We start from the raw sequence: 55,047 nt of genomic DNA, 5'->3' as shown, positions 1-55,047 counted from the left end.
CAATGCCTTCACGCCCATCTGATCTAAAACACGGGTGTAGACCTCAATATCAACTGGTCGAAATTTCTTGAGGGACAAGTAGACCGACAATATTTGCGGCATTGACGTAGCGACCGGACCCCACTTTCGAGCTCAGTTCTAGACCCGAGGGGTACGGCCGCTAGCTTCCCGCTCGATCCGCGCAAGCGCTATATTGGTATACAACGACGAACGCTTCAAACCCGTGTTCTTGCACAGCGTTTCGATTTTGAATTGGCCCGTCTCATAAATTTGCAGCAGGTACGCACGCTCCTCGGGCGAGAGCTTGTGCGGCCTACCTTTCATCTTCCCAGCAGCCGTCGCGGCGGCAACAGCATCACGCGTGCGCGAACGAATCAGATCCGACTCGAACTCCGCCATCAACGCAAGAATGCCAATAAACATCTTCCCCATCGGATCAGCCGGGTCGTACACCTGACCATCAATCGACAGTGACACACCCTTCTCCGCGATCGGCTCCACCGTCTCATGCAAATCCTTCGCCGAACGAGACAGCCGATCGAGCTTCGTCACACAAGACACATCGCCGGCCCGAGCCGCGTTGATCGCATTATCCAAACCCGGCCGACGAGCCTGCCGGCCACTGACACCATGATCGACATAGACCATGTCACGATCCACCCCGGCCCTCACCAGAAGATCCACCTGAACCGCCGTGTCCTGCCGGACCGTATGGTAGGACCCCGTTTGGTGAGCCACTTGATCCGTGCCCCCAATAGTGCACCAGCTTTATGAGAGCTGAGGGTACGGTTGGATGTCTGCCCAGAGCTTCTCATACTCGATCGGGCTGATGTTGCCGAGATAACTGTGACGCCGTTCGCCATTGTGAAAATTGTCGATGTGATCGGCCATGGCTGCAGTCAACTCCAGCGTGGTCGACCACTTCTTCGTGTTCAGTAATTCCGTCTGCAACCGCCCCCAGAATGCCTCCATGACAGCATTATCGAAGCAATCACCGACCGTCCCGAATGACTCGAGAAGTCCCCACCTTCGCAGATTCTCGCCGAACCCCCATGACGTGAACTGGGGACCATGATCGGCATGCAAGATCGTTGCCTCCCAACGGATCCGTTCCTGCGCGGCCATGTTCACCGCATTGTTGACAAGTGCCGTATCGGCCGTCGTGGAAAAGGAACGACCCACAATCATTTTACTGAAACAGTCCAAAATTGCACAGCAGTAAACCTTTCCGTCACGAGCGGGATGCTCCGTAATATCCGTGAACCACAACTCGTTCGGCCGGCTTGCCGTGAAGCCGCGATTGACTCGGTCAGAGAGCTTGGTCTCAATAGGTCAACGCATCACCGACGATAACGGATCAGCCCCAGAAGATCGGATCGCCACCGTTTTCGATGTGATCGAGCAAATCCTGAACGTGAGGGCTCGGCGCTAAGAACTGGTAACGGTGAAATTGGAGGTTCCGGTCCCGCCAATACAGAGTCCACAGCCCGGTTTTCTTCGTGTAAGACAGGCGGGCGATCGGGAATCGCGTCCACTCCGGTCCGAAGTCCTCACGCCACGGCGGCCGGCATTCGCAGATCGTGACATGGCGCGGCGCGATGTCGCATTCGACCCGAATCTCATGACGCAGACGATCGGGAACTCTACTGGCGCAGTACTTCACGATACGGGCGACATCGAGTTCGGGGAGTCCGGTGGCAGCCATGACCATCATCATGCCAACCGCCGTTATGGCCAGCTTTGCTATCCAACTGCGGAGGAACCGAGCACCTGGTCTTCTCGTTGGCGTGGACTGTCCCAGTCGAGCACCCGACGAGGCCGATCGTTGAGTCTTACCGCGATCGAATTCAGGCCCTCCTGGCTGAAAGTGCGCAGGTCAGCGTTCTTGCGCAGGTACTGGCGCAGGAGCCCGTTCGTATTTTCGTTCGTCCCTCGTTGCCACGGATGATGCGGGGCGCAAAAGTAGACGGGCAGGTCGAGTGCTGCGGTGATGCGCTCGTGCGCGGCCATTTCCTGTCCCCGATCCCACGTCAACGACCGACGCAGATGCGCAGGCAACCGGCCCAGATAGGCAATCAAGGCGTCCGCAACCGTCTCGGCCCGGTACCCGTCCGGCAGTGCGACCACATGCACGGCGCGTGATTGCCGATCCACCAGCGTCGCGACCGCCGACGGGCGGGTGCCGAACACGAGATCACCTTCCAGATGTCCGGGCTCGCTACGAGCATCCGCTGCTGGGCTGCGGTGATCGATGGGGACCCTGTTCCGTATCTGCCCGCGCCCGTGGGAGCGTTTCTTCCCACGAGGCCGGCGGATCCGCCGATCGGTACGCAGTTCGTGAAATTTTGTGTCGTCGAATACTTGCCGCGACGGTATGTACAGGCAACGGTAAATCGTCTCGTGCGAAACCCACATCTGCGGATCGGACGGATACTCGCGCCGGAGCCAGGCGGAGATCTGCTGCGGTGACCACTGCTCACTCAGCTTCCCTGTGACAACCTCCCGCAGAAAATGCCTGGTAGAGAGAGTCGAGATTTGAGGGCGGCGCGCGCGGACATACGCTGCGGCATCCGCCGGGGTCGCCCGATAGTGTTCGCGGCCGCCGTTGCGGGCGATCTCCCGAGCGATCGTGGACGGGGATCTTCCGAGTTTGTCGGCGATCGTCCGAGCACTGTCACCGGCGGCGATCCCACGGGAAATCTCTTCACGCTCCCCGGCCGTGAGATGAGATGCTCGCCGACGACGTGGGAGCGGCCGGATACCGCCGGATTTACGCAGGAACCGGCCGATCTGAGGGACACTCTCCCCGAGGACCCGCCCGGTCGCACTCAGCGAATCACCGCGACGCCACATCTCCCAGATCGTGTTCTCTTGATCCACAGTGAACCCGAGCGCCCTGTTGCCCATCCATGCCTCCACGATCACGCATCATGTCACCAGCAGTGATGCGTTGACGTATTGAGAGCAAGATCGCAACCGGTCAACCCGCCGACCGGCAAGTACTGATGATCTACCGCGAACTCGCCCGCCGCACCCAAAACGAGGCGATCATCCGCGCCGGCCTCATCCTGTCCATCGACAAGTCGCTCAGCGGCGCCCGCACCACCTACGAAGCGTGGACCGCTGCGATCGAACCGATCGTCGTCGACGCGAGTCGTTCCCGCGCCCTCGACTCCGCCCTGTCGCGCTTTGCCGATACTCTCTGCGCCGGTTTCGTTGGCGCTGTGCAGGTTGCCGCTAGCCTCGACGAGAACCACACCATCAGCAGGCGGGTCGATGATCTACTGCTGATGTGGCGTGGAACGGACCCGGCCGCCGTCCGCATGGTCGAAGGAGCATCCCTGTGAACAGCCCCGTCGAATCGGCGAACGTCCCGAAAAATGCTGCCACCACGACAAGCCGCCGGATCGGTCGCGTCCCCGGCAGTAAGAACTCGGCAATGCAGGACCGTGCAGTGCGAACACGGGAAGCGATCATCGCCGTCGCAGCCCGGCATTTCGACACCGACGGCTACGGCCACACCAGCATCAACACCATCAGCGCTACCGGAAAATTCGCCAAAGGCGCGATGTACTAACACTTCCCATCCAAAGAAGCGATCGCAGAACACCTCATCTCGGACTGGAACCGCACCCTCGACGAAACCATCAGCGAAGCACTGACATCCGGTTCGAGCAGCACGGCAGGGGAGAAGCTGGCAGCGATCTTCACGTCCCTCGCTCGTCGGATTGCCGAGGACACCAACGTGCGGGCCGGAATGAAACTCACCCTCGAACCCACCATCGACAACGCGGCCGGGTTCGCGCACTGGGTCGACGCCGTCAATGACATCATCGACACCGCCATCACCGACGGCGAACTCACCAACACGCTCACGACACACCGACTCGCATGGAACCTGTGCGCCGGCACCCTCGGAGCCGTCAACGCATCAGCGATCCTGCACGAAAACGTCGACCTCACAACCCGCATCGATGACGTGCTCACCATCCACCTGTCCGCCACACACTGACGCCAATATCTGCCTTCCCCTGAACACCGAAAACAGAGAAACACTAGGGAGACTTCATGCCTGACCGCATTGCACCCAGCGACCTCTATCTGCAACTGCACGGCCAACTCGGAGTAATCAACGATCTGCTTCACCGAGTCGCCGCCAGCGCCGCCGATTACAAGCTGTACGACCCTGAAACCCTCGAAGCGGACACCCTCGGCGACGCCACCACAGGGCCCGAGACTTACGAAGCCGTACTCCGCGAGCTCGACCTCGTTGACACCGCGCTCAAGGCAACCGACGCCGCCTACAGGCGCGTCCTTGACGAAGCCAGCCGTCTCTACTTGAAAGACTGACTGCCAGGACATCATTGGAGGATCTGCGCTTGACCGACACGCGAGTACACCTCACAGAACCCCTACCTGGGCTACCCATCTACTTGACCTTCTCCGAGATCAAGCATCTACCAGCCCTCACCGAGATATTCCGACAGGCCACCGAAGAAGTTACGGCGGGTACAGATCCCGAGACCATCGTCACGCGCATCAAAAGGAAAGCCAGATTCGCCAACTCCCTCTTCGAACAGGCGATGAACTATCGATACATCACCCAGTCGGGAGACTCGTCCCGCTTGATTTCCGCAAGTCAGCCCGGATGGATCAACATCACCGTTCATCCCCACACGGTAATTGCGGTGAACCCGTAACCAACTGGCATGACCCCCGTGAAGTGACCCGCAAGTTATGAGAATCCTTCCGCCCTGATCAAGGGCATGAAAGGCTTCATCTCATGGCTGGACGCAAACGGCACACACCCGAACAGATCATCCGCAAACTGCGCCACGGCGACGAACTCGCCGCCACAGGCGCCGACGTCGAGGAAATCGCCCGACAACTCGACGTCTCGGTGCCGACGCTCTACAACTGGCGCAAGCAGTACGGCGGTATGAAAGCCGACGACGCCAAAGAGTTCAAGGAACTCAAGAACGAGAACGCCCTGCTCAAGAAGCTCCTCGCCGAAGCCGAGCTCGAAAAGGCTGCCCTCAAGGAGATTGCTCGGGGAAAATTCTGAGCCCGACCGCCAAACGAAACGCCGTGATGATGCTCCAGGAAACAATGGGGCTCTCGCAGCGTTTCGCCTGCAGAATCGTCGGGCAACCGCGATCGACCCAACGGAAAGAGCCTGCGAGAAACACCCCGGACGATCCGGATGCCGATCTGCGGAAGTGGTTGCGGGACTGGGCCAAAGTCAACCAGCGAAAAGGGTTCCGGCGGGCATGGGCGGACTTGCGTGCCGCGGGCTGGGTGATTAACAAGAAGAAGGTTCAGCGACTCTGGCGCGAGGAAGGACTGCGGGTGAACGTCCGAAGATACGTAAACGGGCCGGCGCCTCGACTACTCCGATCACCGAGGCAGATGCACCGAAGGTTGTGTGGGCGATCGACTTTCAGTTCGACTCGACCACCGAGGGCCGGAAGTTCAAGATCGCGTCGATGGTCGACGAACACACCCGCCAGTCCGTACTGAACATTGTCGAGCGATCCATCCCGGCAGAGGACCTCGTCGCAGCGTTGAAGAAGGCGTTCGCGCTCTGGGGCGGCCCACCGCAGGTCCTGCGGTGCGACAACGGGCCCGAGTTCATCTCCGAGGCGCTGAGGACGTTCTGCGAGGATCAGGTCGGTATCGGCTACGTTCCACCTGGTCAGCCGTGGAAAAACGGCTACATCGAGTCCTTCAACAACCGTGTCCGTGACGAATGCCTGAACATGAACGAATTCCACAGCCTCCTCGAAGCTCGGGTGGTCATCGAGGACTGGAAGGAGGACTACAACAACCGGCACCGTCATTCATCGCTGGCGTATCGAACTCCAAATGAGTACGCTGCCAGCTGTATTCACACGCATTGATTCTCTGATAGCGAGTGGCTCACCAAATGGGGTCCTGCCACAACGACGGGGAAATAAGGTGCACGATGCAGTTTGCTGACAGCTTCTGACGATGGGTTTTCCGGTGTTGAGACAGAGCACGATGATGTAGACGTTGAACGCCCAACCGATTCCTTCGCCGTACGGCCACTGGCTCAGATGCGGGGCCGTTCCGTCGAAGATCGACCGCAGAGCGCACGAACTCGCCAACCGGTATCCGATGGGGCAGCCATCTGGTCGCACACCACGGCACTCGTCGACTCCCTCGGATGATTCTCAGAAGTGTTCAGCCATAACGATACCCACAGGGCTCTCGGACAGTGCCTCGCGTGCAGCGAAGCCGACGCCCTCACCACACTCCTCACGCTCACAGGCCGCCGACGGAGCACAATCGCTCATCGAACACCACGGACGAGGCGACGAACCGGACGGAACCACTATCGGAAGTCGGTCCGAGAAGGGGAGAGAACGCCTAAAGCCCAGTGATCCGGATCATGTTAATAGGTTCGTATTAACCAGCTGAAACATTGGAAACAGGTTAATTGGATTGCAATTAACCTATGAAAAACGCCGAAGACATCACCCGCGGATTAACTCTCAAGTCTACCGCAGTGCCCACCATAGAGATTGCACCCACGCCGGAATCACCTCACGCGCAACCTGACTGAGTCCTCGTCGGAGTCCTCGACTGCACCGAGTGTATCACCGGAAAAGAATGGCCACCCACGTCAGTATCGATCGTGTAAGCAGTATTCGCTGGGAGTTACTACAAGGATACCGGGCCGTTGCTTTTCGTTTGCCTGCTCACTGGATTCCGGCAGATCGCTTAAGTGGATTTTGTTGCAGCATTTGATTTCCCGGTCTTGTGACCATTGGCGACGAAACACCGGTTGGATCAGTGATTCCCAAGAACAGCACATTTAACCTTACAGTTCTGTTGGAAATGCGGAGCTGGACTCGTGTCGCTAGCTGAGCATCATGCGGCCGTGTGTCAGTACAGGTACATCGCCGCGCTCCGGGCAGGTGGCGAAGAACCAAAGCGTAGAGCCCTCGTTCCAGACCGAGATTCGTAGGCTGTGACCGGGCAACACATAGCTGGAGAAACGAGCATTGAAACTGCCTACCCGTGCGGTATTCCCACCTAGCATCTCATCCACCAGTGCTTTGCAGACAATCCCGTATGTCGCCAATCCGTGCAGGGTGGGCCGCTCGAATCCTGCCTGCCGAGCGAAGACTGGATCCACATGTAGTGGATTCCTCCCACCATTCAGTCGGTACAGCAGGGCTTGATCCGGACGGGTTGTTCGATGGATGACCATATCTGGTGCGCGGTCGGGCAATACTGTTGGCGTTTCGGTCGACGGGGTCTTCTTGACCTGCCCGCCTTCGTCTTTGGCCCATATGCTTGTTTTACTGGTCCAGTAGGGCTCTCCGCTCGCTGTCATTGCGAGGGATTCCATTTCGATGACGGCGGCGTTTCCTCGATCCGACACGTTTATCATGCGCGTTGTAATCATGGCGGAGTCTCCGGGAGCGACTGGACGGTGAATAACCAATTTCTGGCCTGCATGCAGGAGTTTCGCGGGCGCCACGTCGATTCCTGGTAGCGCCGTCGTATTCGGAGTGCTCGGCGCCGAGACCCCTTTTCCTGCAACCATTGCGAACGTGGGAAGTACCTGCAGGTTTCGCTCGTAGACCCAGCGTTGTTCGGTGAGGTCGGTTGGATCAGATCCTGCGCCTATGCTCAGGTGGTACAGCAAAACATCCCGTTCGGTCCATTGCAGGCGCTGCACGGTAGGTTTCGCCGAAAGTGCGGCTGCGACGTCGATCGGCATCAGATCACCTTCGCGGACCGTAGCTCGGCGAGGTCCTCGTCATCGAATCCGAGCAGGGTTCGGTAGATTTCGTCCGTGTGGGCGCCCAATGCGCATCCGAGCGTTTCGATGCGACCCGGCGTCTCGCTGAAGTGCGGTAGCGGTGCAACCATCGAAATTTCGCCGAAATCTGGATCCTCGACATCGACGATGGTGCCCCGCTCGCGGTAGTGGGGGTTGCTGGCGATGTCGGCGACGTTCATGAGGGGAGATGCAGGAATGCCTACCGCACTGAGGATCTCGGTTGCTTCATCGGCATTCTTCTCTGCTGCCCACTCGCCGATGATCTTGTAGAGGTATTCGGGGTTCTCCGCGCGCGCGGCGCGCGTAGCGAAGCGCGGGTCGTCGGCAAGATCGGGTCGGCCCAAGACCTGTGCGAGGCGGCGGAACAGCGGATCGGTTCCCGCGTGCACAGCAATCCGGCGGCCGTCTGCAGTATCGAAGTCACTCGCCGGAACCAATGCCGGATTACGGTTACCGCTTCGCTCCCGGATCATGCCATTCGAGGAGTAGGACAGCAGCGCATCCTCACTGGCCCGGAACCCTGCCTCGTAGAGTGAGGAGTCGATGATTTGCCCCCGTCCACCGTTGGCGTCTCGGTGGTACAGGGCAGTCACTGTGGCAAAGGCTGTCAGGTAGGCGGCCATATAGTCGATCATCGCGAATCCTGTTCGCACCGGCGGGCGGTCGGGTTCACCGCTCACATAGGTGAGCCCGGAGAATGCGCTGGCGATCCTGTCGAATGCACCCCGATCTCGATAAGGTCCGCTCAGACCGTAGCCGGTGACGAAGACGAAGACGCCGTGCGGATTGACTGCTTGCATCGACTCGGGGGACAGTCCCCATTTTTCGAGCGTGGGCAGGCGGTGGTTGCTGACGACCACGTCGAAATGGGGGATGAGTTCACGCAAAATTTGCTGCCCTCGGGCCTGTCTCAGATCGAGGGTGACGGACTTTTTGTTTCGCCCCTCCTGCGCCCACTGCAGTGAGCGCTTTCCCGGGGTGCCGGAATTTCCACGGAGGAAGTCGCCCGCGGTCGGTTCCTCGACCTTGACGACCTCGGCGCCGAAGTCGGCAAGGAATGTAGTGGCGACGGGTGCCGCGATAACCGAGGAGATGTCCAGGACCCGGATGCCTTGAAGGGGTAGTTCAGCCATGTTCTTCAGCGTCCTTCGATGTCGTGCCGTGAGTGGGATTTTGTCGTCAGGTGTCTCGGATGGGCTCTCGGCTCGGCGGGTGGGGCCGAGTTAATGCGCCCACGAAGCTGCGTTCGCAACCGGTTCTCGAGTCGTCTGAAAGCCATTGGCGGGATGTTCTTCGTCGGCGTAGCCGAACGAGATTGCCCAGACGATCTTGCGGTTGTTGTCCAGTCCCAAGAATTCGCGGATGAACTCGGCGTAGCCGGCCAGCGCTGCCTGAGGAATGCAGGCGACACCGAGGCTCTCCGCTGCGAGCAGGAATGTCCCGACATAGAGTCCGCAGTCCACCGCGCCGTACACACCGAGGGCGTCCTCAGTGGTTATCACTGCGACGTGAGGGGCTCCGAAAAATTCGAAGTTCTTCATCGCTTGTCCTACTGACGCGACACGGTCACCTGGCTCGATGCCCAGAGCGCCGTAGAGCTGGGCCGCACAGTGTCGTCGCCGGGCGCGATACTCACCTTCGTATGCATGTGGGAACGGAAAGTCCGGTTGATGTGGTCCACTACGCACGTGTTGGACTAAGCCGCGCCGAAAACGCTCGGTAGCGTCTTTGCTTGTGATGGTGGCGTGCCAAGGTTGGGTGTTGCACCAGGATGGCGACTTCTGTGCCATCTCGAGAATTCGCTCGACGATATCGGTGGGAACTGTCTCCGGGCGAAAGGCGCGGCAGCTTCGTCGGTCCTGCAGAATCGCGTCCAGGACTTCGGGACGTCCCGTGGTGTGGAGCTCTGAATCAGGCACTGAGCCAAGCCTTTCCAAAAAGCATGATGGAGTCCATGCTTGGTTCGATACCGTGAACGCCGGCCGCCCACAGAGTGAAAGTCGGCGCCGCGCCGAGTGTGACGAACGGCACGGTCTCGTTCACCAGGCCCTGAAGTTCTTCGAGCAATTCTCGACGTGCATCCGAGTCTGCATCTGTTGTCTGAAGTTGAGAGAGCAAGGCGTCCATGCGTGGGTTCGAATATCCCAGGTAGTTATTGTTGGACGTACTATTCAGTGCTGATGTCAGTTTGTTGACGGGTGCGGCAGCGGGCAAGCTGATGCCGGAATAGCTGATGTCGTAGTCGTGCGCGACGTTGAGTCTTTTGGTTACATCGCCGGCGCTGTTCTCCAGCTCCAGTGTGACTGTGAAGCCCACCGCTTGGAGCATGGACTGCACCGCGAGTGCAGTGGTCTGCGATTTCGCTGCGGCGATGCCCAGAAACGATAAGTGTCCGTCGTATCCGTCGCTCTTTGCCTCGTCGAGGAGTCGTTTCGCAGCCTCTGGGTTGTAATCCAGTCCGCTGACTTCACCGTGCAGCGGGGACCACTTGGGGAAGATCGAGGATCCGGGCAGGCCAGCGCCTTTGTCAACGCGTTCGTTGAAAGTGTCCAAATTGACGGCGTGAGCAATGGCTTGACGCACGCGAACATCGGCACCGGGGCGACCTGGACGGTTGTTGATCATGACGACGCTGGCGAGGGGCACCGTCTCGATATATCCGGGATAACCCTCCGTCCGGGCGCGCTGTACCGCCTCAGAGGAACGGATGAATCCAACTTGGACATCGTTCACATTGAGAGCCTCAATCTTTTCCGTATCTCCGGTCAACCCGACGAAGCGCAGAGCATCCAGATATGGCTTTCCGCCCCAATAGTCCGGTCTTGCCTTGAGTCGGAGTTCCTCATTTGGCCTGAATTGGTCAATTGTGAAGGGTCCAGCTCCGATGGGAGTGAATTGCTCACCCGCGACAGAGCTCGCGGAGACGACCATGCCGTAACCGCTGGCGAGCGTTGCGGGAAACTCTGTCCATGGCTGTTTCAGCGTGAACGTGATCGAGCGAGGTCCCGAGGTTTCCGCGGACGCGACATTCGACTTCCATAGTTGGCTTCCGGGGCCGTTTGCGTTGGTGTATCGGTCGATGCTCCACATCACCGCGGCTGCAGTCACATCATTTCCGTCGCTGAACGTAACCCCATCGCGTAGTTGCAGGACCCACTGCAACCCATCCGATGACACAGTCAAAGACTCGGCCAAGTGTGGGACGAACGTGCCGGAAGTGGGCTCATAGCGCATCAGAACGTCGTAGATAGCCGCCATTTCATTGCCACCGGTCGCGCCCAGCGCCGGGGTCTTAGCCGGGTCGAGGTTGGTGACATTGGAATAGGCGGCCATCGTCACGGTGCCGCCGCCGGTGGGTTCGGTGGATGTTTGCTGCCCGCCGACGATCCCATTATCGACAGCTCCCGTAGGCGTTTCCGTCAGATCCGCGCCGCTGGAGTCGCACGAGGCCAAGAGTGTCATCGTCAGCAGGGCGATGCCGATCATCAATCGAGTGGATCGAGCACCGCTTCGTCGAAGCGGCAAGAACACGCGCATGGATCCTCCAGCCTGTGAACTAGCATAATGTTACTAACGAAACGCTAGCAGCAATGGGGTTCCATCACAAGGATTTTCGACCACTCGGTTCAGGGGTCAAGACCAGGCTCGCGAACTGTTAGCGTTGTTTCGATCCAGAGGAGGGGCGATGACCGAATTACCGAAGTCTGAGGACAACCGTGGCTCGCGCAGGTCTCGCGACCGGAAGGCAACTGAACAACGGATGCTCGATGCGGTGACACGACTGCTCGAGCGCGACGGTGTGCTGGCGGGCATCAACCTCCGGGAGGTGGCGGACGAGGCCGGTGTCAATCGCGGCCAGGTCTACCAGTATTTCGGTTCGAGAAGAGGTCTACTTCGTGCTGCAATTGCCCAGCACAGCTGGGGAGAAGCCGCGATTTTCCAGGCCGACCGCGCGCTACCGTTCACACAGAGGCGCGCGCGTGTGCTGGAAGAGACGATCCGTGCACAAGAAGCTTTGCAGCTTACCGCGCTTCTCGTGCTCGACGGAGATCCTGATGTACGGCTGTTCCCTCAGCTGGATCGCAGCAAGGCCGATCTCGAGCGCGATCAGAAAGAGGGGGATCTGCACCCCGATCTTGATCCGGTCGCAGCCCATGTCATGACTGCCGCAATGAACTACGGCTACACCATCTTTCGTGAGCAGATGAGTCGCGAGACAGGTATTCCGGTAGAACAGCTCGACGAGCGCGTCGCCGAGGTGGCAGTCCGTATGCTCACGGGTCTGTCAAAATGAGCGACTGCGCATTCTCTCATTATCCGGGAGCCGCTAAAGATCGTGAGTCACTGCTCATGCCGACCCAATTCGCAAATATCCTGCTTGTCTGCCAGGCACTGGTGCCGGTGTGAGCCACTCCAGCTGATCGAACCTTTCCGCACCCCGGTCGGTGAGGAGAGACATGTCAATTCCAAGGATGAGCGGATTCCAAAATTGGGGCCGCTCGATGTGAGAGCGACCCCAAATGCTTTGTGATTCAGGAAATATGCTTGACGCTGATGACGCGGGTTTGTAAGAAATCCTCGATGCCCGCGAGACCGCCTTCTCTGCCGAAGCCGCTGGACTTGGTACCGCCAAACGGCAACTCGACCTCCAACGCGTTGTGCTGGTTGACCCACACCGATCCGGCGTCTATCCGCTCGGCGACTGCGGTCGCCGCAGCTTCGTCAGCACCCCATACCGATGCTCCGAGCCCGAATTCCTGGGCATTGACCGTCGCGATCACCTCGTCCAGGCTGCTGTAGGCGACTACGGGGAAGACCGGACCGAACTGCTCCAACGCCACGATTTCGGCGGAATCGTCGACGCCGCGGACCAATGTCGGTTCGAGGAAATAGCCCGGCAGGTCGGTGCCGGGTTTTCCGCCGGCCACGATCGTGGCACCACCGGCCACTGCCTTGTCGAGCAGTCCCTGCACGAAGGCGAGTTGCGCCTTGCTGTGAAGAGGCCCCATCCTCGTACCGGGTGCGAGTCCGTCACCCACGGTGAGCCTGGCCATGAGTTCGGAGAAGATCCGACAAAACTCGTCCACCTTGCCTTCCGGTACATAAGCACGCTTGGGTGCGACGCACATCTGTCCGGCATTGAAGAAGGCCGAGTTCACGAGAAATTGTGCAGTGGAAGCGATATCGGCGTCATCAAGCACGATCGCCGGATCGTTGCCACCCAGTTCGAGAGTGACCGGTGTGATGGCCTCGGCTGCTTGTTTCATGATCAACTTGCCGACTCCGGTGGATCCGGTGAAGGTGACCTTGCGAATCAACGGGTGTTCGACGAGTGCTTTACCGATGGCCGGCCCGCCGTGGACGACCTGAATCACGCCCTCCGGCAGAATCGCGGCAAGGACCTCGACGACCTTGTCCACCACAAGGGAGACGGACTCGGCCGGCTTCACGACGACGGTGTTACCGGCGGCGAGCGCTGGTGCGATCTTCGCGACCATCAGAAAGACCGGGAAATTCCACGGCACGATAGCGGCGACAACCCCGAGTGGCACCCGCTGTATCCGGGCGGTTCGTCCCGCGACGTCGGGTCCGAATTCCTCGTCAGCCCACTCGATCTGAGCCGCGTGCGTGAAGTTTTTCGCGCTGACCCACATCTCGCCGCCGGCTTCGATGGCCGTCTTGCCCTGTTCCTTCACCAGCAGGGGCACGATCTCGGCGCTCCTGCGTGTCAGCTCGAGAGCGCAGGAGTGCAGCAACTCTTGCCGGTATGTGCGGTCGGTTTTCCACTGTGCGAAGGCTGAGTCCGCGTTCCGGACGGCCTGATCCAGCTCCTCCTCGGTCGTGATCGGAATACGCCCGATCTCTTCGAGCGTGGCGGGATTGATCGATACGAGTTCGTTCATCGTCTGTTCTCTCATCGTCGTGACTCTCATCGTGTGCCAGTGGCTCAGTGTCCGAGCCACTGCGGCGGGCGCTTCTCGAAGAAAGCACTGATGCCTTCCTTCATGTCGTCCGATGCGAGGAAGACCTCGATCGCTCGTTCGGTGGCCTGCCATCCGAGTGCGTCCTCGTCGGCGGTCAGGGTGCGTAGCGCACGCAGGCTCTCGCCTACCGACATCGGGGACGAGAGACAGATGTCTTCGGCGAGCGCCATGGCCCGCTCGAGCGCGCATCCAGGCTGGGCCACCTCGTTGACCAGTCCGAGTTGGTAGGCCCGGTCCGAGTCCAGCGTGCGGCCCGAGATGAGGAGTTCTCGCGCGATGTTCGGTGGCAATGCCCGCGCGGCCCGGAAGAGTGCGCCCGATGTGGCGACGAGTCCGCGGCGGGTCTCGGGGAGGCCGAAACTCGCTGTACGGGAGGCTATGAGCGCATCGCAGGCGAGCGCGATTTCGAATCCTCCGCCGAGGGCCGGGCCCTCGACGGCGGCGATCAGGGGGGTGCTCCGCTCCCGTCGGATGATCCCGTACTCGCCACCGCGCTCGGTTTTCAGGTCGGCGCCCGCGCTCAGGTCGGTGCCTGCACTGAAGATCGTCGTTGTCCCCGTGATGATTCCGGCCCACAGTGCCGGATCGTCGTCGAGTCGGTTGAGGGCTTCGTCGATTCCCTCGGCCATGGTGCGGTCGATCGCGTTGCGTTTGTTCTCCCGATCGAGGCGGATGATCAGGATCCTGCCGTGCTGTTCTTGGATTACGCTCATGCGCCTACCACCTCAGCGACGGTAGCGCGAGCCCAGCGGTAGTCCGCCTTTCCGGCGGGAGAGCGCACGATGGCGGGAACGACGACGATCGAACGCGGGATTTTGTACCCGGCGATCGAGGCCCGGCAATGTTCGGCGATCTCATCGGTGTCGATATCTTCGAAGCCCTCGCGAAGTTGCACCACAGCCGAGACTTGTTCGCCGAATCGGGCGTTCGGTGTGCCGGCGACGACTGCATCCATCACGGCGTGATGACTCTTGACGGCAGCTTCGACCTCTTCGGGGAACACCTTCTCGCCGCCGGTGTTGATGCACACCGAGCCGCGGCCGAGCAGCACGATCGAGCCGTCCGGTTCGACCCGGCCCATGTCTCCGAGGATCGACATCCGCACCCCGTCGACCACGGGGAAGGTCTCTGCGGTCTTCTCCGGCTCGTTGAAGTACCCGAGTGGTACGTGTCCGACGCGGGCAATGTATCCGAGCATGCCGGAGCCGGGCCCGATCGGACGCAGTTTTTCATCCACGACCAGCATGTCGGGGTTGCCCACGACGCGCATGTTGCCGTCCGCGTCGATCTCGAGTGTGCCGTCCACCCCGGATTCCGATGCTCCGAATCCGTCGCGCAAGAACAGGTTCGGCATCAGTTCGAGAAGCTGGTTCTTCGAGCTGCGTGACCACAGTGCCCCGCCGGAGCTGACAAGTGTCAGCGAGGTGAGGTCGTAGTCGGAGCCGTGGCGGGCTATCGCATCGGTGAACGGACGTGCCATCGCGTCACCGACGACCGTGATGCAGGACAGTTGCTCGTCCTGAATGAGACGGAGCGCTTCGACTGGTTCGAAGCTGCGCATGAGAACCTGTTTTGCGCCGCTGAAGAAGCCGCTGAACACCGAGTAGACCGCGGCGCCGTGCATGAGCGGTGCCGGGAGCAGAAACGCCATGGGGTGGGAGTTGGCTGCGACAGCGTCGGCGAGGTCGGCGGTGTTGGTGAAGGCGGCACCTCCGTGGTTTCCACCGGCGAGTGCGGCCATGAAGAAGTCCTCGTGTCGCCACACCACTCCCTTCGGCATTCCGGTTGTGCCCCCGGTGTAGATGACGAATCTGTCGTCATCGCTGCGTGGGCCGAAGTCCCGGTCCGTCGAGTGGGTCCGCATCGCGTCGTCGAAGTCATTGAGAGGCAAGGGTATCGACGTCGGGTCATCCACGTACCCGAAGACCAGGACGTTCTTGATGCCAGGGCAGGCGGGGAGGGTGCCGGCGATGATCGGAACGAATTCGCTGTCGACGATCAACGAGACGATCTGAGAGTTGTTGTAAAGGTATGTCAGCTCGTCTTCGGTGTACCGGTAGTTGATGTTGACCGGCACCGCCCGAATCTTGAGGCAGGCCAGCAGTGCCTCGACGAACTGGGTGCTGTTGCGCATGTGGATGCCGACGTGCTCACCCACCTGGACACCTTGCTTGGCGAGGTAGTGTGCGAGTCGGTTGGCCCGTTGGTCGAGCTGGGAGAACGTGCGACGCTCATCGCCGCAGACCAGTGCGGTGCGGTCGGGAAGTTTGTCGACAACGGCTTCGAAGAGGTCTGCAAGGTTCAACGACATGTGAGGGATCCTTCTCGAGTGGAACGAAGACGTGGCAGCGGCGGGCCGTCAGCTCAGGACACCCAGTCCACGACTGTTCCGATGTCCGCCCGATCGGTGCGGAAGCCGTTGGCGGGGTGGGATTCGTCTGCATAGCCGAACGAGATCGAGCACACCACCTTGCGGTCGGAGGGAAGGTCGAAGAAAGTGCGAAGGTAAGGCGCGCTCCCGGCGAGAGCGGCCTGCGGAACAGCGGCGACACCGAGGCTGTGCGCGGCGAGCAGAAATGTGTTGATGTACAAGCCGCAGTCGATCGCGCCGTAAACTCCGAGTGCCTCGTCGGTGGTGATGATCGCGACGTGGGGTGCGTCGAACAGATCGAAGTTCTTCATGGTCTGCTCGGACGAGGCTTGGCGATCACCGGCCGCGATGCCCACGCTCGAATACAACTGCATTGCGCATTCCTTGCGGCGCGCGCCGTACGCACCCCGGTACTCTGCGGGGAAAGGGAAGTCGGGCTCCTGCGGGGACGTTCGAACGTACTCGGCGAGTCCCTTCCGGAAGCGCTCGGTGCTTTCCCCTTCGGTGATCGAAACCTGCCAGGGCTGGGTGTTGCACCAGGAGGGAGTGCGCTGCGCCATCTCGAGGACCTGTTTGATCGTCTCACGCGGAACGGGGTCCGGTCGGAACCCTCGGCAGCTGCTGCGCGTCTCGAGTACGGACCGCAGATCGGTGTGGACAGGCAAGGTGGGTACTTCGGTCACGATGACACTCCTGTAGATGACTGGACGATCAGGCGTCCGGAGATGGGGCGTTGGACCCCGTTGTGAAATGTTCGACGCGGAAGCTGTGGCTTCCGACGGGTTCTTGAAGTGTTGCTGATTTCATCAGTAAGTTACTGGCGCAACAGAATTAGTTCTTCTAGATCAATCCTGGGGTGGGGATTCCCACGTAGTCGAGCGGCCAAATCGCTTATGAAAGGTCTTGTCCATGAGCACATCACAGATGACCCTGCGAAGCCCGAGGGCAATTCGAGAGTGCGATGACGAAACCGAGGGCGGCGACGATTCGCCCTCGGTTCGCCGCGATATTGTGTGAAGTGGCCGTTCCTTGTTGTTGCAGATTATCGGGAGAGGCCGACAGGCTTGTCGCCGACGATCGAAATCCGCTCCATCACACGGCGTGCCGGGTAGTAGTCGCTCGACGCGTAGTGCTGGCATGTCCGGTTGTCCCAGAAAGCGATGGTGTTCGGCTTCCAACGCAAACGAACCTGCAGTTCGGGGCGCATCAGGTGGCGGTACAGCAGGCGCAGCAACTCGTTCGACTCTTCCTCCGATACGCCCAGAATCCGTTGCGTAAAAGCGACATTGACGAAAAGAACGCGCCGGCCGGTCTCCGGGATCACTCGCACGACGGGGTGGTGTACCGGTGGGAAGTTCGGTCGGAGCTTCTCGATCGCTTCCTGTGGCATCCCGGAGCCGAACGATTTGATCCAGTCGTGTTCGGCTTCGAGGTGATCGATCCGGGCTTTGATGTCGTCGGGAAGTAGGTCGTATGCCGCGCCGGTGTCGGCCCAGAGTGTGTCGCCACCGACGGCGGGGATCTCGACGGCACGCAAAACTGCTGCGAACGAGGGGAATTCGTGCCACGTGACGTCGTTGTGCCAGATGTTTTCGGCGCCGACGGCGGCTGCGTCCTTGGCGAGGGTGGCGACGTCGACATCGCTTTGCCCTGGTTGGGTGTAGCGGTAGAACGGGTGCTGTTCGAGGGCGCCCCAGGCTTCGGCAAAGGCACGGTGGTCCGCGCGTTCGATGTTCTGGTCCCGGAAGAAGAGGACCTTCCATTCGAGCAGTGCGCGGCGCAGTTCGGCCATTACCTCGTCTGACAGGTCTCCGCCCAATCGTATTCCGGAGATTTCGGCCCCGATGGTCGGCGTCTGTGGTTCCAGCGAGAATAGTTCGTAGGGAAGGACTTCCATATTCGCTGCGGTCCGTGGCGCGATGATCGGCCCGAAGTAAGCGAGAGGATCGGTCGCAGTGGGTGCGGCAGTCGCCGGAAGTGCATATGTCATGAGGTCGCTCCTAAGGATTCGGTGGTAGTCGTCGAGATCGGTGCCTCGAGCATGGCTACGCAGGTATCGACGAGATCGGAGACGATCGCCGTGCTCTCTGCGGGGGTGCGATCAGCCGCTTCCTGCGCGGCGAGCATCGTCATGTTGTGCATGACGATGCTGTCGGTGCGCCAGAGCGCGATCGGGTGCGGGGCAGGACAGAGTTCGATCAGCAGGTCCCGCACGTGGTTGTAGCTTTCCGCTCTCATGTGCTTCCGGATCAGGTCGGCGAGAGCCGGATTGAACAGGGCTTGGACGAGGAAGCGCCCATATCGGCTGCCGGGTCGGCCGAGGGTTTCCGCTGCGAGCGGCCGGACGAGGGCCTCGACGGCTTGTCGGATGGTCGGCGGGGCTCCCAAGCGTGTTATCTCGTTGAGCATTTCCTGTCGGCGGGTGTCGACGGGAGACATGCGGGCCTCGACCAGTGCCTCGATAAGACCGTCGTGAGAGCCGAAGTGGTACTTCGCTGCCGATTTGTTGGATTGGTTCGCCGCGAGCTGGACGCCAGTCAGCGTCAGTGCGTGCAATCCCTGTTCGGCGATGATCTGTTCGGCGGCCTCGATCATCGCCTGTCGAGACGTGGTCTGGGTCATACCTAGAGATTAAGGGGCACCCCTTAACATGTCAATGGCGCCTCACTGTCGAGAGCAGTTCTCCGCACATGGGGGCGTGGGTGTTCAGCTCATCCGAGCGGTTCTTCCCGGGGTGCCGGGGTCGCAGTCGGGACGTGGTCGCCTTCGCGCACTGGGTTGACGCCATCAGCGACATCGTCGAAACTGCCATCACCGATGGCGAACTTACCGACACGCCCACCGCACACCGACTCGCATGGAACCCGTGCGCTGGCACCGTCGGAGCAGCCAACGCATCAGCAACCCTGCGAGAAGACATCGATCTCGCAACCTGCCTCGAAGACGTGGTAACAGCGCAGTTGCGCAATGCCTTCACGCCCGCCTGATCTAAAATATGGGCACTGAACTCAACATCAACCGGTCTAAATTAATTGCGGGACAACTAGACCGGCAACATCTGCACCATTGACTTAGCGACAGGATCCCACTTTCGAGTTCAGTTCTCGATCCGAGGGGGCCGGTCGCTAGCTTCCCGCTCGATCCGCGCAAGCTGGATATTGGTATACAACGACGAACGCTTCAAACCCGTGTTCTTACACAGCTTTTCGATCTTGAACTGGCCCGTCTCATAAACTTGCAGTAGATACGCACGTTCCTCGGGTGAGAGCTTGTGCGGCCTCCCTTTCATCTTCCCAGCAGCTGTCGCGGCGGCAACAGCATCACGAGTACGGGAACGAATCAGATCTGACTCGAACTCCGCCATCAACGCAAGAATTCACGTGGGCGTCGCCGTTGCGGCAATGGTGGGTTTCACGTTTATAGATCCGGTGATTCCGGTGGTGCGGCAATAAACGATCCGCCAGATTTCGGGGATGCCGCGATACGACCTGCCTTCCGGCTGTTCATTCGCCTGGGGTGGGTCGCCCGAAACAGTGGCGGGTACAAAACACTTGTGCGTCGCGGTCGATGATTGAAGAAACGTCGGTTGGGGAAGGGGAGCGGAATGGCTACTTACAGAGTGATCAGTCCTGCAGGCGACGTCACCGCGACGCGCGAGATCGACAGCGCCGGCGATGCGCATGCCTGGTTCGTGGATTCTCGCGCCGACAACTCGGAACTGGGATGGCGAATGGAAGTCCACCATGACGGTGAATGGTCGTTCTTCGACGACACCGAGGGCGCATCCAGCTGAGCAGTCGCTCGACGGTTGTGACGACGATGAGGGAGGACGTTCAAGCATGAGTCGACTACTCGCAGGAAAGAAAGTGGCATTCCTCGTGGCGACGGAGGGAGTCGAACAAATCGAGTTGACGGACCCGTGGGATGCATTGGTTGCCGAACACGCTCAGCCGTCGATTGTTTCGACAGAATCCGGCACCATCCAGGCGTTCAACCATCTCGACAAAGCTGACGTCTTCGACGTGGACGCGGTGGTCGAGTCGGCGAAGTCGTCCGAATACGACGCTCTCGTCCTGCCCGGGGGCGTGGCCAACCCTGATTTCCTCCGTGTGAATCCAGAAGCGGTGGCGTTCGTCCGGAGTTTCTTCGATGCAGGGAAGCCCGTCGCGGTAATCTGCCACGGACCGTGGACGCTGGTCGAAGCCGGCGTGGTGGCCGGTCGTACGCTGACGTCGTGGCCTAGTTTGCGTACCGATATCACGAACGCCGGCGGCACGTGGGTAGACGAGAAAGTCGTAGTCTGTACGTCTGGCCCGAATACGTTGATATCGAGCCGCAAGCCCGAAGATTTGCCGGTGTTCTGTGCGAAACTGACCGACACGCTCAGCCAGTCCGAGGCGTCGTCGAGGACTCTCGAGGGAAGTTGACGAGGCAGGTAGACCGTGACTTCTGCACCGCCCGAACCAGATCCGGAGAATACTCTTGATCTGGAACCCGGAAGTGCCGAGTCCGTACTGGTGACCGGCAGCAGGCTCGACAACCAGGCATGGTGAATGCGATGGGAAGAGCCGGGCAGGACAGTAACTTGGCGCGCGTGCTGCTTGAGGTGGCATCGGGTAATCGAGACGCGTTCGCCGAGTTCTACGATCGCACCTGTGGCCGGGTTTACGGGCTGATCATCCACATGATCGATGATCATCGACGTAGCGAGGAAATCACACGCCAAACCTATGCCGAAGTTTGGGGGACTGCCAGCCGATACCGAGCCGAACGCGGTTCGCCGACGGCATGGGTCCTTCGGATCGCTCATCGACTGGCAGTGGCAGACATGCGGTCTCAGCAGCACGAACGCATCCAGCCGATTGCTGACGACTTCGCCGACGCGCAGGAGTCGCGTCGGCAGGGAGAGAATGTAACTCGTGAACATGAGATAACGCTGGAGTCGTTCTGGCCGACAGTGCAACATCGGGAGAGGAAGGATCTTTACCGGAGTTATTACCGTGCCATGACATCTCGGCAGATCGCTCAGGCCGACGACATCCCGGTGGAAGTGGTGAGATCGAGCATCAAAACAGCCCTACTGGCGGTCCACCTTCACTACGTCAGAACCTCGTCCCGCCCTATGTCGCATTGACGAAGCCAGAGTGGGAGCTTCCGTATGGCAAGCCATCTGGGTCATGTCAAGACAATTCACGTTTCTCGTGACAAATAGAGGTCAGAATGTGTTGGCAGAGTGCCGATGATGTGCATGAAGGCTCTCCCGTCACAATCGTGACGGGAAACCGTGCGGCGGTTTCGTTCAGTGTCCGTGGGCTAGGACTCGCGGACGGTACGTATGTTCCGGATAGTGCGACCATCGGCTGGCGGGCTCACTGTTCGTGTGGCTGGGAGGCTCCCGAACTCATCGAGCGTGTCAGCGACCCTCGATTACCTCGCCGCCGGGGTCAGGTCCTCGATCACTATGGTGGGCCGGCGTTACCGGAAACCGAGGACTGGTGCTATGCACAATGGCTCGATCACCTTCGCCAGGTTTCTGCCGAAATTTCGGTAGCGATGGAGAACGCGGGACAGTCCGCAGGGAAATAAGGCGATGGTTCGATCGCGGCATCGACGCTCGAAGGTGCCATGTTTCATCGATCGGCGAATTGGGCAGAAGGGGCGAGAATCGTTGCCCGCTCACATGCGCACACCGGTGAGTTCGGGCAACGGAGCCGGACAAGACTGCACTCTCTCCTATCGACGAGGGTACGCGCCTGATCGGTGGCTGACGACGAACCACCGATCAGGGCCTCAGATACTGCGTGTCAGCATGTTGGTCCTCGCTGGCACGCACGGCCCACTGATCGGATGCTCACAACACCAATCGGTGGGCCACCACGAACGCACAGCGTGCTACGGCTCGACTTTACGTGCGCTTTTCGGCCTCGTGGTCACACTCAACCGGACCCGCATGGTCCGCCTCCTGGACCACGGATCCAAGTGGCGGGCCAACTCTCGATCGGGCGTACTCGTGCTCGGTATGCATCGAGCCAGAACGCGCATCCGCGCGAACCTAGCATCGAATCGTGTTTTCTATTGAAGTATTATCGACATCTCGGTGAAACAAGCGCCGCGCGACGACGAGTACGCGCAGGACGCTCACCCGCAGTTCTGCTGCGGGATGGGACCGAAATGGACGATTCATCAGCAAAGGCTGCCGCTGACACATCCGGTATCTCATCGTCCGGTCAGCCGCTCGCGGACGACATCTTCGAGTCGCCGGACAGATTCAGTGTGCAGGTGAGCGCGAGTGCATCCGAAAGACTGATTCAAACATTCTGTCAGCAGCTGGTGGCAACAATCGCGAGCGCCGACATGGCGGGCGTCGTTCTTGTCCCTCACCGCGGCACGAAACCTAAGACAGTGGCATGTACCGATGCCCGCGTTTTCGACATCGAACACGAGCAATACCGGATAAACGAGGGTCCGGGTGTGGAATCTGCCCGAACGGCCCAACCCGTGCGTGCAGACAATGACAGCGTGGTTCGTAAGTGGCCGGACTTCGCGCAGCGCGTCTCCGAGGTCGGTGTCGCCAGCTATCTCTCGGCCCCGTTGTTCATCGACGAGGTTCACGTCGGGGTACTGGGCCTGTACAGCTTCGTCGATCACGGCTTCGACGAGATCGACGAGGTATTGCTGCAGGTGTTCATCGCCGCAGTGGAGGGTGCGGTGTGGAAGGCCAGGCGGGGAGAAGAATGGAAAACCGAAATTGCAGGCCTGCGGGCGGCGATGAAATCGCGCGGACACATCGAACAGGCCAAAGGAATGTTGATGGTCATGCATGCAATCACCGAGGACCAAGCATTCGAGATGTTGGCCGCGCAATCGCAGCGACAGAACATTCGCCTCACGACAGTGGCTGCTGAGATCATCCGAGCGTTGAGCGGACAAGCAGGAATCTAGATAACCGAGAACCTCGCTGCGAAAGAAGCGCGACAACCGGACGTGGTCTCACTGCCGCGCATAGTCCCCTGTTAAACGTGAAACTGGACGTAGACCCTAACCGAGTACGTTCAGCCGTTCGGCGAACTGCAACAGAAGGTCCATCGCCTCTGGGCTCAAACCGTGAGCGCGGAGAAGGAGGCGGCGAACGTCGTCGTCGTCAATCTCCGATATCGCCATGCGTTCGCGGTCTCGATTCTCGCCGCTGTCATCGCTGCGCTCGTAGGGCAGGTCGTAGAAGTACGAGAGCGGCACTGCGAAGTACTCGGCGATCCGTTCGATGTATCGCGGGGCTGGCCGCCGTCGGACACCATTACGAAGTTGAGGAAGATACGGAGCCGAAATCGGACAACCTTGATCGGTCAGTGCCTGCGCAACCATGGTGTTGGTTGTACGGCCGAGCGGGCGACCAGCGCATTGAGCTGGCGGGCGAACACGTGATCGCTCCCCATCATGGCCCACCACCCATCCTTGAGTTAGCTACATAGTAGCTTTTGGTGGCGAAGGTGATGATCATGTCATGTCGTATTCGTCTCGGTGTGATGAGCGATGACTTCACGTGCCAGCACCGTGACGCGGCGATGCTGGGCGCGGGCGTCCGACTGCAGGCGACGTAATGCATGGTCGATCGACATGGTGTGGCGCGCAGCGAGTATCCCACTTGCAATATGCACATCGGCTCGCGAGAAACCGTAGGGGCCGGTAGCAAGATACGGCGTTCGCGTAAGGTCGGTGAACACATAGCTGACCAGTGACCGGGCGCAGCGTACGCAGATCCTCTCCTCCTCAGGTGTGAGGCACCGAGGGTTCTTGATGTAGACGGTCAGAACCCCGAGGGGTACCGAGTCGATGACTAGCGGGAACGCATGGACGTTCCGGACATCCAGTGCGTAAGCGTCCGCGGCGAATGTCGGCCATTCGTCCGCACCGTGATCGCTCGCGTCGTGATGGTGCACTTCTGGACGTAGACGGCGAAAGCACTCCACGGTCGGGCCTTCGCCGAGGATGAATTGCAGTTCGTCGACCTGCGCGGCGATGTCGTCGGTGGCGTAGACAAGGTCACCGGCAGTGCCGGAGAACACCGATACCGCCGCCCCGTCCACAGCGGTCTGTCCGAGAAGATCGAGAACGACATCAGCGGTCCGCGCGGCAGGTCCGTGTCGGTGAGGTGGCGAGCGGGGAATGTCGTTGAGCATGCCGGACGCCTTCCCATCGATCGGGAACCTCAACCCTCCGACATGATTTCAATGAACCTGTACGAGCGCCATGTTTGCCTCGACGACAAGCAGGGTAGGAATCTGTGCGATCCACCGGTAGCCGATCCCCCAAACGTCGTTGCCGGTGGATCGCCTGTGCTGTACCTGACCTCTGCCGGGCCGAGGTACACGCACTACCCGTGTTTCGCTCTCTCGAAACCCGACGGGTTCTATCTCGATGGGGCGCAGAACGGAGAGCCGTGAGAGTCGACGACGAATGCTCGAGCAGGAGTGCGCTTGCACACGCTGCACCGAGTCCGGAGGTCATCGCGGCCACGGAACTTCTTCTCGCTCAGCCTGATGCGTACCGCTACCGTCGACGCTATCTGGAGCTGATCGTCCGTGGTCGCGGTTCAGGCGTGGCCTCCGACTACACCGCTGCCGAACGGTATCTCTTGCGTACAGCCGATGCGTGCCGGCGCTCGTTGCGCCGGAACAACTCTTCGCCTGCTGAGGACTGACGTCCTATTGCCCGAAATTAGGGATGCGACGCCCTTGGTTCCGGTGTACTGATGTAGAGATGTTGAGTCTCATAGGTTTTCTTCTGGTTCTCTGGCTTGTCTTCGTTGTCGTGGGTTTCGTCGCCAAAGGCTTGCTGTGGATGGGTCAAACGTAACGCCTCCACATAAGACGCGCCGACACCATCGGAGCAGCCAACGCACCAGCAACTCCGCGAGAAGACTCGACCTCAACATCAACCGGGCGAAATTGCTTGAGGGACAGCTAGTCCGACAGCATCTGCACCATTGACTTAGCGGCCGGATCCCGCTGTCGAGCTCAGTTCTCGACCCGAGGGGTCCCGCTGCTAGCTTCCCGCTCGATCCGCGCGAGCTGGATATTGGCATACAACGACGAACGCTTCAAACCCGTGTTCTTACATAGTGTTTCGATTTTGAACTGGCCCGTTTCATAAATTTGCAGTAGGTACGCACGCTCCTCGGGCGAGAGTTTGTGCGGCCTACCTTTCATCTTCCCAGCAGCTGTCGCGGCGGCAACTGCATCACGCGTGCGGGAACGAATCAGATCCGACTCGAACTCCGCCATCAACGCAAGAATGCCAATGAACATCTTCCCCATCGGATCAGCCGGGTCGTACACCTGACCATCAATCGACAGCGACACACCCTTCTCCGCGATCCGCTCTACCGTCTCATGCAAATCCTTCGCCGAGCGAGACAGCCGATCGAGCTTCGTCACACAAAACACGTCGCCGGCGCGAGCCGCGTTGATCGCATTATCCAAACCCGGCCGACGAGCCTGCCGGCCACTGACACCATGATCGACATAGACCATGTCACGATCCACACCGGCCTTCACCAGAAGATCCACCTGAACCGCCGTGTCCTGCCGGACCGTACTGCATCGCGCATACCCGATTTTCACGCCACCCCCACTGCCGAACACGAATTGTCCACTAGAGCCTATGCCATAACGGACAAATCCAACGGACACCCAAATTGGACGTTTCGGTACGAAATTTCGCCACGTCAGTCGCGCCTAGGCGCCCGTTCTTCACCGTCCGGTATGACGACGGTCAAAACGCAGGGTCTGTCCAGAAAACGGTGTAATTGATTGGTTTCTAACTACTTTCGTCCGGCAGACAGCCGTCCGTCGAACGTTATCTCGAAGGCATTCAGTGCTGCCTTCCATCGGTTGGACCAGCGCCTGCGGGCGGTGCCTTTGGGATCGAGGCTCATGATGGCCAGATACACGCATTTCAAGGCCGCGGCCTCGGTCGGAAAGTGTCCACGGGCCTTGACAGCCCTGCGGATTCGAGCGTTGACACTTTCGATGGCGTTGGTCGTGTAAATGACCTGCCGGATGGCGTTGTCGAATTGTAGGAACGGCACGAACTGCTGCGCGCCCAACTTGGCCCCGTCCTTGAAAGCACCGGCTACGGAGAAGACGAATTCTTCGCCGGAACCCAAACGCGAAGAGCAGGAGGGCTGTTCGGTCGGATCGACCTCATGCCCGAGATCGCGCTCCACCCGCTCTACTACGGGGCCGCCAAGAAGATCCTTCAGGTGCCCCTGTCCGTCTGGGTCGGAGACGACCAGATCGAAATCACGCCTGATATCCAGATCGGTGTCACTCAGGCAATCGAAATCCACCCAGGGCAGGGTGCCCAGCGTCTCCATCGAGACGACACGAGCTTTCTGTGGCGCCACCCCGACTACGGACGCGAGGGCCGACTGCAGATCATGGTGGCGGTCAGCGATTTCACAGCAGAAAACGGCGGCACCCTCGTCATACCCGGAAGCCATCGGTGGGACGACCAACGAGGCCCGAAACAAGCCGAAGCGGCGCCGACCGTAATGCGGGCCGGTGCTGCCCTCATCTGGACCGGTTCTACGTACCACGGCGGTGGTAACAACTCGTCCGAGGCGCCACGGACCGGCTTGACGATGGCATTCGACCTCGCCTGCTTACGTCAGGAAGAGAACCAATACCTGTCAATCCCGCGTGAAAAACTGCTTGATCTTTCCGAAGAGGTACAGCGACTGCTCGGCTGGGGGTCCGGAGCGAACCTGATGGGTTACGTCGAACGGGGCGGTCAGATGATCGACGCACACGTTCTCCTCGAAAACGGCGCCGTCGAACTCCCGACTGCCCGCTGAACTCTAGAACCTGCACGGTTGTCACCGGGTCTATCTCGCTAACGGTGTTTCGGCGGATTTCCATCAGTAAGTTTCCGATCCCGGCCAACGATCGGCGAACGTGATCGCAAACGCGTTCAGAGCAGGCTTCCACCTCGTTATCCATCGTGCCTGGCCCTTGCCTGTCGGGTCCAGTGAACGCGTCACCAGATAGAGGCACTTGAGCGCAGCAGCCTCGGTGGGAAAATGGCCACGAGCCTTGACAGCCCGCCGGTATCGGGCATTCAAGGACTCAATCGCGTTGGTAGAGCACAGCACTCGCCGTATCTCGGTGTCGTAATCCAGGAACGGGATGAACTCCTGCCAGGCGTTGTTCCACAATCGGATGATCGCCGGATACTGCTTGCCCCAACGGTCTGCGAGATCGTCGAACGCTGCCCGCGCTGCCGTCTCGGTCGGTGCGGTGTAGATCGGCTTGAGATCGTGCTTGAGCGCATCCCAGTGCTGCCGCGACGACAGTCGAAACGTGTTTCGGATCAAATGGATTACACACGTTTGGACCGTCGCGGCCGGCCACACGTTCTCGACGACCTCCGGTAGACCTTTCAATCCGTCGCAGACCAGGAAGAACACGTCCCGGGTGCCCCGATTTCGAATGTCGGTCAAGACGGACATCCAGAATTTGGCGCCTTCGCCGCCGGTGCCGGCCCACAATCCGAGCACATCACGGTGTCCGTCGAGACTGACGCCGATCGCGGCATAGATCGGCCGGTTCGCGACCTGCCCGTCCCGGACTTTGACGACTATCGCGTCGATGAAGATCGCCGCGTACACCTCGTCGAGCGGACGGGCAGACCAGTCCTGCATCTCCAGTCATAGTGGCGTATCTCCTTTCAGAGTTACACCGTTGTTCTTACAGTCCCCCGACTGCACCCGCCAGTGAGCCTAATCATGAAGGCTACGCGTTCGTCTCCGTCTCGTTGGAACGGAGACACGGAGACTTTAGCGCTGAACCGCGATGTAATTCGCTGTTGGAAGGGTGTTCCGCGAGGCTGGAGGAGGACTTAGGGACGGGGAGCCGTCCGGAGTCGAGGAAGATGATGCGACGTTCGATGTCGACGTGTGATTGCAGAATCGTCCGCAGAACCGTCCGAGGAGGGTGAAGCCGACAGCTGTTTGTACTCCGTGTAGCCACTACAGGTGTGGGGAGGCGCAGACCGGCGATCTTGGCTACGTAGGTGCGTCTGGTCAGTAGTGGGTCCGCATGGATGTGGCGTTGCGGCGTTTCCCCATACCGTTGAAGGTCTGTGGTCGGGGCGGGTTTGCGTTGGTGGTGTGTGGGATACCTCTGGGTTGCGGTATCGGGAGCACTCGAAAAGGATTTCGGGGCGCCGCGCAGACGACCTGCCTTCCGGCTGTCCGCTCGCCGGGGGTGGGTCAGCCCCGAAATGGGGCATCCTGGTAGGGGCAGTGCCGGGATGCGCATCGGGTTCGCTGGCGTCGGCGCTCACACCTCGGCGCTGGCCCTGCGAACCAGCCAAACCACCGATCACATCGGTTCGGGCATTCGTGAGTTGTTGACAAGTGGAGATCGGGGTTTTGCCCATTTTCGTCGTGTGCCGTCACGGTCTCGTGGGAGTGCGTGTGAGGTGTGGGATGGATGTCGTACGAAGCGCTGCTGTCGGTGATGGGTGGTTTCCTCCGCTCGATGCGGCTGCCGAAGCGTTGCAGGATCTGTATCGGGTGTTGAATCCGGCCGGTCACATCGAGAAGTATTTGCGGCGGTTGTGTGAGCATGCGGTGGAGTTGATCGAGGATGCGGACATGGCGGGGGTGACGGTTCTCGATGAGGAGGGTGCTGCGTCGACGGCGGCGCGCACGTCCCGTGAGGTCGTCATGGTGGACGAGCTGCAGTATCGGTCGTGGGCGGGTCCGTGTATCGAGGCCGCGGAGAGCGAGCAGATCGTGGTGGCGGACCGCACGACTGCCAGTGAGCGGTGGCCGGGTCTGGCGTCCGAGGCCCGGCGATTCGGGGTGCAGAGTTTCCTGTCGATTCCGTTGCCTGCGCTCGAGCCCGGGGTGCGTGCGGGTGCGGTCAATGTGTACGGCAGCCGTGCGGACGGGTTCGCTCGTTCTGAGGTGGCGTTGATGAATTTGTTCACCACTGCCGCTGGGTATGCGATCGGCAGTACCGAACGTTACCGGGGTGCCCGGCAGTTGGCTCTGCAGCTCGAGCGTGCTCTCGATTCGCGGGCGGTGATCGATCAGGCGAAGGGGGTGTTGATGGCGGTCCACGGTGTCGATGCGGATGCGGCGTTCGCGATGCTGGTCGAGAGATCCCAAGGCACCAACACGAAACTGCGGGCGGTGGCAGAGGATCTGCTGGCGAGTGTGCGCATCACCTAGAGATGATGACAAGCCCTCGCCGATGCCGGGCAATGAGCGTGCGAGGGTCCGCGTCCGGGGTCGTGCTGATCGGTTGATGTGAGGTGTGACTCCTCCGACCTGCCGCTGGGCCACCCTACGATCGGCACACACACACCGCACCCTCGTTGTGGGGCCGGAACTGTCTGGGTTTCCGAAACCAATGAGAGAGCACTGCATCACACGTGTGGGTCTGCTGCACGATCAGGTGACAGGTTGAGTCACGCAGCCTGAGTGGCTGGTGTGGTCATGATGGTCTCGTATTCTATGGGGGTCAATCGGCCGAGTCCGACTTGGCGGCGTCGGCGCTGGTATCCGTCGCGCTCGATCACCTCTGGCGCGATATACCGATCTGGGCCATTGTCCGTTGAATGATGGACACTCACCCACTGATGAGCGTGTTGATCTCCCCACCCCATCACCGCCTGCACAATCGAATGAAGTTGGTCCAGTTCGATATTCGACGGGACCGAAAACCGTCTCCAAATAGGCGGCGTGATGCAATCGAGTTCGATCCGCATGACAAAGTTCGCCACCTCCGGCCGTCGACGCTGATTCCGCATCTGCCTCGGCGTAAGGACCTTCATCTGGCTTTGCGCCGCTTGATATGCAGGTACCAAACGCAGATGTGAAGCTCGCCGAACTCGCTGACCCGTCATGTATGGAGGCTAGATCTACCTACCGACAGCCGAGATACTCACTGCCACAAGGTTGCCCGATTTGTCGGGGCTCGCATCTTGTCGCTGGTCGGCTGTCAAGTCCAGATCAACACGGACCTACCCAGGCATCTTTGATCATCCACTGCGCGGACAATAGTGTGCGCCGATTACCGTAGACCTGACAGCTACCGCACGAAAACAGTGCCCAGCGCCTGCTCGGACTGGCACAGAACATGAGGATCCATGAGCGACCAAGACACGACCGCCGACCAGCCCCTCCACATCAACGGCGCAATTGCCTTGGTGACGGACGAGCGCGACGAGTTGGTTCACCTGTGCGTCCAGACCCTCGCCGAACTGCTGGGCAGTGAGCCTGCCACCGATGACGACGGCGACATTGTCGTGCCGGTTCACGGATTTGTCGTCTACGTGACCGTCGCCGACGACGGACCCCAGATCAACGTTTGGTCTTCGGTTCTGACCGGCCTCGGCAATCCCTCGCATGCTGCGACTCGACTCATCGAACTCGCGCAGGAATGGCCGCGCCTCCGCTTCGCCTTCAGCGGCGACCACCTACTGGTCTCCACGATGCTCGACGCCGATCCCTTCGCTCCGCAGCATCTGCTGAACCTGATCGACGAGGTTCACGACTTCACTCACGAACTCGACGACGATTTTGCTGAATCCTTCGGCGGAGACCTCGACTGCGACGCCGATGACGACAGCTACGCCGGAGACTGCAATCCCGGCGGTGGGTCTGCTGCACGATCAGGTGACAGGTTGAGTCACGCAGCCTGAGTGGCTGGTGTGGTCATGATGGTCTCGTATTCTATGGGGGTCAATCGGCCGAGTCCGACTTGGCGGCGTCGGCGGTGGTAGGTCTTTTCGATCCAGGTGACGATCGCGATCCTGAGATCGTCACGGGTGCGCCAGGGGCGGCGGTCCAGGACGTTCTTTTGCAGTAGAGAGAAGAAGCTCTCCATGGCGGCATTGTCGCCGGCCGCAGCGACGCGGCCCATCGAGCCGACCATGTGATGGCGGCTCAGAGCGCGGACGAATTTTTTTGATTGAAATTGCGATCCTCTGTCGGTGTGGACCACGCAGCCTGCGACGAAATCTCGGCGGGCGACGGCGTTGTCGAGCGCATCGACCGCGAGCCGGGACTTCATCCGATCGCTGATGGAGTAGCCAACGATCCGGTTGGAGAATACGTCTTTGAACGCGCACATGTAGAGCTTGCCTTCGCTCGTCCAATGCTCTGTGATGTCGCCCAACCACAGCTGATTCGCAGCATCGGCGGTGAAGTTGCGTTGGACGTGGTCGTCGTGGACCGCAGGCCCCGGGCGCTTGGCTTTTCCGCGTTTCTTGCCGAACACACTCCACCAGCCGTTGTTCGAGCAGATCCGCCACGCTGTGCGCTCGGCCATCACCTGGCCGACGTCGCGAGCCTCGTAGAACAGGAACCGGTAGCCGAACTCCGGGTCGTCCTTATGGGCCCTGAACAGAGCGTTCGCCCGGTAGGCCTCCGCGAGGTCGGCATCGGTCACCGGGTCAGCCAGCCACCGGTAGTAGGGCTGGCGAGCGATCTCGAGTACCCGGCACGTCACCGTGACGGGAATGCCGTCCTCGGCCAGCTCACGAACGAGCGGGTACATCATTTTCCCGGCAGGTTCGCCTGGGAAAGATAGGCGGCAGCACGGCGCAAGACTTCGTTCTCCTGCTCGAGCAACCGGATTCGCTTGCGCAGTTCCCGGTTCTCGACCACGTCCTCACCGGTAGTTCCTGATTTGATTCCGTCCTCGATATCGGCCACTTTCAGCCAACCCGTCAGGCAGGATTCACTGATCCCGAAGTCGGCGGCGATCTGCTTCAACAGCATTCCGGGCTCGCGACTGCGGGCAACCCGAACAACGTCCTCACGGAACTCTCGGGGATAGGGCTTCGGCATGGTGCACATCCTTCCAGCGGCACCTCTCGGCACCACAGATCAGATGTCACCTATCCGTGCAGCAGACCCTGTCGCATTTCAGTCCGGTGAGGGCTGGTACTTTCAGCCGATCGGGTGCAGGGTGAGAATCGTCCCGGTCTGTGCTGGCTCGGGACTGTTGTTCTGCCGGACGTCGACTCCCATCCCCGTCCGGCAGCCCGTTCGTAGCGAATCGAGAACCGTTGGTTCGGTGACAAAGCAGGCTCCTCGGCAACAGACGCCTCGTTACCGAGCCACGGACGTGCTCGGAGTTCAGCGCTGGTCGTCGAGCGGGGAGATCGATTGTTCGAGCAGATATTCCTCGGGTGCCGGCCATAGGGTATCGAGTTCGGCGGAGAAGGCTTCCATAAATTGCCTTGCGCGAACTCCGTTCTGCCACAGGATGAACGAGGAGCTAGCTGCGACATTGCTCGACGAGTGTGTGAGTGCTTGACACCCCACCGTCAGTGGCACCACCAGGTCGTCGTCGGTGCCGGCAGGTCGTCGTCGGAACGAATGCGATCGTCCAGTTCCCCAAGGCCTCGGCGCCGACGACTGAACTTCTTCCCAGCCGAGTTCGTTGACGTCCTGCAACCGCGCGGATCTCCCAGAGCGCACGGTCATTGCCACGTCACGTTTCCTCAGTGCGTGAGCTGGGTAACAAATCGGGGGTCGGTGAAGGAGGGCTTGTGGTGGATGTCGCGTCGTGGACGGAGTCCGAAGAGCACGAAAGGTGGTGGCGCGAGATCGTGGGAATCGCACCTTTCGAAGACCGCCGTGTGGCAAGAGATGTCGGAGACTTGCCGTGTGCCAAGGATTCCACGGCCTCCGCAGGCACGAATGGAAGCCCGCTGCGTTTCGCGGCGTGACGGCGGCCTGACTGCCGGCCCGACAGAAGGGTGGAAGTACGGTGCTGAATGTTGTTCTGTTGCTTGTGATGCTGAGTATCGGCATGGGTGTGGTGATGTGTCTGGACTTCCGATGGCTTCGCTCTTCGGCTCGAGATGATCGTCGACGGTTTGCGTATCGGCGAGATGCGGGGATCCCCAGGTCGTAAATCTGTTTCTGTCGGCTCAGGTCGCATACCAGCGACCTCTCTGATCGCCTCGCGCTCTTCGTGTGTGAACCGTACAGTCGGCGTACGACGCGCGGGGTCAGCGCCTGAGCGTCCATGGTGACGGTACGGGTTGATACGCCGTCGTCGCGGTCGATGATTGAAGAAGCATCGGCTGGGGAAGCCGACCCGAATGGCTACTTACAGAGTGATCAGTCCTGCAGGCGACGTCACCGCGACGCGCGAGATCGACAGCGCCGGCGATGCGCATGCCTGGTTCGTCGATGCCCGCGCCGACAACTCGGAACTGGGATGGCGCATGGAAGTCCACCATGACGGTGAATGGTCGTTCTTCGACGACACCGAGGGCGCATCCAGCTGAGCAGTCGCTCGACGGTTGTGACGACGATGAGGGAGGACGTTCAAGCATGAGTCGACTACTCGCAGGAAAGAAAGTGGCATTCCTCGTGGCGACGGAGGGAGTCGAACAAATCGAGTTGACGGACCCGTGGGATGCGTTGGTTGCCGAACACGCTCAGCCGTCGATTGTTTCGACAAAATCCGGAACTATTCAGGCATTCAATCATCTCGACAAAGCTGACGTCTTCGACGTGGATGCGGTGGTCGAGTCGGCGAAGTCGTCGGAATACGACGCTCTCGTACTGCCTGGCGGTGTGGCCAACCCTGACTTTCTTCGTGTGAATCCAGGGGCGGTGGCGTTCGCCCGGAGTTTCTTCGATGCAGGGAAGCCTGTCGCAGTGATCTGCCACGGTCCGTGGACGCTGGTCGAAGCCGGCGTGGTGGCCGGTCGCACGCTGACGTCGTGGCCTAGTTTGCGTACCGATATCACGAATGCGGGCGGCACGTGGGTGGACGAAGAAGTCGTGGTCTGTACTTCAGGACCGAATACGTTGATATCGAGCCGCAACCCCGATGATTTACCGGCGTTCTGCGCGACACTGACCGACACGCTTCGGCAGTCCCAGGCATCGACGAGGACTTCCGAGGGAAGTTGACCGGGAGGTACATCGTGACTTCTACACCGCCCGAACCAGATCCGGACAATACCCCTGACCTGGAACCCGGAGGCGGGGTCAAGCCGGGGAGCACCCCGCCCGATGCTCCCCAGACGTCGGGATTGTCCGAACCCGAACCCGCGACCGTCAAACGCTTTCCAGCAACCGGGATCGCAGCGATGGTCGCGGTCGCGTTGGTTGTCATCGTTTTCGTCATCGCCGCGGTGGCCATACTGGCATGATTTCTGCGTCTCGGACCGTGATGCGGTAGCCCGCTTAGTCCCCGTTCTTTCTGCGAGAACGGGGACGCTGTGGGGTGTCCGCGACTACGGGCCCTTGATTGTGAGTGTTTGACGCGTGCACACGAACCGGACATGCATGGACCTCATGCCAACAGTGGGGTTCAGTGATTTCGGAGCGTATCGATCAGTTCGCTCTTCTTGAGTTTCGAATAACCGTGAAGATCCAGTTCTTTGGCACGCTTCTTCAATTCTTCCACCGTCCATTCTTCGTACGGCGAAGACTTGCCCCCGGATTTACCCACACTCGACCGCCCACGATTGGCGGCCGCGTTGGAAATCCGTGCCGCCTTCTGCTTCGAATCCCCTTTCTTTCGTAATTCTTCGTAGAGGTCCTGATCCTTGAGTTGGGGTTGTGAGTCTTGGCGAGGCACTGGTGCGTCCTTCCACTGCGTCTTGGGGACTGAGGCGTCGGTCTCGTACAGGTGCTACCCGTGAGGTGGACGATCAAACCGGAAAACAAGGCACTCTGTGTCACCACCCGAAAGCAGTCGAGGAGTCGATCGCATCTGACACGGCCGTACCTGCTCTCCGTCCGTTCCAAGTGTTTGAGGGCTGTGACCAGTGGGTACGTCGCCCTCGATGGGTGATCCGTGTCGAAGGAGGGTCCATGATCATTCTCGGAATTGTTTTGTTGATCGTCGGCTTCTTGACTGGCATCTCGATTCTGTGGACGATCGGCATCATTCTCGTGGTGATCGGGGTCGTTCTGTTCGCGCTCGGCGCCGCCGGACATGCTGTCGGTGGTCGGCGGCACTACTACTGACGCTGCGGCGCCGGCCCCTCGGTCACCGCGGAACCCACCGGCCATTGCGCATCTGACATGTCACGGTTGAGGAGTGGGCAATGTTTGATCGGAACGCACCGCGACAAGATCGCGAGGACGCTCACATCGACGATGACAAAGGTCGGGAACCTGTGACCGGAACGGTTCACGATGTGAGACCGCCCGGCCGGATGTGGGTGCCGCGCAGCCGGGGCGCTGTCAGCGGCATCTTGCTGATTGCGCTCGGACTCTGGGGAGCGCTCATTCCCTTTGTGGGACCGTACTTCTCGTTCTCTTTCGTACCGGATCAAGCATGGACGTGGACCCCGGGTCGAGGTTGGCTCGAAGTGCTCCCCGGGGTGGTCACTGTCATCGGCGGGATTTTGCTGTTGTTCAGTGCGAATCGCGCTGTCGCCGGCCTCGGGGCGTGGTTGGCGGTCGCCGGGGGCGCATGGTTCATCGTTGGCCCGACACTGGCGCCGGTGCTGCATCTCGGGGAGGCGGGGACCCCGTCGGCGATTGAACCTGCGATGAGGGCAGTGCAGCAGTTGGCATTCTTCGAAGGCCTCGGTGCGGTGATCTTGTTCCTCGGATCGGCGGCGATCGGACGGTTGTCGCAGCGCAGTCATCGTGATGTTCTACGCGCACAACGTCAGGTAGAGAACGAGAACGGGCCTACTGGAGTGGGGGCAGCGCCGCCCACCGCCTGACTCCGGGCATGCACCTCTGATGTGTTCTCGGCTGTCACCGCAATGGAATAACGCTTTCCGGCAGGGTTCCGAGTCGCCATCGGTTTGATTCCGTCGAGTGCTTCTATGACGTCGAGTAGAACTATTCGTTCTCGTTCAGGCACCGCCCTCGGCCTGCCGGTGAGTTCCATGGTCAGCGCCGATGCCGCACGCATACGGTCACCGACTGGAAACGTCTCGCGGGGTAGTCGCGCATGGTAGGAGGCATTTCAGCTCCGGCCGTTGCCGGGGCAACTGATCGTTTCTAGGCCGTGTCCGGTGCCTGGCGGTGTCGAGCACGGGTAGGGTGGCATGCCTCTCACCGAGAAATTTTCCGCGATGTACGACGACGCGTACCCCAGGCACGAAGCGGTTCGTGATCGGAAGCGTCGTCGGTTACACGACGAGACACACCAACAGCTGGTGACCAGCGCGTGCTCGTTACGCTCCTCAGGGGTTGGGATCAAGAACCTGCCTGCAAGTCCTTGGTCAGTGTGATTGCCACAGACCATTTCTCCTCGGGCGCGGTCGGCGGGAGTTCCTCGAGGACCACTTTGTCGGTGAGGGTCTCGAGGACGTGCCATACGAAGGACGAAGTGCTCGTGGTGATCTGACTCGTTGTTTCCGCGGTGAGGATCACCTGCACAGCGGCTGGGTCGGTATCTCCATCGTACGTGCACGTCAGGGTGCTGGAGGGGAGGGCGTGACCGATGAGGATGGTCGCTGCTTCGTCGGCGGCGAGAACGAGGTCGGACAACCCGTCCAACGAGAGCGCGTAATGCGCGGCCACGGTTCGCACCAGTGAGCGCAGCACCGGCAGTTGATCCGGTGATGCAGAGACGGATAACGAAGGTGAAATGGCGACCGGGGAAACGATCGCTCGTGCGAAGGACGTCACGTGAGATTTGCTCCTGTACTTGATCGGATGCAGCCGACCCCATTGGTGGGATCCGGGTAGGCGCATTCGAGAAGGATGATCAGCACACAGCTACCCAACTGAAGTGCGGCCAAACATTGAGGCTTAACGCTGTTGTCAGAGACTCAGCAGGACGTGGTCGAAGTGTGTTCGTACGCCATCGGGGATGTGGAAGTCCGACGCCACTCACGCGGGGAGCTTTTCCGCGATATCAAGAACTTTCACGTTTGTTTCCTGCGAATGCCAGGTGAGGACGTCGAATACCCGGTCCGCCGGAATCGCGTAGACGAGCGTCGGTATGCCCTTGGCCTGAGGCCGGAGTTGCCCATGATCTCGCCGGACTCGTCGAGGAGCCGGTCTCCGACCACGACCACCGAGTGTGTCCTTCCTTTCGTGTCGACGATGCGGTGCCGGCTGCTGAACGAGCCCCCGGAGGTGCGGATCGCCCCCAATGTTTGGGCGACATGAGGTCGGTCGTCGGGATGTTTGTGGGAGAGAAGCAATTCCGTCGGGGCGATGGTGCCGGGTTCGTAGCCGTGCATCCGAGCGACGGCGTCCGACCACTCCCACCGATCGCCGGCGCGGCGATAGAGGAACCCTCCTACTCGTTGCGGTGCACCGGATTTCGTCGTCGGCCCCACGCTCATGTCGTCCGGCATGGCATGTCCCTTTTCGTTCTTCACTCAGCCCTGGGCCCAATACAGAAGTTATATCGGACATATTCGAAAGCATCACTTCGGATACCTGCCGGCACTGAATGACCTCGACGACGTGAAGCTACTGCAGCAAGATGCGTCCGCGGTGCGATGTGTGCCCGCCGAACGGCCTGGGCATCACCCCCGAGCGCAGGCACAGCGCGGATGCTGCGCGTCGAAGCTAGTGGGCTCGCCGTCGCGCATGGACTTGGTACCCGGTCGCATGTCTGGGCTGTCATGCATAATCGGTGCCGGTCCGATCCGCCGCGACCATCTTTTGAACTACGTTCTGTAGCTTAAGATTTGACGATGCCAGGGCCACCCCGGGTTGATGGACCGGAGGGGCGGCGATGTAGACATAAGGGGCTATCGCCTTGGGGCGATAGTGAGCGGTACTGGAAGATGTTCCGGCGAGAGGGCAATCAGATGAGTACCGGGAACGAGAGGGCAACGAGCGAAAACTCGCCGGCGAAGGCGGAGGTGATATTTCCCTCTGAGGTGTCGACGAAACTTTCCGTCTTCGACCGGTTCGCCACCTATATCAGTGCACGCACCTCACAGGCATGGTTTTTCGTGGTGGTCGTGGTGCTCTGGGCTCCGTCGTTCTTTCTGTTGGGCACTATCGACACCTGGCAACTGATCATCAACACCGTCACCACCATCGTCACATTCCTCCTCGTGGCGCTGCTCCAAAACACACAGAAACGCTCCGACGATGCCGTTCAGCACAAACTCAATGCCGTCGCGGACGGCCTCGCCGACCTGATGAAGCAGCTCTCGAAAGAGCACCCCGAACTCGACAAAGACCTTAAGGAACTACGCATGGCCGTTGGACTCGAAGATCACGAAAGTGCGTCCTGAGCCATGTTATCCACCGGCCGGCATCTGGCTGTTGTTCCTGCGGCCTGTGGACGAGGTATCGCCCGGAACGAACACCTTTCTCGCGCTCCGTGAGGGGTGTCGGCCCGGCGGCAATAGCACTGGTAGGCCGCTTCGTGGCCTTCGAGATCACGCTCATATCGGTCTTCGCCAAACAACTGTTATCTCGGCTCTACAGCGAACCCGATCAACCTGCACCTCACGACAAACGGCAACCCGCTCTCTGGGCCTCATCGGCGAGTATCCCGGAGCAGTGTTCCCTGCCGTTCGGCACGCGGACAATCTCCCGCAACTCCCGTAGCTCCCGTAGCTCCCGTAGCTCCCGTAGCTCCCGCAGCTAGCGGATGCGGGGTCTTCGGTGCACTCATTGGGCGGTGAGCCTGCGAGCAGGAACTCCAGCGGCCAGCGGAATGAACGCTCAGACCACTTCGAGGGGTTGTCACCGGTTCGAGGGGTTGTCGTCGGTCGTACCGCGGCTTTCGGACCGGGTCAGCGCGGATAACCTCTGGCTACGGTACGTGCAAGGATGCCGAGCGTGGCTTTGAGAGATCCTTCGGCGATGACGGGAAAGATTCCTGCTTGCCGCCAGGTGGGACCGATATCAGACCAGTCGTAGTACGAGGTCACGAGGGAACTGCGGCCGTCGGCGGCCGGCTCGATCCGATATCCGTAGACGTGCCCGATCGGCGGCCGGACAGTTCCGAGGATGGTCCACGCTATTTCACGTTGGGGGACAAAGGTTTTGATCGTCACTGTGACGTCGTACTGTCCCATGGGTAGGTCACCCAGGGCTTCGCGATCCATGTGGACGACGAATTCGTCGCCGGTCGCGGTCACGAGTTCGCCGTCTGCGCCCATCAGCATTCCGGATCCGTCGATGGCGACGTGCCCCTGAGGGTCGCAGAGGACCGCGAAGATCGATGCGGGGTCGGCACGGATGGTGCGCTGTATTTCGATCCGTTCGCTAGTCATGTGGCGAATGCTGCCATACCGCCGATCGGTCGGCGAGGTTTCTCTCGTTCGGTGGGTGCATTCATCGGCTTCGGTCGGCGAGGCGGGGCGATGCGCGGACATATCGGATGCCGGCGTCTACGCGCCGAACGGTTTGAGCAATCCTGAGCGGGGTAGGTGCTCGTCATGGAGTCTTCGCGAAATGTTGCCGAGATCACGTTGACCGTGGACGGCAGCAGCCACATCCTGACGGTCGACACTCGAACCACGCTGCTCGACGCGCTGCGGGATCGTCTCGGCGTGACTTCCCCGAAGAAGGGGTGTGACCACGGGCAGTGCGGATCGTGCACGGTTCTCCTCGATGGGCGCCGTGCCGTTACGTGTTTGACGTTCGCTGTGGCGCAGGACGGCGCACAGATCACTACGGCAAGCGGGTTGTCGGATCACGACGGTCTGCATGCCGTGCAACAAGCGTTTCTGGACCAGGATGCGCTCCAGTGCGGGTACTGCACCCCGGGGCAGGTGTGCTCGGCAGTGGGGATGCTGGACGAGATGAAAGCCGGGCACCCCAGTCATGTCACCGAAGACCTCGATGCTGACCCGGATCTGGACGACGCCGAGATTCGAGAACGCATGAGCGGGAATCTCTGTCGCTGCGCTGCATACGGCAACATCGTCGCAGCAATTCGCCAGGCGGCGCAGTCATGATGCCATTCGAGTACCGACGCGCCGAGGACGTGGACGGCGCGTTGACTCTGATGTCTGAAAATGTCGACGCCGCCTTTTTGGCCGGGGGTACGAATCTGGTCGACCGCATGAAACTCGGTGTGGTCCGGCCGCGGATGGTGATCGACGTAAATCGGTTGCCCCTCGCCAGTGTGGAAGTACGTCCAGATGGAGGGGTCCGCATCGGAGCTACGGTCCGAAACTCCGACCTCGCAGCCCACCCCGTGATCCGTAGCCGATACGCAGTGCTTGCGCGTGCCCTCTTGTCCGGAGCATCAGGGCAGTTACGCAATGCGGCGACCACTGCCGGCAACCTGATGCAGGCAACCAGGTGTGTCTACTTTCAGGACGTGACAACTCCGTGCAATAAGAGAGAACCCGGATCGGGTTGCTCTGCCATCGGAGGTTATGTGCGCTACCACGCAATCCTCGGGGCCTCCGACCAATGCATTGCCGTTCACCCGTCGGACATGGCAGTCGCACTGGCTGCACTGGACGCCGTGATCGTCGTCCGAGACGAGGGCGGCGAGCACCGCATTCCGATTACGGAGTTTTACCGTCTCCCTGGCGATTCACCAGAGCGCGACACCGCCCTGACCCCAAACCAGTTGATCGTTGCAGTCGAGCTGCCCGCGCCCGCCCCAGCGGCGCTGTCGACGTACCTCAAGACACGTGATCGCGCCTCGTTCGCTTTCGCTCTGGTTTCGGCCGCCGCCGAGATCGAACTCGAAAACGATATTGTCACCGGAGCCCGAATCGCTCTCGGAGGCGTGGCGCACCGTCCCTGGCGCGCCCACAAGGCGGAGGAGGTCCTGCTCGGATCTCCGCCGACCGAGGAAGTCTTCATACGGGCGGCAGATGCAGAACTAGCGGACGCGAAACCACAGTCGGGCAATGCTTTCAAGATTCCTTTGACACGCGGCGTCATGGTTTCGGTTCTGCGGTCACTCACCGCGGGAAGGTCCGCGAAATGAAGATGATCGAACCGAGCTACCTGGGAAATCCGATCGAGCGCGTCGACGGATACGCGAAGGTCACCGGCTCTGCGCTCTACGCATTCGAGCATCCCGTGGAGAATCCCACCTACCTGCACGCCGTACAGGCGACGGTTGCGCGTGGCCGCGTCGTCAGCATGAAAACGGAACTGGCAGAGGCGCTTCAGGGCGTGATCGCCGTGATCACCGTCTTCGATGCCCCACACTTGGCGGATACCGAAGATCGAGAGCTGTCCGTGCTCCAGGACCCAGCCGTCCACTTCCGGGGACAATTCATCGGTGCTGTGATCGCCGAAACACCCGAGACAGCCCGTCATGCCGCGGGATTGGTGCAAGTCAAGTACGACGAACTCCCGCATGACTCCGAGTTGCGATCCGATCGCGACGACCTTTATGCCCCGGAGGATGTCAACGGCTTCCCGACCGACACAACTACCGGCGATATCGAGTCCGCCTTCACGGATGCGGAAGTGACAATCGACCAGACCTACACCACCCCACTCGAACACAACAATCCCATGGAACCGCACGCCTGCATCGCAATCTGGAAGGATGGCGCCCAGGACGGACGTCCAAGCGTCACCCTGTACGACTCCACCCAAGGAGTCCACGTCGTTCGCGAGACTCTGGCACCGATGTTCGGGCTCGAACTCGATCAGATGCGTGTCGTGGCGCCACACGTCGGCGGAGGCTTCGGTTCGAAGGGATCACCACACGCGCACAACGTATTAGCGATTCTCGCTGCCCGTAGGACGGCGGGGCGACCGGTCAAGTTCGCGCTCACGCGGCAGCAGATGTTCGGGATCGTCGGATACCGCACATCCACAATCCAACACATTCGCCTCGGCGCAAACACCCACGGCCGTCTGACGGCAATGACCCACGACGTCATCGAACAAACGTCGAAGATCAAGGAATACGCGGAACAGACTGCTGTTGCCACCAGGATCATGTACGCCACTCCCAATCGCTCTACCTCGCACCGAGTTGCGGCCCTCGATGTTGCAGTCCCGTTCTGGATGCGCGCCCCGGGCGAGACTCCGGGAATGTACGCAGCCGAGGTAGCAATGGACGAGCTTGCCGTAGCCCTCGGCCTCGACCCGATCGAACTTCGCGTCCGCAACGAACCCGAAGTCGACCCCGAGAGCGGAAAACCATGGTCGGGAAGACATTTGATTGAATGCATGAGAGACGGTGCGAAAAGATTCGGTTGGGAGAATCGGAGCCGACGCGGTGGACGCAACCTGGACGGCGACTGGATGGTGGGCACCGGCATGGCGGCGGCAACCTATCCGGCAATGACGAACCCCGGTTCGAAAGCGCGCATCGTCTTCGGAACCGACCGAATCTACACCGTCCAGATCGGCGCGGCCGACATCGGTACGGGAACCCGGACAGCTCTGACGCAGATCGCCGCCGATGCTCTCGGATGCCGTATCGAGGAAGTGCGGCTCGAAATCGGCGATACCAAGCTTCCTTTCGCGACAGTTGCCGGTGGATCCGCCGGCATCTCGTCATGGGGCTCTACCATCGTTGCTGCTGCCCGCCAGTTCCGCGCGGAACACGGTTCAACTCCCACCGCCGGCGCGGAGACGACAACTGAAACGCCGAAGAATCCGGATGAGGACGATTACTCCATGCATTCGTTCGGTGCTCACTTCGTAGAGACCCGTGTCCATCGCGACACCGGCGAGATCAGGATCCCCCGGATGCTCGGTGTGTTCTCGATCGGACGTGCAATCAATGCGAAAACGCTTCGCTCGCAACTCATCGGCGGAATGACAATGGGATTGTCGATGGCGTTGCACGAGGAAAGCTTCCGGGACAACAGATTCGGCCACGTGATGACTCACGACTTGGCGAACTACCACATCAGCACAAACGCGGATGTGCAAGACATCGAAGCCTTTTGGCTCGACGAGGTCGACGAACACGTCAACCCGATGGGATCGCGGGGTGCCGGCGAGATCGGAATCGTCGGGGCTGCAGCCGCAGTGGTCAATGCGATCTACGATGCTACCGGCGTGCGAGTACGTGACCTGCCGGTAACAGCGGACAAGGTTTTGTTCGGACGAAGTGTCGGACAACCGTAGAAGGCTAAGGAGCAAGGAATTCTCGAACATCCCGTGATCCGGCGATGTGAAAGCATAGGCCTGGTCACAGCTCTGAAAGGCGCAGTAGCCGTTGTCATCGCGTGGGTGATCGCGAACAGCGTCTTTGACAGTCCTGAAGCATTTCTCGCCCCGTATGCTGCACTCTTCATCATCGGGAACACGGTGCGTAACTCGATGCGGGTAGCCGCCCGCCAGGTGAGCGTGGTCGTCCTCGGTGTGGTTGTGGCCGCCATTGCAGCGGTGACACTTTCGACCGTTGCCGCGTTGGCCCTCGCAACGGGTGCAGGAATACTCGTCGGCCGCATTCCGCGGTTGTCACCTGACGGGATCTGGGTGGCCGTCACCGCCGTACTGGTTCTTCTGTACGGAACCGCGACGAATCCGTACCTCGTCCTGCACCGTATAGGCGACGTGGTGCTCGGAGTTCTCGTGGGCATCGCTAGATGGCCGAGGACGTGAAAACCGGAGCTGGAGCGAGCGAGCATTGGCGTCGACGGGCTCTTTCGGTGAACAAGTCCGTCGCTGCGGAAGCCGCGGTGATGGAGGGTGAAGCCAGCCTGGTCGGAAACTTTCGCAAGCGCGGCTGGTTGCGCATCGGTGGCCCCGATCTGTTTCGCCCCGCCGCCGAAGCACTCGACCGCGCGACGTTACATCTCATGGCGCTGATCCTTGCCGTCGAGGACAGCGACTTCGCCGAAAACGAGACCCTGCAAGGCGCCGTCTCTGACGTGCTCGAAGCGATTGCCGGAGCATTTGCCGATGCGGGAAAAGGCCCGGTACACGATCCCACCGACGATCACGCGGTCACAAGTTTGCCTCTCGCCCAGCGGAATTTGAAGGAACTCGAAAAACTGTTGCAGCAGGGAAAAGTCACAACGGCCGCCGCGCCTTCGATAATCTTGTCCAGCCGCGGGCTACTCGCGGCGCTCGCTGTCCTCGCCCGCGAAGAGTACAAAACCGAGACTGCTCACGACTGAGTTTCGACAGTCGGCCAACGGGGTAGCAACCCGGGCATGGTCACACACCCGGTTGATGCGGACGACCCGCACAAGCCTTCCTACCCGACCGATCTGACGGCACAGTCGTGGAAGTTCGTAGCGCGGCGCTCGGCCCGAGAGTTCACGCGCGACCAGTGCACAGATCTAGCAGCGGCATTGACGTATTACGCTGTGCTGTCACTGTTCCCAGCACTCCTGGCACTCGTCTCCCTGTTGGGCGTTGTCGGCCAGGGGCGTGCCAGCGTCGACACGGTGATGGAGTTGGTCGCCGCTGTCGGCCCGGACTCGGCGGTGGACACGATGCGTGGCACCGTCGAGCAACTCGTGGCGGCCCCCACGGCCGGTTTCGCCTTGATAGTCGGCCTCGCGGGCGCATTGTGGTCGGCCTCCGGTTATGTCGGCGCGTTCGGGCGTGCGATGAACCGCATGTACGAGGTGGACGAAGGGAGACCGGTCTGGAAACTTCGTCCTCTGCAACTGGCCGTCACCCTCGCCGGCCTTTTGCTGGTTGCTGCGGTGATTCTGATGCTCGTCGTCAGCGGCCCTGTCGCCAAGGCGCTGGGCGATCAGTTGGGAATCGGCGACGGCGCTGTGACAACCTGGAACATTGCGAAGTGGCCCGTCATTCTGATCTGTGTGACGCTGGCCGTGGCCGTGCTGTACTACGTGACTCCCAATGTGAAGCAGCCGAAATTTCGGTGGATCAGTGTCGGAGCAGCACTCGCTATTGCAGTGTGGATCGTGGCGTCCGTCGGATTCGCTTTTTACGTGAGCAATTTCGGTAGTTACAACAAGACGTACGGTTCGTTGGCCGGGGCGGTCATCTTCCTCCTCTGGTTGTGGATCACCAACCTCGCGTTGTTGTTCGGGGCAGAAGTTGATGCGGAACTCGAACGCGGCCGGCAACTGCAGGCCGGGATCGAAGCCGAAGAATTCCTCCGCTTGCCTCCGCGGGACACCAGCGTTTCGGACAAGAACGCTCGTCAACACGCACAAGACATCGCCGCGGGTCGCGAGCTTCGCGAAACGCACGGCGGCGAAGACAACGAAGGGATTTCGACCATGACCGAGCGATCCGATACCCGGGCACCCGTTACCAGCACCTCTCCGCCGAAACATGTCGACGCCGATGCGGTAGACCCGCATTCCCTCTCGACCGTACAACTCGTCGAACGCCTCACCGAGCAGATGTCAGACCTCGTACGCGCCGAGATGTCGCACGCCGTAGCCGAAGTGAAGACGAAGAGCACCCGATTGGGTGTGGGACTCGGTATCTCCGGCGCGGGCGCTTTGCTTCTGCTGTACGGATTCGGAGTACTGCTTGCGGCAGCAGTACTCGGGTTGGCGACAGCACTCGAACCGTGGCTTGCAGCTCTGATAATCGCGGCAATCGTGATCGCTGTAGGTGCAATCACCGCACTCGTGGGTGCCAAACGAGCGAAGTCCGCGGCGCCGCCTGTTCCGGAAGAGACGGTCGAAAGCGTCAAGGCTGACATCGCCACTGCAAAGAAGGGACTGAAATGAGCACTGCCACAGACGGGCCCGACGAGAATGTTCAAGGGCAACGTGAAGCCCTGGCCGCGACCGTGGGCGCACTCGCCGAAAAGGCCGACGTCCCGGCCCGCGTGAAAAGCGAAGTGTCACGGGATGTCGAACGTGTGAAGCAGCAACCAGCAGCCGTTGCGGCCGCGCTCGGCTTCGCGCTGGTGTTCGTGCTCATCCTCCGTCGCCGCAAGCGACGTTCCCGCTCCGCCAAGGGCAACTGAGCCAGGCGCCTCCGATGTTTGTGGAAGCTAGGCCGTGGGCATCTGCCCTCTGCATCCTGAGAAAGGGTGTGGTGGATCGGCGCTGGTGGGCTTCCCGATTCACAGGACCGTCGCCTTGTGCTGCAGGCTGGGCTGCCGCCCGTCACAGGGCGACGGTCCACACGACGCCACCAACCGAATACAAGGAGAGAGATGAACTGGGAAGCCAGTCCCGGGGAACCGCTGACGACCTCGACGGGCATCGACTCCTCCACGAGAGCTTCCGTCATTCGTGTCGCGTCAGTGCCCGCATCGCACGTGTACGTCCGGCACTTGGCACCACCGTCGGGAAACGACAGCACACCCGAGCCGGGAACCGACAGCATCATTCGCCTCGACGATCCCATCCCCGAGGACGGCCGCAAGGTTCCCGGCGGATGGTGGCCACCGGTGATGCTGGATCCTGCGTGGATTCGGGACCATCACCACCTGTTCGATCTCTTCCACGTTCACTTCGGTTTCGACGCGATCGCACCACGCGTGATGGAGGACATCGTCCACGAATTACGCAGCCACAGAGTTCCTCTCGTTTACACGGTGCATGATCTGCGCAATCCGCATCAGCCGGAACCCGAGCAACATCGCGAATTGTTGGACGTATTGATTCCCGCAGCGGATTCGCTGATCACCCTGACGCCGGGTGCGGCGGCGGTGGTCGCGAACAATTGGGGCCGGGAATGCACAGTGCTGCCTCATCCCCACGTGATCGAGTTGGAGAACTTCGATCGGGAGCGACCCCCGGCAACGGATTTCACGGTGGGAGTCCACGTGAAAAGCCTGCGTCCCAACATGGATCCCTTTCCGGTGTTGGACACGCTCTGCGCGACGATTGCGACGTTGCCGGGAGCGCGATTGGTCGTGAACGTCCACGACGAGATCTTCGATCCGGATAATCATTGGTATGCACCCCAGGCAGCGAACAGGCTGACGGAGTATGCGCGTCGACGGGACGTCGACGTAGTGGTACACCCTTACTTCAGTGATGACGAGCTGTGGACTTACCTTATGTCCCTGTCAGTTTCGGTGTTGCCATACCGCTTCGGGACGCATTCTGGATGGCTGGAGGCGTGTTACGATCTCGGCACAGCTGTCATTGCGCCCAGTTGTGGGTTCTACTCGGAACAGCAGGACTGCAAGGTTTACGGGTTCGACGAGCATCATTTCGATGCCGAGTCGCTCGATCGATGCGTCCGCGAATTGTATTCGGAAGAGCCGGTGCGTCTTTCCGCCGCAATGCGTACCAGGCAGCGCCGATTGTCAGCTTCTGCCCACCGCGAGATCTACGAGAAGGTTCTCGCGTGAGGGCTCTACGCATAGCTCTGATCGCTTCGAGTCGTTATCCAGTCATCCAACCATTCGCCGGCGGTCTCGAGGCCCATGTATGGCATCTGGCTGCGGCACTGCGAAAAGTCGGCCACGATGTCACCTTGTTTGCCGGACCAGGATCGGATCCGGAACTCGCTTGTGAGCTGATCGACGTCCGTCCAGCCCCGATCAGCACGGCTGCCCGATCTGATATCTCCATGCCGGCAGAGCATTTCATGCAAGAACATCATGCCTATCTCGACCTCATGCTCCGCCTGTCGCGAGACTACGCGGAGAGCTTCGACGTCATCCACAACCACAGCCTTCACTATCTGCCGGTGGCCATGACGTCGACGCTGAACACTCCCGTGCTCACCACTTTGCACACGCCACCGACGCCCTGGCTGGAATCAGCGATCGCGGCCGGCGGGTCCCCCGGCCGGTTTGCCGCCGTGAGTCGCTACACCGCCGAAGCATGGAGACACGCTGCCGGAGATGTCGATGTCGTACACAACGGAGTCGACACGGATCAATGGCATCAGGGCCCTGGCGGGCACCGTCTGATCTGGTTCGGTCGAATCGTGCCGGAAAAGGGTGCCCACCATGCGATTACCGCGGCCAGGGCGGCCGGTATGCCGTTGGTACTCGCCGGCCCGGTCAGTGACCATGCCTATTTCAGGGAACGAATCGAACCCGAACTCGACGGCACCATTCGCTATCTCGGCCATCTGGTGACCGACGATCTGGTCTCTGCGGTAGGAATGTCTGCGGTTGCTCTTGTCACTCCGCAATGGGACGAGCCGTACGGTTTGGTGGTGGCCGAGGCTCTTGCCTGTGGCACACCGGTCGTCGCCTACGGCAGGGGCGGCATACCGGAGATCCTCACGCCCGACTGTGGACGTTTGGTCCCGGCCGACGACGTGATCGCACTGACTGCCGCAATCGGCGATGCGATGCAGTTGGCTCGGCCGAGCGCACGTGTGCGAGCGGTAAGCCACTGCTCGGAACGGCGGATGGTGGACCGCTACCTCGAGTTGTACGACGAAATTGCCTGTGCGTCGACAACTACGCGACGAGCAAGTTTATGATCGGTTACTACATCCACCATCACGGCCGAGGGCACCTCACTCGCGCCGCGTCGATCGCAGCGCATCTCTCCTCCGACGTCACTGCGCTCACCAGTGCCGATTCGGTTGCCGTGCAGGACTTCGACGACCATGTTCAGTTGCAACTCGACAACGACGAAGACCACCGGCTCAACCCGGCCGCGAACGGGGCATTTCATTGGGCGCCGCTACACGAACCCGGGCTTCGCTCTCGAATGGCTCGCGTGGCGGACTGGATAGCGACCACGCGCCCGGAGGCCGTGGTCGTGGACGTATCGATCGAAATTGCGACCTTTGTTCGCCTGATGGGCGTCCCGGTCATCGTCTTGGCGATGCCAGGAGACAGGACCGACGCCGCGCATCAATTGGCGTATCGCCTTGCAGATCACATTATTGCGGCCTGGCCACAGGAGGTTTACGACCCGCACTGGCTCCACCCGTATGCGGACAAGACCACCTATGTGGGCGGTATCAGCCGATTCGACGGCCGGGCGTGCTCATCTCAGTCGGTCGGTAATCCCGCAACACCCCGCGTCGTTGTGCTGAGCGGCGCCGGCGGGTCAACGGTAACCGCTGCCGACGTACAAGCTGCTGCGGCACAGCATGATTCCTTTCATTGGAAGGGGCTCGGCTTACCAGGAGGGACGTGGGTTTCAGATCCCTGGTCGGAAATCTGTGCGAGCGATGTCGTGGTCTCCCACGCGGGTCAGAACGCGATTGCCGACATCTCGATCGCCGGCAAGCCGGCTATCGTGATTGCGCAGAAACGTCCGTTCGGAGAACAGACTGCGACCGCCGGCGCATTGTCGATGCACAATCTCGCAGTGACGTTGCCGGGCTGGCCGGCGCTCGACAAGTGGCCCGAATTGATTTCAGAGGCAAAAGCTCTCGATCGTGGAGGTTGGACAAAGTGGCAGAGTTCGGGTGCCGCTGCTCGGGCAGCGAGAGTGATCGAGTCGGTCGCGAAACGGCATATGGACCGCTGACATGAAAACAGCCGTGATCACGATCGTGCGCGGTCGCCACTCACACTTGAGAATGCACGTCCGTGGCCTCGCTGTCGACACAACCACACCGTTCTCACATTTCATCGTCGCCATGGGAGACCCTATGGTCAAAACTGTTTTGGCGCAGGAAGAAAGCGCTGCCCGCACAATCGAGATCGACGTTCCCGCGGGAAGCGCGCTTCCGCTGGCTCGCGCGCGAAATATCGGGGCCGCCGAAGCTCTACGCCATGGTGCCGAATTGCTCGTGTTTCTCGACGTCGATTGTATTGCAGCGCCGCTGCTTCTGACGAGGTACCTCGTAGCCGCAAGTTCGGAGGCTTCCACTCCCGCATTGTTTTGCGGGCCGGTCACCTACCTGCCCCACCCCGTCGCCGACTCGACCAGTTCGGACTCGTTGGCATTGCTGCACAACCCGCATCCAGCGAGGCCGGTGCCCCCAGACGGAAAAATCTTGGACGGGAACGACTTCGATCTCTTCTGGTCGTTGTCCTTCGCGGTCACTGCTCCGACGTGGCGTGCACTCGGTGGATTCTGCGAGGAGTACCTTGGGTACGGCGGGGAAGACACCGATTTCGCACGGGCGGCCCGAGACAAGGGTGTGAAACTGGCCTGGGTCGGTGGCGCAGACGCATACCACCAATTCCATCCGGTATCGGATCCACCTGTCGAGCACCTTGACGACATTCTGATCAATGCACGAGTGTTTCACCGACGATGGGGGGAGTGGCCGATGCAAGGATGGATCGATGCATTCGAAAGTGCTGGCCTCATCGCGTATCAACCAGACCATGGTCGCTGGGAGCGGGTACGGCCAAGCGTCGTGTAAGTCACGCGAGTTGGGCAGCAATGGTTCCCAGGTTCATTTCCCGAAAGGCGGTGTAAGCGTGCAGGAGGGCTCATCGTGGTGGAACAGAATGGCAACCGCATCATCTGAAGCAGCAGTTTTCTGCAGGACTGCAATCATGTAAGGTCAGAGGTGGCCGGCCCCTCCAGCAGCACCCCGTTCGCTGCGAAGCGAGAACCATGCAGTGGACAATCCCAACTGCGTTCGGCGTCGTTCCAGCGCAATATCCCCCCGAGGTGGGGGCACACTGCGGAGACGCGGTGCGCCACGCCGTCAACCGTGCAGTGCGCGGAAGGTGCAATCCCGTCCCACACGACTCGGCCCTCGCGCTCCTGTGGTTCACCCGAACTTCCGAAGCGGTTGATCAACGGCCGTACCCATCCGCTTGCCATTTCGACTGCCACTTCGCCGTTGACGACAGCGGCTTTGAGTAATCCGGAAATCTGATTCCAATCCCACGGGGTGTAGATGACGGACCAGTCTTTTCGGCTGCCTGACACTTCGGCCGTCAGGGCGAGTGCTGCCGCTACCGCATTAGTGAGTCCCCACTTCGCGTATCCCGTTGCGATCAAGATGGAACTGTCACCCGGAACCAGTTGCCCGACATATGGGAGCTCGTTCACCGGGCGGTAGTCCTGCGCTGACCACGAGTGTGTCAATTCTGCTCCGGGAAAAGTGTTTCCGGACCAGGTGATCAACTCTTCCAAGTGTTGTGCCGGCGAGGCAGCGCGGCCGACTGGATGGCCGTTTCCTCCGACGAGAAGAAGTTCTCGATCGCCGACAGGCACGTAACGTATGGATCGACTCGGTTCGTCGACGGAGAGATACATGCCGTGTGGAATGTCGCCAGGCACGGTAAAAGCGGCGTCATACGATCGCTGTGGTTCGAGACGAGCAAAGAAGCCGCCGCGGTCGAGTATCGGCGTGCCGGTAGCAATGACAACGGTCTCGGCACTGATGTCTCCACGATCGGTATGTATGCACCTGCGGTGCCGATTGCCCCGCACAGTGCGAACCCTCGTGTGTTCGTGGACCTTTCCCCCGCGATGTACGAACTCTTCGGTGAGCGCGTCCAATGCGCGCACCGAGTCGAATTGCGCTTGGTCTTCCAACCGGATTGCACCTGCCACAGGAAAAGGCAGTTCCACGGTATCGGTCCACTGGACGTCGAGTCCGGCCGCGCGCGCGGCATCGAATTCATCTCGTAGGGTGCTTGTTCCGTCGACGCTGTTTGCGTAGGTGAATGCAGTTTCGCGTTGCACCGCAACAGAATTGTCGGCGCAAAAGCTCAGAAGCCATTGTTGACCCGCACGGTTCGCCTCGGCGTAGGCCCGCACTGCCGATGGAGAGTGTTTCTTCGCGATACTCGCGAGCCTCGTGCCTTGAAGCAGGCTGATCTTGCCGGTCGTGTTGCCCGTGGTAACAGCGCCCGTCGTTCTCGCTTCGAGCAAGGCAACCTTGCGCCCGGTACGTGCGAACAACAGAGCCGTTACAACCCCGGTCAACCCGGCTCCGACCACGACCACGTCGAATTCACTGGAGGCCACGAACTCGGACGAGAAGTCGGGGCGTGTGCCGTCCAACCAGAGAGAAGTCATGGACTGCGGTTGCCCAGAGCCACCCGCGTGAAAACGTGTGCACCTCGCATCAGTCGGGGGCGATCACTTGTGCGGGTGCGACCTAGTGGTACGGCGTTGCAGAATCTGCGAGGTGAGGATACGAGATCGGAGAAATCGCGCGTCCCGGAGTGTGGCTGGCACTCGTTCAGTTAACCACCGTGTGCGGCCGACCCCTGGGGTTTCAAACTGCTCCGACGGGTAGCTGAGCTCGATAGCCGACCCGAGGAGGCACTGTGGCAGTCGAAGAGAACAACCGTCCCAACCTCGATGATGTCATCGATCCCGTAGTCCCTGCCAAGAAAGACCCCAGCGAGCACGCGAAGTTCCCGGAGCGGCATCAAGACGCCTACCTCGAACACCTGACAGAGCAAGAACGAGTAGCAACAGGCATAGAAGATTACGACCACGACGATGTACCACCTGCGACGGGGCAGCTGAGGCTCTCTCGACGGGATGGATCAACCCGCTCTCGTTCCCACCAGCTCGGTCAGCTCGGACGCAGAAATCTGCATCGACGACTGGGGCGCCTACGGTGTAGTACGAATGGCCCTGTCTTGCAGGAACTCTGAGGAGATGTCATGGGACAAATTATCGGAACCATCATTTTCGGTGTAGTCATCGGAATCTTGGCTCGTCTCGTACTGCCAGGTAAGCAGCAGTACGGCATGATCGTGACCGTCGTGCTGGGTATCGCCGGAGCGCTTATCGGGTACTGGGTCTGGGGAGCGATCTCGGACAAGGGCGACACGGGTGGAATCGACTGGATTCGCTGGATCATCAGCATCGCCGCGGCGGCCGTGCTCTCGATCGGCTACAGCGCAGTCACCGGTAAGAAGTAGTAAGGCACTGGAGTTCGAGGCGTGCACCCTCCCGACATGAGGGAGGGTGCACTTTCCCTGTTAAGTCGGCTGGGCGATCAGTACGCTCTGCGGTGCGAGGGCGCCGGCGGGTGAGCAAGGAGTTCAGCCGCCTCGCCGTCGACATCGAGTGCACGTCGCGCGACGTAGTCGCGCGCCTTGCTGTCCGGCCCATCGGCTGAGTACAACGACGAAGATTTCCGAGCAGACACGGGCATTTACGTAGGCTGTGAACTGTTGATGTACCACCGCGTGCACAGCGCGCGACGAAAGGAGAACGTCGATGCCCGAGTCGAAAAAGAAGGACTCATTCCGCCAACCGTCGAGCCGGTCCGGACGACAAGATTCTTCGGAACCTGCGGAAAATACAGCAGTTCAGCAGGATCTCACCGAACTCGTCGACGATCTCGAGGAACAGGTCGCCGAGGAATGTCGTCAGGAAGGCGTTTCAGGGAATCGTGCCGACCGAGAGGACGCCCTACCCATCGACACCGGCGACAGGGCACCGGACTGACAACTCACTTCAATCATCGCTGGGCATTTCGGTGATGAAACTTGACCGCCGACACCCCGTGTGCGGGTCCGCCTTGTTCGATTCGCTGCGGACGTCGGCGTCCCTGCTCTCGCCCCGACGAACTGATGTGATGTTCAGGTAAAACCTGACGATAACCGCGCAGTTGGCCTCCCTGGCCAGGATCGCACTGAACTTGCGAGAGACGTCCTGTGATAGCTCCTACGGTCTTCGTCAAGTGCGGCGTTCCGCGTGTGAACGGGTGGATCGATCTGTCGGAGGCGAGGACTTCGTGAGCGATCGTGGCGACGTGGCCTCTTCGCCGCAGCGGACCCCTGTGCGTCGGCTGCGACGCGCAGTCTCGGTGGTCCATCGACATTCGTTGCGAGAATCCGAAACCAGTCGTAAAACAACCGGGCCGTGGGCCGTGCGTGTCGGAGTCGATGAATCTTCGGTACGCAGATCGAGGGCCGCGACGAACGCAGAGACTGTTCTCATCGGACGTATCCGTTTCTGCTCGCCTGTTCACGTCGCAAACAAAAAAGGTGGTCCGCCCAATCGCTCGTCAGTAGTCGATTGGGCGGACCGCGTGCGCCCAAATCCGACTAAAGAAAAGGCACACAGTCGAGGTGGTCCATCCGGATTTGTGAGGGGACTCCGGGTGGGCCGTGCGCGTCAGGGCTGACAGCCGACGCGCGGTCTTGGTGGCCCACCTGGACGGGTGCGTTTGTTTGGGCGGGCCGAGCTACTACTGCCCTGCGCGTGTGGTTCCTAAACCTTGAGAGTCGCCCCGGTGTGCGCAGGCGTTTCGACGGACCTTTGAAGTAACGGCAATTCTGTGACTTCCCATCCCGAACGAAGATCCCGCCCGCTCCTGTTTCCGCTGACCCGGCCGCTTCGAGGTTGGAAAGTACGAGCAGACGCCGGTTCGGTCGACGCTCGCGATCCAGCTCTACATCGATGGACAAGAGCTCGGAGCGTTGAACCTGTTCTTCGACCCCGCCGGCGGTATCGACGACGAGGCCGAGGAGCCGGCACTCAATCTGGCCACCCATGCGGCGATCGCGTTGTCGGGTGTACGCCGTAACGGGCAGTTCCGCAGCGCTCTTGCCTCACGCGATCTGAACGGTCAGGCCAAGGGCAGGCTCATGGAGCGGTTCGATCTCGATGCGATAGCGGCGTTCAGGATGATCCGGGCCCTCTCGCGGGAGATGAACAGTCCGGTGATCGGCATTGCGCGCCAGTTGGCGTTTCGCGAGCCACTCACACCGGACAACACGTGAGTCGGCGTCGCCGCTCTGACGGGGACATCGACGTCGAACGTGATCGAGGGGAGGAGACCAGGGTGGTCGATCGCGTATCGCGTTCGACCGAGGTGGGTCGGGGCCGTACCGGTATGCCTCAACTTGGGATGAACATTGGGTGGGATGGGATCCTGCTCAGGTGCTCAGCACGGGGTATCTTTCACGCTGTGCTCGCTGTGGCGGGATGGGCTCGAACGGAAAGGGCGGCAATGCCTCTGACGAAGAAGTTTTCCGAACTGTACGACGACGCGCTGGTGGCGATGGCTGCGGCGTCGCAGCGGCCCGCCGCTGTGGTGAATGTGGACGGGCAGTACGCCATTCGTGTGGATCTCGAGTACAACCGCTACGTGTTGGCCACCAACTCTCCGCGAGGGTTGTGGGACGAGCCCGATGCGAGCGGTTCGTGGTGGGTGAGCATCGTGCAAACCGGTGACGACAATACGGAAACGCTGCTCGCGCAGGCGCAGAAGCCGTGGCTTATCGACGCGTTCGATGCGG

General features: G+C 60.6%; 61 protein-coding genes and 5 pseudogenes. 37 read left to right on the top strand and 29 right to left on the bottom strand.

All coding sequences use genetic code 11. The annotated features are described in order from the left end of the window. Positions 1–138 precede the first annotated feature (138 nt). The 4 genes from YH3_RS00340 to YH3_RS00325 are packed head-to-tail and all read right to left on the bottom strand — an operon-like array spanning position 139 to position 2,907. Positions 139–738 carry a recombinase family protein gene (locus tag YH3_RS00340; RefSeq protein ID WP_064442789.1) on the bottom strand — a complete coding sequence of 200 codons (600 nt, stop codon included), beginning with the start codon at positions 736–738 and terminating at the stop codon, positions 139–141. Between the two features lie 30 nt (positions 739–768). Further along, positions 769–1,329, bottom strand: a complete 561-nt coding sequence (locus tag YH3_RS00335) for an IS3 family transposase (protein WP_125053474.1) — start codon at positions 1,327–1,329, stop codon at positions 769–771. 28 nt (positions 1,330–1,357) lie between these two features. Continuing rightward, entirely contained in the window at positions 1,358–1,705 is a 348-nt protein-coding gene (locus tag YH3_RS00330) for a DUF3024 domain-containing protein (RefSeq protein ID WP_064443434.1), read from the bottom strand. A 38-nt stretch (positions 1,706–1,743) separates the two neighbouring features. Further along, entirely contained in the window at positions 1,744–2,907 is a 1,164-nt protein-coding gene (locus YH3_RS00325; protein ID WP_064442787.1) for an IS30 family transposase, read from the bottom strand. Between the two features lie 98 nt (positions 2,908–3,005). Between YH3_RS00325 and YH3_RS00320 the strand changes: the two genes are divergently transcribed. The 6 genes and pseudogenes from YH3_RS00320 to YH3_RS00295 all read left to right on the top strand — a co-directional run bounded on the left by YH3_RS00320 (position 3,006) and on the right by YH3_RS00295 (position 5,900). Then, complete coding sequence (locus tag YH3_RS00320; RefSeq protein WP_238592485.1) at positions 3,006–3,347, top strand: hypothetical protein; 342 nt, start codon at positions 3,006–3,008, stop codon at positions 3,345–3,347. Further along, complete coding sequence (locus YH3_RS36460; protein ID WP_238592484.1) at positions 3,344–3,577, top strand: hypothetical protein; 234 nt, start codon at positions 3,344–3,346, stop codon at positions 3,575–3,577. Before YH3_RS00320 ends, YH3_RS36460 begins: the two co-directional genes overlap by 4 nt. Before the next feature lie 180 nt (positions 3,578–3,757). After that, the gene (locus YH3_RS36455) at positions 3,758–4,012 is read left to right on the top strand and encodes a hypothetical protein (RefSeq protein WP_238592483.1); all 255 of its coding nucleotides are present in this window, start codon (positions 3,758–3,760) and stop codon (positions 4,010–4,012) included. A gap of 56 nt (positions 4,013–4,068) precedes the next feature. Further along, positions 4,069–4,350 carry a hypothetical protein gene (locus tag YH3_RS00310; protein WP_064442786.1) on the top strand — a complete coding sequence of 94 codons (282 nt, stop codon included), beginning with the start codon at positions 4,069–4,071 and terminating at the stop codon, positions 4,348–4,350. 29 nt (positions 4,351–4,379) lie between these two features. Then, a complete protein-coding gene (locus tag YH3_RS00305) occupies positions 4,380–4,700 on the top strand; it encodes a hypothetical protein (protein WP_154100267.1) in 321 nt (106 codons plus the stop codon). Between the two features lie 83 nt (positions 4,701–4,783). Next, positions 4,784–5,900: pseudogene (locus YH3_RS00295) on the top strand (IS3 family transposase). 983 nt (positions 5,901–6,883) lie between these two features. Here YH3_RS00295 and YH3_RS00290 read toward each other — a convergent pair. From YH3_RS00290 to YH3_RS00275, 4 genes are all read right to left on the bottom strand, one after another. After that, positions 6,884–7,753 (bottom strand): MaoC/PaaZ C-terminal domain-containing protein, encoded by an 870-nt coding sequence (locus YH3_RS00290; RefSeq protein ID WP_064442784.1) that lies wholly within the window; start codon positions 7,751–7,753, stop codon positions 6,884–6,886. Next, positions 7,753–8,949 carry a CaiB/BaiF CoA-transferase family protein gene (locus YH3_RS00285; protein WP_064442783.1) on the bottom strand — a complete coding sequence of 399 codons (1,197 nt, stop codon included), beginning with the start codon at positions 8,947–8,949 and terminating at the stop codon, positions 7,753–7,755. Before YH3_RS00285 ends, YH3_RS00290 begins: the two co-directional genes overlap by 1 nt. Before the next feature lie 90 nt (positions 8,950–9,039). After that, entirely contained in the window at positions 9,040–9,735 is a 696-nt protein-coding gene (locus tag YH3_RS00280; protein WP_064442782.1) for a nitroreductase, read from the bottom strand. Then, positions 9,728–11,302, bottom strand: a complete 1,575-nt coding sequence (locus YH3_RS00275; protein WP_193777135.1) for an ABC transporter substrate-binding protein — start codon at positions 11,300–11,302, stop codon at positions 9,728–9,730. The genes YH3_RS00280 and YH3_RS00275 overlap by 8 nt, the downstream gene beginning before the upstream one ends. Before the next feature lie 199 nt (positions 11,303–11,501). On the opposite strand from YH3_RS00275, the gene YH3_RS00270 reads away from it, so the two are divergent. Next, a complete protein-coding gene (locus YH3_RS00270; RefSeq protein WP_064442780.1) occupies positions 11,502–12,110 on the top strand; it encodes a TetR/AcrR family transcriptional regulator in 609 nt (202 codons plus the stop codon). Positions 12,111–12,348: 238 nt separating this feature from the next. Here YH3_RS00270 and YH3_RS00265 read toward each other — a convergent pair whose 3' ends face one another. The 6 genes from YH3_RS00265 to YH3_RS00240 all read right to left on the bottom strand — a co-directional run bounded on the left by YH3_RS00265 (position 12,349) and on the right by YH3_RS00240 (position 18,793). Then, positions 12,349–13,734 carry an aldehyde dehydrogenase family protein gene (locus YH3_RS00265; protein ID WP_193777134.1) on the bottom strand — a complete coding sequence of 462 codons (1,386 nt, stop codon included), beginning with the start codon at positions 13,732–13,734 and terminating at the stop codon, positions 12,349–12,351. A 29-nt stretch (positions 13,735–13,763) separates the two neighbouring features. Continuing rightward, positions 13,764–14,513 (bottom strand): enoyl-CoA hydratase-related protein, encoded by a 750-nt coding sequence (locus YH3_RS00260; protein ID WP_064442779.1) that lies wholly within the window; start codon positions 14,511–14,513, stop codon positions 13,764–13,766. Then, positions 14,510–16,111 (bottom strand): acyl-CoA synthetase, encoded by a 1,602-nt coding sequence (locus YH3_RS00255; protein ID WP_064442778.1) that lies wholly within the window; start codon positions 16,109–16,111, stop codon positions 14,510–14,512. The genes YH3_RS00260 and YH3_RS00255 overlap by 4 nt, the downstream gene beginning before the upstream one ends. A gap of 53 nt (positions 16,112–16,164) precedes the next feature. Next, positions 16,165–16,854, bottom strand: a complete 690-nt coding sequence (locus YH3_RS00250) for a nitroreductase (RefSeq protein WP_064442777.1) — start codon at positions 16,852–16,854, stop codon at positions 16,165–16,167. Between the two features lie 359 nt (positions 16,855–17,213). Beyond that, complete coding sequence (locus YH3_RS00245) at positions 17,214–18,161, bottom strand: TauD/TfdA family dioxygenase (protein WP_064442776.1); 948 nt, start codon at positions 18,159–18,161, stop codon at positions 17,214–17,216. Beyond that, a complete protein-coding gene (locus tag YH3_RS00240) occupies positions 18,158–18,793 on the bottom strand; it encodes a TetR/AcrR family transcriptional regulator (protein ID WP_238592482.1) in 636 nt (211 codons plus the stop codon). The genes YH3_RS00245 and YH3_RS00240 overlap by 4 nt, the downstream gene beginning before the upstream one ends. 80 nt (positions 18,794–18,873) lie before the next feature. On the opposite strand from YH3_RS00240, the gene YH3_RS00235 reads away from it, so the two are divergent. Beyond that, a complete protein-coding gene (locus tag YH3_RS00235) occupies positions 18,874–19,158 on the top strand; it encodes a hypothetical protein (protein WP_232330108.1) in 285 nt (94 codons plus the stop codon). A gap of 110 nt (positions 19,159–19,268) precedes the next feature. On the opposite strand, the gene YH3_RS00230 is transcribed toward YH3_RS00235, so the two are convergent. Further along, positions 19,269–19,535, bottom strand: a complete 267-nt coding sequence (locus YH3_RS00230) for a helix-turn-helix domain-containing protein (RefSeq protein WP_238592480.1) — start codon at positions 19,533–19,535, stop codon at positions 19,269–19,271. A gap of 240 nt (positions 19,536–19,775) precedes the next feature. Here YH3_RS00230 and YH3_RS00225 point away from each other — a divergent pair, with 240 nt between their 5' ends. The 4 genes from YH3_RS00225 (at position 19,776) to YH3_RS00205 (ending at position 23,113) form a co-directional block, all read left to right on the top strand. Continuing rightward, positions 19,776–19,964, top strand: coding sequence for a hypothetical protein (locus YH3_RS00225; protein ID WP_064442775.1), 189 nt, complete (start codon positions 19,776–19,778; stop codon positions 19,962–19,964). Positions 19,965–20,010: 46 nt separating this feature from the next. After that, complete coding sequence (locus YH3_RS00220) at positions 20,011–20,598, top strand: type 1 glutamine amidotransferase domain-containing protein (protein WP_064442774.1); 588 nt, start codon at positions 20,011–20,013, stop codon at positions 20,596–20,598. 119 nt (positions 20,599–20,717) lie between these two features. Further along, positions 20,718–21,305 (top strand): sigma factor, encoded by a 588-nt coding sequence (locus YH3_RS00215; protein WP_064442773.1) that lies wholly within the window; start codon positions 20,718–20,720, stop codon positions 21,303–21,305. Between the two features lie 1,037 nt (positions 21,306–22,342). Then, positions 22,343–23,113: a GAF and ANTAR domain-containing protein gene (locus YH3_RS00205; RefSeq protein WP_064442771.1), complete on the top strand. Its 771-nt coding sequence runs from the start codon at positions 22,343–22,345 to the stop codon at positions 23,111–23,113. 96 nt (positions 23,114–23,209) lie between these two features. On the opposite strand, the gene YH3_RS00200 is transcribed toward YH3_RS00205, so the two are convergent. Next, on the bottom strand, positions 23,210–23,533 hold the full coding sequence (locus YH3_RS00200; RefSeq protein WP_064442770.1) for a hypothetical protein: 324 nt from the start codon (positions 23,531–23,533) through the stop codon (positions 23,210–23,212). 137 nt (positions 23,534–23,670) lie between these two features. After that, positions 23,671–24,348 (bottom strand): GAF and ANTAR domain-containing protein, encoded by a 678-nt coding sequence (locus YH3_RS00195; RefSeq protein ID WP_064442769.1) that lies wholly within the window; start codon positions 24,346–24,348, stop codon positions 23,671–23,673. Between the two features lie 260 nt (positions 24,349–24,608). Here YH3_RS00195 and YH3_RS00185 point away from each other — a divergent pair, with 260 nt between their 5' ends. Continuing rightward, complete coding sequence (locus YH3_RS00185) at positions 24,609–24,869, top strand: hypothetical protein (protein ID WP_064442767.1); 261 nt, start codon at positions 24,609–24,611, stop codon at positions 24,867–24,869. Between the two features lie 316 nt (positions 24,870–25,185). Here YH3_RS00185 and YH3_RS00180 read toward each other — a convergent pair whose 3' ends face one another. Together YH3_RS00180 and YH3_RS35420 are read right to left on the bottom strand one after the other, a co-directional pair. Beyond that, positions 25,186–25,791 carry a recombinase family protein gene (locus YH3_RS00180; protein ID WP_064442766.1) on the bottom strand — a complete coding sequence of 202 codons (606 nt, stop codon included), beginning with the start codon at positions 25,789–25,791 and terminating at the stop codon, positions 25,186–25,188. Positions 25,792–25,991: 200 nt separating this feature from the next. After that, positions 25,992–26,267: pseudogene (locus YH3_RS35420) on the bottom strand (transposase); the annotation flags it as partial. 108 nt (positions 26,268–26,375) lie between these two features. Here YH3_RS35420 and YH3_RS00175 point away from each other — a divergent pair. After that, positions 26,376–27,026 (top strand): phytanoyl-CoA dioxygenase family protein, encoded by a 651-nt coding sequence (locus YH3_RS00175; protein ID WP_371594671.1) that lies wholly within the window; start codon positions 26,376–26,378, stop codon positions 27,024–27,026. A gap of 63 nt (positions 27,027–27,089) precedes the next feature. Here YH3_RS00175 and YH3_RS00170 read toward each other — a convergent pair. Continuing rightward, a pseudogene (locus YH3_RS00170) lies at positions 27,090–27,875 on the bottom strand (IS256 family transposase); the annotation flags it as partial. A gap of 786 nt (positions 27,876–28,661) precedes the next feature. Between YH3_RS00170 and YH3_RS00165 the strand changes: the two are divergent. Beyond that, entirely contained in the window at positions 28,662–29,411 is a 750-nt protein-coding gene (locus YH3_RS00165; protein ID WP_064442765.1) for a GAF and ANTAR domain-containing protein, read from the top strand. A 389-nt stretch (positions 29,412–29,800) separates the two neighbouring features. Here YH3_RS00165 and YH3_RS37230 read toward each other — a convergent pair. After that, positions 29,801–29,950, bottom strand: a pseudogene (locus YH3_RS37230) (plasmid pRiA4b ORF-3 family protein); the annotation flags it as partial. A 381-nt stretch (positions 29,951–30,331) separates the two neighbouring features. On the opposite strand from YH3_RS37230, the gene YH3_RS00155 reads away from it, so the two are divergent. Then, positions 30,332–30,886: a hypothetical protein gene (locus tag YH3_RS00155; RefSeq protein ID WP_064442763.1), complete on the top strand. Its 555-nt coding sequence runs from the start codon at positions 30,332–30,334 to the stop codon at positions 30,884–30,886. Here the strand turns inward: YH3_RS00155 and YH3_RS00150 are convergent. Continuing rightward, a protein-coding gene (locus tag YH3_RS00150; RefSeq protein ID WP_154100266.1) for an IS3 family transposase occupies positions 30,874–32,036 on the bottom strand; the annotation gives its coding sequence in 2 pieces (ribosomal slippage) (positions 30,874–31,749 and positions 31,752–32,036; 1,161 coding nt in all). The two genes, YH3_RS00155 and YH3_RS00150, sit on opposite strands and share 13 nt — an antisense overlap. A 291-nt stretch (positions 32,037–32,327) precedes the next feature. Continuing rightward, a complete protein-coding gene (locus tag YH3_RS00140) occupies positions 32,328–32,684 on the bottom strand; it encodes a hypothetical protein (protein ID WP_054781728.1) in 357 nt (118 codons plus the stop codon). A 617-nt stretch (positions 32,685–33,301) separates the two neighbouring features. Between YH3_RS00140 and YH3_RS00130 the strand changes: the two genes are divergently transcribed. From YH3_RS00130 to YH3_RS00120, 3 genes are read left to right on the top strand one after another with little or no spacing between them, the layout of a single operon-like run. Then, entirely contained in the window at positions 33,302–33,490 is a 189-nt protein-coding gene (locus tag YH3_RS00130; protein ID WP_064442761.1) for a hypothetical protein, read from the top strand. A 46-nt stretch (positions 33,491–33,536) separates the two neighbouring features. Next, positions 33,537–34,124 carry a type 1 glutamine amidotransferase domain-containing protein gene (locus YH3_RS00125; protein WP_064442760.1) on the top strand — a complete coding sequence of 196 codons (588 nt, stop codon included), beginning with the start codon at positions 33,537–33,539 and terminating at the stop codon, positions 34,122–34,124. Between the two features lie 14 nt (positions 34,125–34,138). After that, positions 34,139–34,366: a DUF6480 family protein gene (locus tag YH3_RS00120; RefSeq protein WP_064443431.1), complete on the top strand. Its 228-nt coding sequence runs from the start codon at positions 34,139–34,141 to the stop codon at positions 34,364–34,366. 161 nt (positions 34,367–34,527) lie between these two features. Here YH3_RS00120 and YH3_RS00115 read toward each other — a convergent pair whose 3' ends face one another. Beyond that, positions 34,528–34,797: a Rho termination factor N-terminal domain-containing protein gene (locus tag YH3_RS00115; RefSeq protein ID WP_064442759.1), complete on the bottom strand. Its 270-nt coding sequence runs from the start codon at positions 34,795–34,797 to the stop codon at positions 34,528–34,530. A gap of 236 nt (positions 34,798–35,033) precedes the next feature. Between YH3_RS00115 and YH3_RS35865 the strand changes: the two genes are divergently transcribed. Together YH3_RS35865 and YH3_RS00105 are read left to right on the top strand one after the other, a co-directional pair. Continuing rightward, positions 35,034–35,189: a DUF6131 family protein gene (locus YH3_RS35865; RefSeq protein WP_087503864.1), complete on the top strand. Its 156-nt coding sequence runs from the start codon at positions 35,034–35,036 to the stop codon at positions 35,187–35,189. Positions 35,190–35,269: 80 nt separating this feature from the next. Then, positions 35,270–35,899: a hypothetical protein gene (locus tag YH3_RS00105; protein WP_064442757.1), complete on the top strand. Its 630-nt coding sequence runs from the start codon at positions 35,270–35,272 to the stop codon at positions 35,897–35,899. A 481-nt stretch (positions 35,900–36,380) separates the two neighbouring features. Here YH3_RS00105 and YH3_RS00100 read toward each other — a convergent pair whose 3' ends face one another. Both YH3_RS00100 and YH3_RS00095 read right to left on the bottom strand, forming a co-directional pair. Further along, positions 36,381–36,815 carry a hypothetical protein gene (locus tag YH3_RS00100; RefSeq protein ID WP_064442756.1) on the bottom strand — a complete coding sequence of 145 codons (435 nt, stop codon included), beginning with the start codon at positions 36,813–36,815 and terminating at the stop codon, positions 36,381–36,383. 135 nt (positions 36,816–36,950) lie between these two features. Beyond that, positions 36,951–37,492, bottom strand: a pseudogene (locus tag YH3_RS00095) (PAS and ANTAR domain-containing protein). 462 nt (positions 37,493–37,954) lie between these two features. Here YH3_RS00095 and YH3_RS00090 point away from each other — a divergent pair. Beyond that, on the top strand, positions 37,955–38,389 hold the full coding sequence (locus tag YH3_RS00090; RefSeq protein ID WP_064443430.1) for a low affinity iron permease family protein: 435 nt from the start codon (positions 37,955–37,957) through the stop codon (positions 38,387–38,389). Positions 38,390–38,896: 507 nt separating this feature from the next. Here the strand turns inward: YH3_RS00090 and YH3_RS00085 are convergent. Beyond that, positions 38,897–39,379, bottom strand: coding sequence for a hypothetical protein (locus tag YH3_RS00085; RefSeq protein WP_064443429.1), 483 nt, complete (start codon positions 39,377–39,379; stop codon positions 38,897–38,899). Positions 39,380–39,544: 165 nt separating this feature from the next. Between YH3_RS00085 and YH3_RS00080 the strand changes: the two genes are divergently transcribed. The 11 genes from YH3_RS00080 (at position 39,545) to YH3_RS00035 (ending at position 50,240) form a co-directional block, all read left to right on the top strand. Then, positions 39,545–40,066 (top strand): (2Fe-2S)-binding protein, encoded by a 522-nt coding sequence (locus YH3_RS00080; protein WP_064443428.1) that lies wholly within the window; start codon positions 39,545–39,547, stop codon positions 40,064–40,066. Next, positions 40,063–41,058 (top strand): xanthine dehydrogenase family protein subunit M, encoded by a 996-nt coding sequence (locus tag YH3_RS00075; RefSeq protein WP_064442755.1) that lies wholly within the window; start codon positions 40,063–40,065, stop codon positions 41,056–41,058. The genes YH3_RS00080 and YH3_RS00075 overlap by 4 nt, the downstream gene beginning before the upstream one ends. Continuing rightward, positions 41,055–43,172, top strand: a complete 2,118-nt coding sequence (locus YH3_RS00070) for a xanthine dehydrogenase family protein molybdopterin-binding subunit (protein WP_064442754.1) — start codon at positions 41,055–41,057, stop codon at positions 43,170–43,172. The genes YH3_RS00075 and YH3_RS00070 overlap by 4 nt, the downstream gene beginning before the upstream one ends. A 105-nt stretch (positions 43,173–43,277) precedes the next feature. Next, positions 43,278–43,652, top strand: coding sequence for an FUSC family protein (locus YH3_RS36450; RefSeq protein ID WP_238592478.1), 375 nt, complete (start codon positions 43,278–43,280; stop codon positions 43,650–43,652). Then, a complete protein-coding gene (locus YH3_RS36445; RefSeq protein ID WP_238592476.1) occupies positions 43,637–44,170 on the top strand; it encodes a hypothetical protein in 534 nt (177 codons plus the stop codon). The genes YH3_RS36450 and YH3_RS36445 overlap by 16 nt, the downstream gene beginning before the upstream one ends. Before the next feature lie 36 nt (positions 44,171–44,206). After that, positions 44,207–45,715, top strand: coding sequence for a YhjD/YihY/BrkB family envelope integrity protein (locus tag YH3_RS00060; protein ID WP_064442753.1), 1,509 nt, complete (start codon positions 44,207–44,209; stop codon positions 45,713–45,715). Continuing rightward, entirely contained in the window at positions 45,712–45,957 is a 246-nt protein-coding gene (locus YH3_RS00055; RefSeq protein ID WP_064442752.1) for a DUF3618 domain-containing protein, read from the top strand. The genes YH3_RS00060 and YH3_RS00055 overlap by 4 nt, the downstream gene beginning before the upstream one ends. Before the next feature lie 192 nt (positions 45,958–46,149). Beyond that, positions 46,150–47,298, top strand: coding sequence for a glycosyltransferase family 1 protein (locus tag YH3_RS00050; RefSeq protein WP_238592475.1), 1,149 nt, complete (start codon positions 46,150–46,152; stop codon positions 47,296–47,298). Continuing rightward, positions 47,295–48,389, top strand: a complete 1,095-nt coding sequence (locus tag YH3_RS00045) for a glycosyltransferase family 4 protein (RefSeq protein ID WP_064442751.1) — start codon at positions 47,295–47,297, stop codon at positions 48,387–48,389. Before YH3_RS00050 ends, YH3_RS00045 begins: the two co-directional genes overlap by 4 nt. Next, positions 48,386–49,393, top strand: a complete 1,008-nt coding sequence (locus tag YH3_RS00040; RefSeq protein WP_064442750.1) for a glycosyltransferase — start codon at positions 48,386–48,388, stop codon at positions 49,391–49,393. Before YH3_RS00045 ends, YH3_RS00040 begins: the two co-directional genes overlap by 4 nt. Before the next feature lies 1 nt (position 49,394). Then, complete coding sequence (locus YH3_RS00035; protein WP_064442749.1) at positions 49,395–50,240, top strand: glycosyltransferase family 2 protein; 846 nt, start codon at positions 49,395–49,397, stop codon at positions 50,238–50,240. A 134-nt stretch (positions 50,241–50,374) separates the two neighbouring features. Here the strand turns inward: YH3_RS00035 and YH3_RS00030 are convergent, their stop codons facing one another. Next, a complete protein-coding gene (locus YH3_RS00030) occupies positions 50,375–51,856 on the bottom strand; it encodes an FAD-dependent oxidoreductase (protein WP_064442748.1) in 1,482 nt (493 codons plus the stop codon). Positions 51,857–52,455: 599 nt separating this feature from the next. On the opposite strand from YH3_RS00030, the gene YH3_RS00020 reads away from it, so the two are divergent. Continuing rightward, positions 52,456–52,716 (top strand): GlsB/YeaQ/YmgE family stress response membrane protein, encoded by a 261-nt coding sequence (locus YH3_RS00020; RefSeq protein ID WP_064442746.1) that lies wholly within the window; start codon positions 52,456–52,458, stop codon positions 52,714–52,716. Between the two features lie 77 nt (positions 52,717–52,793). Here the strand turns inward: YH3_RS00020 and YH3_RS35860 are convergent, their stop codons facing one another. Beyond that, on the bottom strand, positions 52,794–52,952 hold the full coding sequence (locus tag YH3_RS35860; RefSeq protein ID WP_193777133.1) for a hypothetical protein: 159 nt from the start codon (positions 52,950–52,952) through the stop codon (positions 52,794–52,796). Between the two features lie 65 nt (positions 52,953–53,017). Here YH3_RS35860 and YH3_RS00015 point away from each other — a divergent pair, with 65 nt between their 5' ends. From YH3_RS00015 to YH3_RS00005, 3 genes are all read left to right on the top strand, one after another. Further along, positions 53,018–53,248 (top strand): hypothetical protein, encoded by a 231-nt coding sequence (locus tag YH3_RS00015; RefSeq protein WP_064442745.1) that lies wholly within the window; start codon positions 53,018–53,020, stop codon positions 53,246–53,248. A gap of 977 nt (positions 53,249–54,225) precedes the next feature. After that, positions 54,226–54,528: an ANTAR domain-containing protein gene (locus tag YH3_RS00010; RefSeq protein ID WP_064442744.1), complete on the top strand. Its 303-nt coding sequence runs from the start codon at positions 54,226–54,228 to the stop codon at positions 54,526–54,528. 230 nt (positions 54,529–54,758) lie between these two features. Continuing rightward, on the top strand, positions 54,759–55,047 hold a 289-nt coding region (locus tag YH3_RS00005; protein ID WP_064442743.1), incomplete at its 3' end, for a hypothetical protein.

The sequence above is a fragment of the Rhodococcus sp. YH3-3 genome, from assembly GCF_001653035.1.
Lineage (GTDB): Bacteria > Actinomycetota > Actinomycetes > Mycobacteriales > Mycobacteriaceae > Rhodococcus_F > Rhodococcus_F qingshengii.
The sequence above is the reverse complement of the archived record's forward strand: the minus strand, read 5'-3'. Positions and strand labels throughout refer to the sequence as shown.

What these genes read in the sequence shown, in the direction of transcription:
- YH3_RS00165 (WP_064442765.1), top strand. Translation starts at nt 28,662, where the DNA reads ATGGATGTCGTACGAAGCGCTGCTGTCGGTGATGGGTGGTTTCCTCCG.
- YH3_RS00220 (WP_064442774.1), top strand. Translation starts at nt 20,011, where the DNA reads ATGAGTCGACTACTCGCAGGAAAGAAAGTGGCATTCCTCGTGGCGACG.
- YH3_RS00270 (WP_064442780.1), top strand. Translation starts at nt 11,502, where the DNA reads ATGACCGAATTACCGAAGTCTGAGGACAACCGTGGCTCGCGCAGGTCT.
- YH3_RS36445 (WP_238592476.1), top strand. Translation starts at nt 43,637, where the DNA reads ATGGCCGAGGACGTGAAAACCGGAGCTGGAGCGAGCGAGCATTGGCGT.
- YH3_RS00090 (WP_064443430.1), top strand. Translation starts at nt 37,955, where the DNA reads ATGAGTACCGGGAACGAGAGGGCAACGAGCGAAAACTCGCCGGCGAAG.
- YH3_RS00200 (WP_064442770.1), bottom strand. Translation starts at nt 23,533, where the DNA reads ATGGTTGCGCAGGCACTGACCGATCAAGGTTGTCCGATTTCGGCTCCG.
- YH3_RS00320 (WP_238592485.1), top strand. Translation starts at nt 3,006, where the DNA reads ATGATCTACCGCGAACTCGCCCGCCGCACCCAAAACGAGGCGATCATC.
- YH3_RS00085 (WP_064443429.1), bottom strand. Translation starts at nt 39,379, where the DNA reads ATGACTAGCGAACGGATCGAAATACAGCGCACCATCCGTGCCGACCCC.
- YH3_RS00275 (WP_193777135.1), bottom strand. Translation starts at nt 11,302, where the DNA reads ATGATCGGCATCGCCCTGCTGACGATGACACTCTTGGCCTCGTGCGAC.
- YH3_RS00020 (WP_064442746.1), top strand. Translation starts at nt 52,456, where the DNA reads ATGGGACAAATTATCGGAACCATCATTTTCGGTGTAGTCATCGGAATC.
- YH3_RS00015 (WP_064442745.1), top strand. Translation starts at nt 53,018, where the DNA reads ATGCCCGAGTCGAAAAAGAAGGACTCATTCCGCCAACCGTCGAGCCGG.
- YH3_RS00055 (WP_064442752.1), top strand. Translation starts at nt 45,712, where the DNA reads ATGAGCACTGCCACAGACGGGCCCGACGAGAATGTTCAAGGGCAACGT.
- YH3_RS00290 (WP_064442784.1), bottom strand. Translation starts at nt 7,753, where the DNA reads ATGCCGATCGACGTCGCAGCCGCACTTTCGGCGAAACCTACCGTGCAG.
- YH3_RS00265 (WP_193777134.1), bottom strand. Translation starts at nt 13,734, where the DNA reads ATGAGAGAACAGACGATGAACGAACTCGTATCGATCAATCCCGCCACG.
- YH3_RS00080 (WP_064443428.1), top strand. Translation starts at nt 39,545, where the DNA reads ATGGAGTCTTCGCGAAATGTTGCCGAGATCACGTTGACCGTGGACGGC.
- YH3_RS00075 (WP_064442755.1), top strand. Translation starts at nt 40,063, where the DNA reads ATGATGCCATTCGAGTACCGACGCGCCGAGGACGTGGACGGCGCGTTG.
- YH3_RS00240 (WP_238592482.1), bottom strand. Translation starts at nt 18,793, where the DNA reads ATGACCCAGACCACGTCTCGACAGGCGATGATCGAGGCCGCCGAACAG.
- YH3_RS00310 (WP_064442786.1), top strand. Translation starts at nt 4,069, where the DNA reads ATGCCTGACCGCATTGCACCCAGCGACCTCTATCTGCAACTGCACGGC.
- YH3_RS00225 (WP_064442775.1), top strand. Translation starts at nt 19,776, where the DNA reads ATGGCTACTTACAGAGTGATCAGTCCTGCAGGCGACGTCACCGCGACG.
- YH3_RS35860 (WP_193777133.1), bottom strand. Translation starts at nt 52,952, where the DNA reads ATGCCCGTGTCTGCTCGGAAATCTTCGTCGTTGTACTCAGCCGATGGG.
- YH3_RS00105 (WP_064442757.1), top strand. Translation starts at nt 35,270, where the DNA reads ATGTTTGATCGGAACGCACCGCGACAAGATCGCGAGGACGCTCACATC.
- YH3_RS00255 (WP_064442778.1), bottom strand. Translation starts at nt 16,111, where the DNA reads ATGTCGTTGAACCTTGCAGACCTCTTCGAAGCCGTTGTCGACAAACTT.
- YH3_RS35865 (WP_087503864.1), top strand. Translation starts at nt 35,034, where the DNA reads ATGATCATTCTCGGAATTGTTTTGTTGATCGTCGGCTTCTTGACTGGC.
- YH3_RS00035 (WP_064442749.1), top strand. Translation starts at nt 49,395, where the DNA reads ATGAAAACAGCCGTGATCACGATCGTGCGCGGTCGCCACTCACACTTG.
- YH3_RS00215 (WP_064442773.1), top strand. Translation starts at nt 20,718, where the DNA reads ATGGTGAATGCGATGGGAAGAGCCGGGCAGGACAGTAACTTGGCGCGC.
- YH3_RS00205 (WP_064442771.1), top strand. Translation starts at nt 22,343, where the DNA reads ATGGACGATTCATCAGCAAAGGCTGCCGCTGACACATCCGGTATCTCA.
- YH3_RS36455 (WP_238592483.1), top strand. Translation starts at nt 3,758, where the DNA reads ATGAAACTCACCCTCGAACCCACCATCGACAACGCGGCCGGGTTCGCG.
- YH3_RS00060 (WP_064442753.1), top strand. Translation starts at nt 44,207, where the DNA reads ATGGTCACACACCCGGTTGATGCGGACGACCCGCACAAGCCTTCCTAC.
- YH3_RS00245 (WP_064442776.1), bottom strand. Translation starts at nt 18,161, where the DNA reads ATGACATATGCACTTCCGGCGACTGCCGCACCCACTGCGACCGATCCT.
- YH3_RS00125 (WP_064442760.1), top strand. Translation starts at nt 33,537, where the DNA reads ATGAGTCGACTACTCGCAGGAAAGAAAGTGGCATTCCTCGTGGCGACG.
- YH3_RS00155 (WP_064442763.1), top strand. Translation starts at nt 30,332, where the DNA reads ATGAGCGACCAAGACACGACCGCCGACCAGCCCCTCCACATCAACGGC.
- YH3_RS00330 (WP_064443434.1), bottom strand. Translation starts at nt 1,705, where the DNA reads ATGGCTGCCACCGGACTCCCCGAACTCGATGTCGCCCGTATCGTGAAG.
- YH3_RS00285 (WP_064442783.1), bottom strand. Translation starts at nt 8,949, where the DNA reads ATGGCTGAACTACCCCTTCAAGGCATCCGGGTCCTGGACATCTCCTCG.
- YH3_RS00040 (WP_064442750.1), top strand. Translation starts at nt 48,386, where the DNA reads ATGATCGGTTACTACATCCACCATCACGGCCGAGGGCACCTCACTCGC.
- YH3_RS00030 (WP_064442748.1), bottom strand. Translation starts at nt 51,856, where the DNA reads ATGACTTCTCTCTGGTTGGACGGCACACGCCCCGACTTCTCGTCCGAG.
- YH3_RS00130 (WP_064442761.1), top strand. Translation starts at nt 33,302, where the DNA reads ATGGCTACTTACAGAGTGATCAGTCCTGCAGGCGACGTCACCGCGACG.
- YH3_RS00070 (WP_064442754.1), top strand. Translation starts at nt 41,055, where the DNA reads ATGAAGATGATCGAACCGAGCTACCTGGGAAATCCGATCGAGCGCGTC.
- YH3_RS00195 (WP_064442769.1), bottom strand. Translation starts at nt 24,348, where the DNA reads ATGCTCAACGACATTCCCCGCTCGCCACCTCACCGACACGGACCTGCC.
- YH3_RS00175 (WP_371594671.1), top strand. Translation starts at nt 26,376, where the DNA reads ATGCCCGAGATCGCGCTCCACCCGCTCTACTACGGGGCCGCCAAGAAG.
- YH3_RS00325 (WP_064442787.1), bottom strand. Translation starts at nt 2,907, where the DNA reads ATGGGCAACAGGGCGCTCGGGTTCACTGTGGATCAAGAGAACACGATC.
- YH3_RS00260 (WP_064442779.1), bottom strand. Translation starts at nt 14,513, where the DNA reads ATGAGCGTAATCCAAGAACAGCACGGCAGGATCCTGATCATCCGCCTC.
- YH3_RS00050 (WP_238592475.1), top strand. Translation starts at nt 46,150, where the DNA reads ATGAACTGGGAAGCCAGTCCCGGGGAACCGCTGACGACCTCGACGGGC.
- YH3_RS00230 (WP_238592480.1), bottom strand. Translation starts at nt 19,535, where the DNA reads ATGGCGGAGTTCGAGTCAGATCTGATTCGTTCCCGTACTCGTGATGCT.